This is a genomic window from Staphylococcus sp. GDY8P131P, from assembly GCF_017891975.1.
Lineage (GTDB): Bacteria > Bacillota > Bacilli > Staphylococcales > Staphylococcaceae > Staphylococcus > Staphylococcus nepalensis.
Genome location: NZ_JAESKF010000008.1, coordinates 115,343 through 173,013, shown reverse-complemented (window position 1 = coordinate 173,013; position 57,671 = coordinate 115,343). Strand labels below are relative to the sequence as shown.

Annotated in this window: 49 protein-coding genes and 1 riboswitch (2 of these 50 running past the window's edge); of the genes, 18 read left to right on the top strand and 31 right to left on the bottom strand. The window is 32.8% G+C overall.

What is annotated here, in order from left to right:
- Window positions 1–91, bottom strand: a riboswitch (SAM riboswitch) (it extends 16 nt beyond the left edge of the window).
- A 380-nt stretch (window positions 92–471) separates the two neighbouring features.
- Window positions 472–1,389 carry a 2-dehydropantoate 2-reductase gene (gene panE / locus KA894_RS08695; RefSeq protein WP_096808306.1) on the top strand — a complete coding sequence of 306 codons (918 nt, stop codon included), beginning with the start codon at window positions 472–474 and terminating at the stop codon, window positions 1,387–1,389.
- A 26-nt stretch (window positions 1,390–1,415) separates the two neighbouring features.
- On the top strand, window positions 1,416–2,234 hold the full coding sequence (locus tag KA894_RS08690; protein WP_119487695.1) for an acyl-CoA thioesterase: 819 nt from the start codon (window positions 1,416–1,418) through the stop codon (window positions 2,232–2,234).
- Window positions 2,235–2,313: 79 nt separating this feature from the next.
- On the opposite strand, the gene KA894_RS08685 is transcribed toward KA894_RS08690, so the two are convergent.
- The 5 genes from KA894_RS08685 to KA894_RS08665 all read right to left on the bottom strand — a co-directional run bounded on the left by KA894_RS08685 (window position 2,314) and on the right by KA894_RS08665 (window position 7,653).
- Window positions 2,314–3,678 (bottom strand): PTS ascorbate transporter subunit IIC, encoded by a 1,365-nt coding sequence (locus KA894_RS08685; protein WP_096808304.1) that lies wholly within the window; start codon window positions 3,676–3,678, stop codon window positions 2,314–2,316.
- Window positions 3,679–3,700: 22 nt separating this feature from the next.
- Window positions 3,701–3,985: a PTS sugar transporter subunit IIB gene (locus KA894_RS08680; protein ID WP_096808303.1), complete on the bottom strand. Its 285-nt coding sequence runs from the start codon at window positions 3,983–3,985 to the stop codon at window positions 3,701–3,703.
- A gap of 5 nt (window positions 3,986–3,990) precedes the next feature.
- Window positions 3,991–4,431, bottom strand: coding sequence for a PTS sugar transporter subunit IIA (locus KA894_RS08675; protein ID WP_096808302.1), 441 nt, complete (start codon window positions 4,429–4,431; stop codon window positions 3,991–3,993).
- Between the two features lie 10 nt (window positions 4,432–4,441).
- Window positions 4,442–6,382: a BglG family transcription antiterminator gene (locus KA894_RS08670; protein ID WP_119487694.1), complete on the bottom strand. Its 1,941-nt coding sequence runs from the start codon at window positions 6,380–6,382 to the stop codon at window positions 4,442–4,444.
- Between the two features lie 374 nt (window positions 6,383–6,756).
- Window positions 6,757–7,653: a DUF7916 family protein gene (locus KA894_RS08665; protein ID WP_096808300.1), complete on the bottom strand. Its 897-nt coding sequence runs from the start codon at window positions 7,651–7,653 to the stop codon at window positions 6,757–6,759.
- 287 nt (window positions 7,654–7,940) lie between these two features.
- Between KA894_RS08665 and KA894_RS08660 the strand changes: the two genes are divergently transcribed.
- From KA894_RS08660 to KA894_RS08635, 6 genes are all read left to right on the top strand, one after another.
- Entirely contained in the window at window positions 7,941–8,756 is an 816-nt protein-coding gene (locus KA894_RS08660; protein WP_096808299.1) for a zinc ribbon domain-containing protein, read from the top strand.
- A 14-nt stretch (window positions 8,757–8,770) separates the two neighbouring features.
- Complete coding sequence (locus tag KA894_RS08655) at window positions 8,771–10,069, top strand: TcaA second domain-containing protein (RefSeq protein ID WP_107644367.1); 1,299 nt, start codon at window positions 8,771–8,773, stop codon at window positions 10,067–10,069.
- A 228-nt stretch (window positions 10,070–10,297) separates the two neighbouring features.
- Window positions 10,298–11,119 carry a hypothetical protein gene (locus KA894_RS08650; RefSeq protein WP_119487693.1) on the top strand — a complete coding sequence of 274 codons (822 nt, stop codon included), beginning with the start codon at window positions 10,298–10,300 and terminating at the stop codon, window positions 11,117–11,119.
- Window positions 11,120–11,554: 435 nt separating this feature from the next.
- Window positions 11,555–12,664 carry a carbohydrate kinase gene (locus KA894_RS08645; protein ID WP_107644369.1) on the top strand — a complete coding sequence of 370 codons (1,110 nt, stop codon included), beginning with the start codon at window positions 11,555–11,557 and terminating at the stop codon, window positions 12,662–12,664.
- Complete coding sequence (locus KA894_RS08640) at window positions 12,648–13,559, top strand: pseudouridine-5'-phosphate glycosidase (protein ID WP_103373173.1); 912 nt, start codon at window positions 12,648–12,650, stop codon at window positions 13,557–13,559. The genes KA894_RS08645 and KA894_RS08640 overlap by 17 nt, the downstream gene beginning before the upstream one ends.
- Window positions 13,560–13,568: 9 nt before the next feature.
- Window positions 13,569–14,783 carry a NupC/NupG family nucleoside CNT transporter gene (locus KA894_RS08635; protein ID WP_096808294.1) on the top strand — a complete coding sequence of 405 codons (1,215 nt, stop codon included), beginning with the start codon at window positions 13,569–13,571 and terminating at the stop codon, window positions 14,781–14,783.
- 51 nt (window positions 14,784–14,834) lie between these two features.
- On the opposite strand, the gene KA894_RS08630 is transcribed toward KA894_RS08635, so the two are convergent.
- The 4 genes from KA894_RS08630 to KA894_RS08615 all read right to left on the bottom strand — a co-directional run bounded on the left by KA894_RS08630 (window position 14,835) and on the right by KA894_RS08615 (window position 19,991).
- Window positions 14,835–14,969, bottom strand: coding sequence for a beta-class phenol-soluble modulin (locus tag KA894_RS08630; RefSeq protein ID WP_103373171.1), 135 nt, complete (start codon window positions 14,967–14,969; stop codon window positions 14,835–14,837).
- Window positions 14,970–15,339: 370 nt separating this feature from the next.
- Entirely contained in the window at window positions 15,340–16,878 is a 1,539-nt protein-coding gene (locus tag KA894_RS08625; protein ID WP_119488241.1) for a PTS transporter subunit EIIC, read from the bottom strand.
- A gap of 228 nt (window positions 16,879–17,106) precedes the next feature.
- A complete protein-coding gene (gene argF / locus KA894_RS08620; protein WP_170006894.1) occupies window positions 17,107–18,138 on the bottom strand; it encodes an ornithine carbamoyltransferase in 1,032 nt (343 codons plus the stop codon).
- A gap of 596 nt (window positions 18,139–18,734) precedes the next feature.
- Window positions 18,735–19,991: an MFS transporter gene (locus KA894_RS08615; protein ID WP_096808290.1), complete on the bottom strand. Its 1,257-nt coding sequence runs from the start codon at window positions 19,989–19,991 to the stop codon at window positions 18,735–18,737.
- A gap of 359 nt (window positions 19,992–20,350) precedes the next feature.
- On the opposite strand from KA894_RS08615, the gene KA894_RS08610 reads away from it, so the two are divergent.
- Window positions 20,351–21,940, top strand: coding sequence for an L-lactate permease (locus KA894_RS08610; protein WP_096808289.1), 1,590 nt, complete (start codon window positions 20,351–20,353; stop codon window positions 21,938–21,940).
- Between the two features lie 297 nt (window positions 21,941–22,237).
- Here KA894_RS08610 and KA894_RS08605 read toward each other — a convergent pair whose 3' ends face one another.
- Window positions 22,238–23,257: a zinc-binding dehydrogenase gene (locus KA894_RS08605; protein ID WP_103373164.1), complete on the bottom strand. Its 1,020-nt coding sequence runs from the start codon at window positions 23,255–23,257 to the stop codon at window positions 22,238–22,240.
- Window positions 23,258–23,279: 22 nt separating this feature from the next.
- A complete protein-coding gene (locus tag KA894_RS08600; protein ID WP_096808287.1) occupies window positions 23,280–24,641 on the bottom strand; it encodes a gluconate:H+ symporter in 1,362 nt (453 codons plus the stop codon).
- 177 nt (window positions 24,642–24,818) lie between these two features.
- On the opposite strand from KA894_RS08600, the gene KA894_RS08595 reads away from it, so the two are divergent.
- Window positions 24,819–25,574 carry an IclR family transcriptional regulator gene (locus KA894_RS08595; protein WP_174221764.1) on the top strand — a complete coding sequence of 252 codons (756 nt, stop codon included), beginning with the start codon at window positions 24,819–24,821 and terminating at the stop codon, window positions 25,572–25,574.
- Window positions 25,575–25,692: 118 nt separating this feature from the next.
- Window positions 25,693–26,352 (top strand): hypothetical protein, encoded by a 660-nt coding sequence (locus tag KA894_RS08590; protein WP_096808285.1) that lies wholly within the window; start codon window positions 25,693–25,695, stop codon window positions 26,350–26,352.
- Window positions 26,353–26,536: 184 nt separating this feature from the next.
- On the opposite strand, the gene ssuE is transcribed toward KA894_RS08590, so the two are convergent.
- Window positions 26,537–27,076: an NADPH-dependent FMN reductase gene (ssuE, locus tag KA894_RS08585; protein ID WP_096808284.1), complete on the bottom strand. Its 540-nt coding sequence runs from the start codon at window positions 27,074–27,076 to the stop codon at window positions 26,537–26,539.
- 512 nt (window positions 27,077–27,588) lie between these two features.
- On the opposite strand from ssuE, the gene KA894_RS08580 reads away from it, so the two are divergent.
- Window positions 27,589–28,821: an ArgE/DapE family deacylase gene (locus KA894_RS08580; RefSeq protein WP_119487957.1), complete on the top strand. Its 1,233-nt coding sequence runs from the start codon at window positions 27,589–27,591 to the stop codon at window positions 28,819–28,821.
- Between the two features lie 102 nt (window positions 28,822–28,923).
- Here KA894_RS08580 and argB read toward each other — a convergent pair whose 3' ends face one another.
- The 9 genes from argB to KA894_RS08535 all read right to left on the bottom strand — a co-directional run bounded on the left by argB (window position 28,924) and on the right by KA894_RS08535 (window position 38,741).
- On the bottom strand, window positions 28,924–29,688 hold the full coding sequence (gene argB, locus KA894_RS08575) for an acetylglutamate kinase (RefSeq protein WP_096808282.1): 765 nt from the start codon (window positions 29,686–29,688) through the stop codon (window positions 28,924–28,926).
- A 12-nt stretch (window positions 29,689–29,700) separates the two neighbouring features.
- Window positions 29,701–30,939, bottom strand: coding sequence for a bifunctional glutamate N-acetyltransferase/amino-acid acetyltransferase ArgJ (gene argJ / locus KA894_RS08570; RefSeq protein WP_096808281.1), 1,239 nt, complete (start codon window positions 30,937–30,939; stop codon window positions 29,701–29,703).
- A 21-nt stretch (window positions 30,940–30,960) separates the two neighbouring features.
- Entirely contained in the window at window positions 30,961–31,992 is a 1,032-nt protein-coding gene (gene argC / locus KA894_RS08565) for an N-acetyl-gamma-glutamyl-phosphate reductase (protein ID WP_096808280.1), read from the bottom strand.
- Window positions 31,993–32,023: 31 nt separating this feature from the next.
- Entirely contained in the window at window positions 32,024–33,223 is a 1,200-nt protein-coding gene (rocD, locus tag KA894_RS08560; protein WP_119487959.1) for an ornithine--oxo-acid transaminase, read from the bottom strand.
- 248 nt (window positions 33,224–33,471) lie between these two features.
- Window positions 33,472–34,254, bottom strand: a complete 783-nt coding sequence (gene phnX / locus KA894_RS08555) for a phosphonoacetaldehyde hydrolase (protein ID WP_096808279.1) — start codon at window positions 34,252–34,254, stop codon at window positions 33,472–33,474.
- A 6-nt stretch (window positions 34,255–34,260) separates the two neighbouring features.
- The gene (locus KA894_RS08550) at window positions 34,261–35,349 is read right to left on the bottom strand and encodes a 2-aminoethylphosphonate--pyruvate transaminase (RefSeq protein WP_119487956.1); all 1,089 of its coding nucleotides are present in this window, start codon (window positions 35,347–35,349) and stop codon (window positions 34,261–34,263) included.
- A gap of 20 nt (window positions 35,350–35,369) precedes the next feature.
- Window positions 35,370–36,371, bottom strand: coding sequence for an extracellular solute-binding protein (locus KA894_RS08545; RefSeq protein ID WP_103373084.1), 1,002 nt, complete (start codon window positions 36,369–36,371; stop codon window positions 35,370–35,372).
- Between the two features lie 5 nt (window positions 36,372–36,376).
- A complete protein-coding gene (locus tag KA894_RS08540; RefSeq protein WP_119487955.1) occupies window positions 36,377–37,996 on the bottom strand; it encodes an ABC transporter permease subunit in 1,620 nt (539 codons plus the stop codon).
- The gene (locus tag KA894_RS08535; protein ID WP_108909139.1) at window positions 37,986–38,741 is read right to left on the bottom strand and encodes an ABC transporter ATP-binding protein; all 756 of its coding nucleotides are present in this window, start codon (window positions 38,739–38,741) and stop codon (window positions 37,986–37,988) included. The genes KA894_RS08540 and KA894_RS08535 overlap by 11 nt, the downstream gene beginning before the upstream one ends.
- A 144-nt stretch (window positions 38,742–38,885) precedes the next feature.
- On the opposite strand from KA894_RS08535, the gene KA894_RS08530 reads away from it, so the two are divergent.
- Entirely contained in the window at window positions 38,886–39,635 is a 750-nt protein-coding gene (locus KA894_RS08530; RefSeq protein ID WP_115341856.1) for a DeoR/GlpR family DNA-binding transcription regulator, read from the top strand.
- 406 nt (window positions 39,636–40,041) lie between these two features.
- Here KA894_RS08530 and KA894_RS08525 read toward each other — a convergent pair whose 3' ends face one another.
- From KA894_RS08525 to KA894_RS08500, 6 genes are all read right to left on the bottom strand, one after another.
- Window positions 40,042–41,379, bottom strand: coding sequence for a gluconate:H+ symporter (locus KA894_RS08525; protein ID WP_115341855.1), 1,338 nt, complete (start codon window positions 41,377–41,379; stop codon window positions 40,042–40,044).
- A gap of 214 nt (window positions 41,380–41,593) precedes the next feature.
- Entirely contained in the window at window positions 41,594–42,259 is a 666-nt protein-coding gene (locus KA894_RS08520; protein ID WP_096808273.1) for an ABC transporter ATP-binding protein, read from the bottom strand.
- 10 nt (window positions 42,260–42,269) lie between these two features.
- Window positions 42,270–43,193 carry an ABC transporter permease gene (locus tag KA894_RS08515; RefSeq protein WP_096808272.1) on the bottom strand — a complete coding sequence of 308 codons (924 nt, stop codon included), beginning with the start codon at window positions 43,191–43,193 and terminating at the stop codon, window positions 42,270–42,272.
- On the bottom strand, window positions 43,190–44,356 hold the full coding sequence (locus KA894_RS08510) for an ABC transporter permease (protein ID WP_103373090.1): 1,167 nt from the start codon (window positions 44,354–44,356) through the stop codon (window positions 43,190–43,192). Before KA894_RS08510 ends, KA894_RS08515 begins: the two co-directional genes overlap by 4 nt.
- Before the next feature lie 19 nt (window positions 44,357–44,375).
- On the bottom strand, window positions 44,376–45,872 hold the full coding sequence (locus KA894_RS08505) for a DUF6583 family protein (RefSeq protein WP_119487954.1): 1,497 nt from the start codon (window positions 45,870–45,872) through the stop codon (window positions 44,376–44,378).
- Window positions 45,873–46,103: 231 nt separating this feature from the next.
- Window positions 46,104–47,525, bottom strand: a complete 1,422-nt coding sequence (locus KA894_RS08500; RefSeq protein ID WP_096808269.1) for an MFS transporter — start codon at window positions 47,523–47,525, stop codon at window positions 46,104–46,106.
- 201 nt (window positions 47,526–47,726) lie between these two features.
- Here KA894_RS08500 and KA894_RS08495 point away from each other — a divergent pair, with 201 nt between their 5' ends.
- Window positions 47,727–48,665: a nucleoside hydrolase gene (locus tag KA894_RS08495; RefSeq protein WP_096808268.1), complete on the top strand. Its 939-nt coding sequence runs from the start codon at window positions 47,727–47,729 to the stop codon at window positions 48,663–48,665.
- A gap of 120 nt (window positions 48,666–48,785) precedes the next feature.
- On the opposite strand, the gene KA894_RS08490 is transcribed toward KA894_RS08495, so the two are convergent.
- Window positions 48,786–49,928, bottom strand: coding sequence for a CapA family protein (locus KA894_RS08490; protein ID WP_182478036.1), 1,143 nt, complete (start codon window positions 49,926–49,928; stop codon window positions 48,786–48,788).
- 316 nt (window positions 49,929–50,244) lie between these two features.
- Complete coding sequence (locus tag KA894_RS08485; protein WP_096808267.1) at window positions 50,245–50,871, bottom strand: nitroreductase family protein; 627 nt, start codon at window positions 50,869–50,871, stop codon at window positions 50,245–50,247.
- A gap of 393 nt (window positions 50,872–51,264) precedes the next feature.
- On the opposite strand from KA894_RS08485, the gene KA894_RS08480 reads away from it, so the two are divergent.
- Window positions 51,265–53,421 carry a bifunctional glycosyltransferase/CDP-glycerol:glycerophosphate glycerophosphotransferase gene (locus KA894_RS08480; protein WP_115341853.1) on the top strand — a complete coding sequence of 719 codons (2,157 nt, stop codon included), beginning with the start codon at window positions 51,265–51,267 and terminating at the stop codon, window positions 53,419–53,421.
- An 86-nt stretch (window positions 53,422–53,507) separates the two neighbouring features.
- Here the strand turns inward: KA894_RS08480 and KA894_RS08475 are convergent, their stop codons facing one another.
- A complete protein-coding gene (locus tag KA894_RS08475) occupies window positions 53,508–54,701 on the bottom strand; it encodes an FtsW/RodA/SpoVE family cell cycle protein (RefSeq protein ID WP_115341851.1) in 1,194 nt (397 codons plus the stop codon).
- A gap of 199 nt (window positions 54,702–54,900) precedes the next feature.
- On the opposite strand from KA894_RS08475, the gene KA894_RS08470 reads away from it, so the two are divergent.
- Genes KA894_RS08470 through KA894_RS08460 form a run of 3 tightly spaced genes read left to right on the top strand, consistent with a single transcriptional unit; the run spans window position 54,901 to window position 57,460 of the window.
- A complete protein-coding gene (locus tag KA894_RS08470; RefSeq protein ID WP_115341850.1) occupies window positions 54,901–55,656 on the top strand; it encodes a metal ABC transporter ATP-binding protein in 756 nt (251 codons plus the stop codon).
- The gene (locus KA894_RS08465; protein ID WP_115341849.1) at window positions 55,634–56,491 is read left to right on the top strand and encodes a metal ABC transporter permease; all 858 of its coding nucleotides are present in this window, start codon (window positions 55,634–55,636) and stop codon (window positions 56,489–56,491) included. Before KA894_RS08470 ends, KA894_RS08465 begins: the two co-directional genes overlap by 23 nt.
- 6 nt (window positions 56,492–56,497) lie before the next feature.
- Window positions 56,498–57,460 carry a metal ABC transporter solute-binding protein, Zn/Mn family gene (locus KA894_RS08460; RefSeq protein ID WP_096808262.1) on the top strand — a complete coding sequence of 321 codons (963 nt, stop codon included), beginning with the start codon at window positions 56,498–56,500 and terminating at the stop codon, window positions 57,458–57,460.
- Window positions 57,461–57,544: 84 nt separating this feature from the next.
- On the opposite strand, the gene betA is transcribed toward KA894_RS08460, so the two are convergent.
- A protein-coding gene (gene betA / locus KA894_RS08455; RefSeq protein ID WP_096808261.1) for a choline dehydrogenase crosses the window boundary here: on the bottom strand, window positions 57,545–57,671 show its end. It continues 1,556 nt past the right edge of the window; the window shows 127 of its 1,683 coding nt (coding positions 1,557–1,683); the start codon falls outside the window, past its right edge — the gene reads right to left on this strand; the stop codon is at window positions 57,545–57,547.

Here is a 57,671-nt window from a genome sequence, read left to right as displayed (position 1 = left end):
TAAACATTACTTCCTGTGAATTAGCACCATTTCATTAAACGATGGTTGCTGGGTTTCATCGGGCACGTCCCTCCACCACTCTTGATAAGAGTCAAAACTATGTATTTGAATTGTATTAATCCTAGCATTATACTCATATTTAGTCAATTAAATTTTAGAAAATTCTAATTATTAACCATTTTAAATAAATGGATAGAAATTGTTCCATGTGAAACGGATATATCTACATGATTAGTAATAAATAAATCCATTCAAATTATGTAAAATAATGCTAACTAGTAGGATTTTGGCGGTTTTTCATTAAATATAAACAAACCTGTGGCCACCATAATTTATATGATCATTTTAAATATGAGCTATTGATTGATGTTTAATAATAAATCACTTCGCAATCTTGTATGCGTAACTTTAAAGGAATAGTGGTATATAAATAGCAATATTTATTCATTAGAAAAACAAGGAGTGTTTAAGATGCGTATTTTAATCTTGGGAGCAGGCGGCATAGGAGGATACTTTGGTGGTCGTTTAGTAGAAAGCGGTAAAAATGTCACTTTCTTAGTAAGACCGAAACGAAAATCCTATTTAGAAAGAAATGGTTTGGTGATTCATAGTGACAATGGAGATTATAGCTTTAATCCACAGTTGATGACTAAAGAAGCAGAAACGGAACCTTTTGATGTTATCCTGTTGTCTTCAAAATCGTATCATCTTGACCAAGCGATTGAGGACTTAAAACCATTTGTACACGAACAAACTGTGATTATCCCATTACTTAATGGTGTCGCACATATTCCAAAGTTACAATCTATTTTTGGAAAAAATAAAATTATGGGCGGGTATTGCATCATTGAAACTGCCTTAAATACAACTGGTGAAGTCGTACAAACAAGCGATTTTGACAAACTTTTCTTTGGAGAATTGGATGGTACAGTTAGTGATAGAGCTAAACTAATAGAGCAATCTTTTTCCGGTTCCAAATCCGACTTTATGTTAAGTTCTGATATTAACCGTGGTATATGGCAAAAATATTTAATGATCACTGTTTTATCTAGCGTCACAACAATGATGCATGCACCAATCGGTCCTATACGCGACAGTAAAGGTGGCGTGGATTTCGTCCGATCTTTATATGAAGAAGTTGCATCTATTATACGAACTCATAAAGCACCACTGGATGACAATATCGTTGAAAAATATATGAAGGGGTTAACTCAGTTATCTTACCATTTCAAAACTTCTATGCAACGCGACATGGAAAAAGGATTGAATATCGAAGCTGACCATTTACAAGGTTATTTATTAAATCTAGCGAAACAGTATCAACTAAATGCGCCACTACTATATGCTTCATATCAAAACCACAAGGTATATAAAGAAATGATTCAATAATCAATACAAAATGGAGAGACTTGTAAATGACATTCAATATGCAATCACACCCTTTTGATAACGCAACATACTTAAACCAACAAGAAACAGGTGTTTATTTCGGACACACGTCTGCCAATTATGCGAATATGATCGGCCCATTTGGTGGCGTTATTGCTTCAACATTATTACGCTCTATCTTAGAACACCCCGATTGTATTGGAAGCCCTGTTTCACTCACGGTCAACTATGCTGCACCTGTCAAAGATAAAGATTTTAAAATAATAGCAAAACCAACAAGAACAAATCGCTCAACCCAACACTGGTACGTAGAACTCTTGCAAAATGAACAAACAGTTATATCAAGTACTGCCGTGACTGCACTCAAAAGGAACACTTGGTCTTCTACAGAATTAGCAATGCCAGAAGCGCCTCCATTCAAAGAAGTTCCCAAATTACCAATGATAGATGTACCGCCATGGGTACAAAATTATGATATTAGAATCATTAAAGGTGCGCCTCGTGCCTTTACAAACGACAGCGTTACAGATTCTGTTACATTGCAATGGATAGAAGACATGCCAAAGAGAAAATTAGATTACCTATCACTCACATCCATTTGCGATGCTTTTTTCCCTAGAATATACGTCCGTCGCGAACCTTTCGTTCCGATTGGGACAGTATCATTAACAATCTATTTTCACATAGATGCATCAACTTTAGGCAAAGAGAGAGCGCAACCTGTGCTAGGACACACCCGTTCAATTAATTTTAATGAGGGTTTCTACGATCAAACCGGTGAAATTTGGAGTTCTAATGGGGTATTATTAGCTACAACAACTCAGCTTGTTTATTATAAAGCATGAATGTAAATTGGCATTAAAAAGGACGCGTCTATGAAATCATTTTAGAAAAATATGATTTCTGACTCGTCCCTTGTTTTATTTATGATTGCTGTTCGTTTGCTTCTTTTTGATTTGTACGTTTTTGTAACATGATTGATACAGCTGCAACAATAATAATTAAGATAATGATGCCGATAATCCCTAAGTATTTAGCGATGTTTCCTAATACAACACCTACTACTAAGAAGTCTGTATCAGAGAATGTCGTAGCAGCGCCACCTAATTCACCTAAAAACGGTAGGAATAAAAGTGGCAAGAAAGTAATTAAAAGACCATTTAATGCTGAACCAGCAACTGCGCCTTTTATGCCTCCTCTTGCGTTACCAAATACACCGGCCGTAGCGCCTAAGAAAAAGTGTGCTACTACACCTGGTAAGATAACCACGCCACCGAATAAGAATAATATAAACATGCCAATAACGCCTACAATAAAGCTTACAAAAAAGCCTATTAACACAGCGTTTTGTGCATAAGGAAAGACAATCGGGCAGTCTAATGCTGGTTTGGTGTTAGGAACTAATTTTTCAGAGATGCCTTTAAATGCAGGTACAATTTCTGCAAGAATTAAGCGAACCCCAGTTAAGATAATAAACACACCTGCTGCAAAAGTAACACCTTGGATAAGTGAAAATACAATAAAGTTCTGTCCGTCGCTAATTTCTGCATGTACATAACTTGGTGTAGCAAATAACGCTGCTACAAAATAAAGTAATGTCATTGTTAACGAAATACTAATCGTACTTTCTCTTAAGAAACTCAATCCTTTCGGAAAATTGATATCTTCCGTAGATTTAGACTTTCCTTTAAATAACTTTCCTATTTCGCCCGCAGCCCAGTAACTCATCGTACCGAAATGCCCTAACGCGACTTGGTTATTGCCAGTAATTTTTTTCATTGTCGGTTGTGCTAACGCAGGTAATAATGCCATTATCAAACCTAAAATCACTGCACCAATAATCACAGTCAATGTACCTGTTATATGACCAACTGACAATAATATGGCTAAAAATGCAGCCATATAAAATGTATGATGGCCTGTTAAAAATATATATTTCAAATTTGTAATACGTGCAATAATAATATTTACAATCATACCAAAGACCATAATTAATGCTGCAGTCGTGCCATATTGTTCTAAAGCAATTGAAATGATAGCTTCATTATTCGGTACAACGCCTTGTACACCAAATGCATGTTGGAAAATTTTACCAAATGGTTCTAACGATTGCGTCACCACATTGGCACCTGCACTCAAGACTAAAAATCCTAAAATCGTTTTTATTGTACCTGAAGTAATATCAGTGGCTGATTTTTTTTGGACAATCAATCCAATAAAAGCGATTAAGGCTACTAATATCGCTGGTTGGCTTAACACATCAACGATAAAATCAAGTATTGGCTTCATCGTATTACCTCCTTACTGAATATTAAAGTACGTTTAGATCAGTTAATTTTTCATCTAATTTTTGTTGTAGTTCTTCTTTGTCTAATATGTTATCTAGTACAATCACGTCGCCTAGTTTTTGTGTATTTTCTTCTAAATCTCTACCGCATATAAATAAATCTGCCATATCTGGACTGGCGCTCATAACATCGCTATGTTCTACTTTAATATCTGATGGCGCATTTAAATTTTTCAATGCCTCTTGCGCATTCATCTCTACCATAAAACTACTTCCTAAACCGTGACCACACACTACTAAAATTTTCATTTTCATCATTCTCCTTTAAATATATTTATAATTTCAACCGGCGTTTGTGCTTTTAACAATACCGAAACGGTCTCTTGATCGCCTAAAGTCGTTGCTAAATGCCTTAGTATTTCTAAATGCCCTTCATTATCTACAGCGCTTAAAACAAAAATTAACGAAGCATAATGCCCTTCTTCTGAAAAGTTAATATGCTGATTTAATTTCAACAAACTTAAACCTATCTTTTTTACATTGTCATTAGGTCGTGCATGTGCGATAGCTATTTCAGGTGCAATGACAATATATGGCCCTAGCTTTTCTACGCTATGAACCATTTCGTCAATATAATCTTGTTTAAAATAATCTTGCTCTTGTAAAGGACGAGCTGCAACACGAATCGCTTCACGCCAGTTTTCCACTTTATCAAGCACTTGCACTTTATCAGTTGATAAAATTTCTAATGTCATTTTTTCCTCCTTAATGTTGACTCACCTCATTGATACAATGCATGATTTCATTCATATCTCCTAAAAACAGTTTGTTTCTATACTGTTCGTCCATCACTAATTCACTAAATTGTCTTAATGCGTTCAAATGGATTTGGGGTTGTGCTGTTGCTAATGTCACTATGATAAAAACAGGATCATATTGGTTATGTTCAAAATGAATACCACCTTTGTAATGTACAATGCTAAACCCTACTGAACCTTTAACATGCGTTGGTTTAGCGTGTAATAACGCGATATGCGGGCTAATAACCATATAGGGCCCGAACGCATCAAGTTGTTCAATAATTTCTTCTGCATAAATATCATCTACAATTTGATCATCAACTAACGCTCCAACGCTTTGCTTAATAGCTTCATTTCTAGAAAGTGAAGGCTGGCATGTTAAAATCCTATTTTCTGGTAAAACGTCTTGCAATGTTCGTCCTAATCCCTTGATATCATTAACGTATTTTTCTCTTGAAATATTAATAATATCGTTCATTTGCTTTCGATCGTTTTTATCTAAAAATGGCGAAACATGAAGTACAGGTATCGATTCATGTTCAAATGGCACGGTTGAAATAATGTAATCGACGCCTTCATGTTTCAATAGGGTTTCGTTAATTTCATATATTGAATAAGCGTCTACAATTTCTAGTTCAGGGTAGATATGCCGTATCCTGCTTTTCAATAATTGCGATGTCCCTACACCAGATCCACAGAGGAGCACTACTTTTATAGCATTTGTTGTAATCGCTGAAATACGTTCAATAGCTGATGCAAAATGCAGCGTAATATATGCCAATTCATCTCTGTTAAAACAAATTTGATAATTCTCTTCAATCCCCCAAATATGATGTTGCAATCTCTCAATCATGTGATGGTACTGTTGGTGTATTTCATCTGTTAGTGGGTTTTTATGTGTCATGTCAAATTTCAATCGATGAATAGCTGGTCTCAAATGAACAATCAATCCATTTAATAATTTGCTATCATTCAATAAATCTAGTCCTAAATCAGCACTGATCCGTTCAATCAATTGTTCCGTCAAAATTTCTAAATCATCTACGTCTTCACTTGCATAGTTCATTTCTGACGTTTTAGCACCTAATAAATGCAACGTGATAAAACCTGCTTCACTTTTCGGAAAATGTATTTCAAATTTTTCCTCTAAAGATGCTTTTATCAATAATGCCACACGAAATTGGTCTGTTTTTGCTAATTTTTCATATTCTACTTCGGGAATTTCAAAAACAAACTTTTCTTTAGCACGATGTATCGCAATTAATATGTGATAAATCAAACCATCTATTGCGCTTTGAACTAATTGATAATTTGCTTCAAATAACACTGACGTTACAGCCAATCGAATATCTTCTAGTTCTTTATTAGAAAAGAGTTTATGTCCTATTTGATGTGTATGATTTTGAAAATATTCGTGTACACATGACGCATATGCCTTGCGGTAATGTGTTTCTTCACCTTCTATAATAAATCCTTTGTTTTTGATATATGTTAACTTCAAATTATATGAGGCTAACCAGATTTGTACACTTTTTAAATCATCTACAATTGTTCTACGTGTGACTGAAACCATGTTAGCTAATGATTGGGAAGATGTCGGAATATTAGACTCAAACAATTTCAGTATGATATAACGTATGCGCTCTTCTTTAGAATAATGAATTGAAGTCGCTGTATATCGATTAGTCATATCATTGAGTGGCATTGTAGTTTCAATCTTGATACCTGTATTTTTATTTCTAAAAATAGTTAAATCTAATTTCTGTGCCATACTTTCTATATATTCTAAATCATATTGTATTGTCCTTTCTGAAACATTAAATTGTGTAGCTAACTGATGAATAGGTATAAACGATTCACGTTCAAGTAAGAATGTTAATATATGATGCTGTCTCTTGCTTAACACACGAGCAACCTCCTTACATATATATTGTAACCGCTTACTATTAATGATAGGTGTGTAATCTCTTTCGTCTCGTAATCCGAAAAGTTGCACATCTATCACAAGCAGTTACTTTTTAAAATTATAAATTAATCATTAAATAATTTGTATATAAATTATGTTAGTAATACAAAAAGTGAGAACATGAGCATCTGATATAGAATATTATATTTAAAATAAAGTATTCATATATTAACAATTGTGGTTATTTAACCCTATTTAAAAATTAAAAAAACAGTAATGAAACTCAACGTCATATCTTGGTTTCATTACTGTTCTTAATAAAAAATATTTTCACTGATTTATTTCTTGATGTCACTATAATATTTTTATATCTATTAACGGTTAATTGACCTTGCAATCATTGATAGCGTATGTCTTTCACCCCGTAACGCTTTACTCAATTCAAATATATTCTCCACCGGTGCTAGTCCACAGGAACTACCATCACCAATGTGTTGGATATCTACACCACATATTTTATTTCTAATCGCAAAATCTCTAATTGTACTGGGATCAGCGCTTTCTTGACTTGTACCAATAGCTGACATCACAAGCCCACCATTACGATGTACGACTTTCACAATATCTTTAAGTTGCGTCTCGTCAAAACCTGGGACTGTACCAACTGCAGGTACAAGTATCATATCTGCCCCTGCTTCAATGAATTTTTCTACATATGTTTTTGTAATAACAGGTTCATCTACGCCAGAGCTATGCATTTTTCCAGCAATAATTAAACCTGAAAAATGTGCGCTTGTACTTTCAATTGCTTCTATAATTTTATCATTGGTTACTCCAGTTGCTGGATTGCCTGTCATACAAATAAAATTGACACCTAATTGTTCGAGCGCTCGAACTGTCTCAGAGCTTGCTTGACGCCCTAGTGCAATATCTAAGTGTGCCTCGGTCATATTTGCACGTTTATCAACTGGTTCTAAGTTCACCCCTACAGGTCTACCAACTAAATATCTCAATGTCTCTATCACGTGCGCCCCTTCACCAATGTTTTTTACTTTTGGATTAAATGCATCAAAACCATTTAATAAAATCAAATCTGCACCAAACGCACGGGCTAATTCAGCATTAGAAATATCTGGCACCATAGGCGTTTCAGTAACGATGTTTTCAGATAAAACGACACGTCCAGCGCTAGCTTTAATACTCTGCTTCAATTCTTTGCCTGTCATTTCAATGAGTTCTGATGCGTTGGCGCTCAATAATCTTTTTACCATATGATATCTACTCCTTGTATAAGCTGTTTTAGTTCCAACATGCTTTATAATTGAAATTCCAATTAATAAATATATTTCTTTTTACCTTTAAACTAAACGTGCTATATAGTTAATTATTTTACCATATACGCTATCGTCCGCTTATTTTAATTCTTTTTTAATAAAAAGCATTCTATATTCATTATCTGTTTTTAAAATTTTAAATTATTTAATTTTCAAAAACTGTAGCGTTTCATAAATATTAGTGTGATAATATATTTCAATATACATTACAAGGGGGAAGTTATATGCATTGTCCAAATTGCGGAAGTCCTATCGAAACATCAGATTTGTTTTGTGGGGAATGTGGGACAAAACTAACACAACAATCTAATAATACAAAGGTCAATTCGACTGCCACATCCCAACAAACACAGCATCATTCCATTTCAAAACAAGAAACGACACAACCTTCAGCTCAGTCAAATCATAAAAACGAAACATTTTCAACACACACAAATGTTATTTTAAATGAGTCAAAAAATTTCTTTTCAACTGCTTTCAGTCATCCAGATAAAGAACTTGCCAGCCCACACTATTTTTCTTATAAAACATTATTCAGTGTAATTATAGCTGGTTTTATATTGTCAATGATACTACTAGCCATTATTATCCCAGCTGAAATAGCATATATTATGAGCAGCAAAGCAAGTGTAGTTTTTAACATTACATTCTTCTTGCTCATAGCAATTACAGTGCTCTTTGGTATCACATTTGCTCTAATTAAAATTTTAAATATTAAAATAAGCCTACATAAAGCACTTTCAGATTTTGTATTAATAAACACCCTATCAGTGGTGATACTTTTACTAGGTTTACTATTTTCAGCAATCCATGTACCTAGTTTTGCAGTACTACTTATTATTATTTCTATATTATTTACTTTCATAGCACCAATATACTTAATTACCAAATATAGCCATAATCAGAGCATACGTATGCCAGTCATTTATTCTATGCTTATCTATATCGTTATCTTAGGCGTCATTTTACGCATCCTAGTCGAGGGTACTATTTCAAATACATTAAATGACTTAAGTTCATTTTTTAACACAGGTTACTAAGGAGGGAGTCAACCATGAAATATTGTAATAATTGTGGCGCAGAACTCAAACCAGGCCAACGCGTTTGTACACAATGTGGCACACCTGTCCAACAAAGATCAACACACCCAACACCACCAAAAAAATCAAAATTACCTATATATATCATCATTGTAGCCGTCATTGTTATTATAATTGCTTTATTTACTGCCTATAAAATCATCGATGCACAATTATCTCCAACTAAACAAGCAGAAGCAATTTCTAAAGATTTAAAAGACCAAGATACAGATAGCTTGGCCAATCATTTAACATCAAATGGAGATCCCATTTCTAAAGACGAAGCTAAAGCAATTTATAAATATATTGATGAAACAGATAGCGTTGATCGCGTTGCAGATGAATTACAAAATAGTGCTAAAAATGTAAAAAATCACAAACTAAATGATCATACAGTCACTGTAGGTGATACCTCCCTTATTAATATTACTCAAGATGATAAAAAATGGGGAATATTTAAAAATTACATTTTTAACGTAAGTACTGAACCGGTCTCTATTACATCAAATGAAAACAGTACACTTTCTTATAAACTTAACGGTGAAACAAAACAAGTTAAGTTAAAACAAGATAAAACAAAAACACTTGATGACTTCCCTATCGGTATATACGATTTAAAAGCAACACAAAACGTTGAGGATAAAAAATTCAAAGGCGTGGTTCATATCGATATGTCAGAAAGTAATAGTGCTGATCTACAATTCAAACAAAAACGTTTTACTGTAACTATTGATTCAACATACGCTAATTCAGATACACTCAAACTTTACATTAATGATAAAGAACAACCAAATTTTGATGAATTTGATTCAGAAACATATGGGCCATATGCACCAGATGAAAAAGTCGAAGTTTACGCTACAACAAAAGTTGAAGGTAAGCAATTCAAATCTAGTGTAGAAAACATTTCAAGTCCAAAAGAGGACGAAGATGAAATAGATGTTTCATTATCTTTTGATGACGACGCTATCAGTGATTACGAAGATAAAATTTTGGAAAAAGAGACTAACTCTGAGTCTGAAGATGACGATAGTGATTCTAGTTCTGAAGAGAAAGTAACACGTGAAAATGTTATAGATAAAGTAGAGTCTTATGAAGGGAGCGCATTAGATACAGATAATTATACTTATAAAGAACCTGAAAAAACGGAAGATGGCTGGGGATTCTCATTCACTGATAAAGACGGTGAATTAGCTGGTTCTTATACCATTGATGAAGATGGCTATGTTACCGAATATGATGAAGATGGAGAAGAAGTTGATTCAGGGTATTAAATCCTTTTATACAAGCTAGGGATAGAAATGAGCTACATCCAGTTAAGTAGACAACTCAATAGTTAAAATTGTATCTAGGCTGATTTCATATCATTTATGAGGTCAGCCATTTTTAACGTCATGCTTCCATTATTAAAGAAATATTAAAAAAATTAATGTTTAGACTACATTAGTGGGGTATACACAAAGTACGCAATATTATATTTAAAGAAAATTGAAGGTGAGACAATGAATGACAACCATTCTTTCAGTGATTATCCAAAAATCTTAAAAATTGAAGATGACGGAAAGATAATTGCCCTAGACAAAAATGGAAAAGTGAACACGGATTTAAATATTCACACTGTAAGTGATGAACAACAACAAGCTATTTTTGGAGATATATTATACCAGCCTTACCGTCGTATAACTAAAAGTAACCAGTTATATGATACGAATTCACAAAAAAGCCATAATCAAGAACCACATTATAATCAACAAGACCGTGAACGTGAATTATATTTATTAGATGAAAATAAAAAAGCTAAACGTAAAAACGTTTGGTTAGGTTTGGGGGTCATTGTCTTACTGATCGTTGTCATCATTTTTGCAGTTACCACGTATATAAACAGTGATAATAATGAACAACAGTCTACTAAACAGACAAGCGAGCAGCAGTCTGCTAATCAAAACCAATCAAATGATACTCAAGGTAGTAACGTCAATTTCCAACGCCAAAATAATGAAGTTAAGGAGGATATTCAATCATTAAAAGAGAACATTTCTAATTCTAACAATAACACCGATTCTAAGTTGCAAGCATTACAAGATAAAGTAGATAGTTTAAAACAAGAAGCAGATTCTAATAAAACGAATAATTTAGCAGAGAAATACCAAACTACCGTAGACGATTTAAAACAAGCCAAAGATGAAAAAGACAATGGTAACACTAATCAAATGCAAGCAGAGCTAGACAAAGCAAATCATAAATTAGACGATATAAAATCAAAGTTCTCTTCTTTATTCAATGACAAAGAAGATACAGATCGCACGAACAATAACGAAAGCTAAACGAATAATCTAACTTAAATTGAACACATATACGATTCAAGCTAATCTTTTTATATGCAACACCCATTATGTTTATTGCATACAAACGCGTCTCCATTTTGATTGGAGATGCGTTTTATTTTGATTATGTATATTTATTTACATGACATGTTCAAATCTATAACTTCCTCTTTATACTTCATTAACTACATGAAAAAAATTTTCAATGAGTGCTAATTAATCACCCCAAGCATTTATTTTTAGTATACAGCACACTGATTTTTAAAGGATTTTCCTCCCCTAAATGTTTATATTTAAATATTACAAAATTAGCAACTATCTTTTGTAAGCGTATACAAAACTGAATTTTCATGCTATTATCTTATAAAATTAAACAAAAGTTTATATTTTAAACTTAAGTTTAACTTTTACTTTATAGCAAAGGAGGTTCGTCATATGAATAAAAATGAACAAGCAGTTTTAGATCGCATTCAAGAAAACCCATTCATCTCACAACAAGAATTAGCACAATCTATTGGATTATCAAGGCCTGCCGTTGCAAATATTATTTCTGGCCTTATACGTAAAGAATATGTATTAGGAAAGGCCTACGTTCTAAACGAAGACTATCCTATTGTTTGTATCGGGGCTGCAAACTTAGATAGAAAATTCTACGTCCATACTGATTTGCAGTTAGAAACTTCTAATCCTGTAACCTCAACAAGATCCATAGGTGGTGTTGCAAGAAACATTGCAGAGAATTTAGGACGTATGGGAGAAACTGTTGCATTTTTGTCAGTAAGCGGAAACGATAGTGAGTGGGATATGATTCATAAATTGTCGAGTCCATTTATGAATTTAGATCATGTGCAACAAATCGAAAGCGCTAATACTGGTTCATATACTGCATTAATCAATAATGAAGGTAATATGGAATATGGTTTAGCAGATATGGAAGTCTATGATTATATTTCACCAGAATTTTTAATTAAGCGAACCCATTTATTAATTAAAGCAAAATGTATTATTGCAGATCTTAATATTTCAAAAAACGCAATGGATTTTCTATGTGCTTATTCAGAAAAGCATAATATTAAACTGATTATTATACCTGTGTCGTCTCCAAAAATGAAAAATATGCCTGATTCATTACATGCTATCGATTGGCTCATTATAAATAGAGATGAAACAGAAACTTATTTAAATATGGAAATCACTAATACAGATGATTTAAAAAATGCTGCTAAAAAATGGAATGACTTGGGCGTGACAAATGTCATTATTACTAATGGCATCAAAGAACTTATTTTTAGAAATCATACAGAAGAAGTCATTAAGTCTGTTATACCTTCTAACCATGTTGTTGATGTAACGGGAGCTGGAGACTCTTTCTCTAGTGCTGTGATATTCAGTTGGCTAAATGAACTAGATACTGAAAGCATACTAACAGCAGGAATGATTAATTCACGAAAAACAATTGAAACTGAATATACAGTGAGACAAAACTTAGATAAAAAACAATTATTTAGAGACCTGGAGGAATATAAAAATGAAACAATACATTGATTTTTCTAAAGAAGTGAAACAAGCTAAAGCAGAGAACAAACCCATTGTAGCATTAGAATCAACCATCATTTCACACGGTATGCCTTATCCACAGAATGTTGAAATGGCAACAAAGGTCGAAAATATTATACGCAAGAACGGTGCGATTCCAGCAACGATTGCATTAATCGACGGAAAAATTAAAATTGGTCTTGAAAAAGAGGAATTAGAGTTACTTGCAAACAGTGACAATGTTGCGAAAGTATCACGCCGCGATTTTACAGAAGTGCTTGCCACTAAACGCGTCGGCGCAACTACAGTTGCCTCAACGATGATGTGTGCTGATTTAGCAGCAATTCAATTCTTTGTTACTGGTGGTATCGGAGGTGTACATAGAGGTGTTGAAAGCACTATGGATATTTCAGCTGATTTAGAAGAATTAGGTAAAACGAATGTCACAGTGATTTGTGCGGGCGCTAAATCTATTTTAGATTTGCCAAAAACAATGGAATATCTTGAAACTCAAGGCGTACCAGTAATTGGCTATAAAACTGATGAGTTGCCAGCATTCTTTACGAGAGAGAGCGGTATTAAATTGAACAGCTCATCTGAAAATCCAGAAGATATTGCACGTATTTGTAAAGTTAAAAATGATTTAGATATTGAAGGTGGCGTAGTTATCGCTAACCCAGTACCTAAAGAAGATGAATTATCTAAATCATATATCGATAGTATCATTGAAGAAGCAGTTAAAGAAGCTGAAGCACTAGGTATTAGCGGCAAAGACTCTACGCCATTCTTACTCGGTAAAATCGTTGAAAAATCTGATGGTAAGAGTTTACACACAAATATTAAACTAGTTGAGAACAATGCGATACTAGGAGCTAAAATTGCAGTTGCTTTCAATCAAATGTAGGTGATCCTTATGTCAATCTTATTTGCCTTTACAGGTATAATTTTTGCATTATTTATCGCTTTTCTATTTAGTTACAATAGAAAAGCAATTGATTTTAAAAAACCACTCGTGATGTTAATCGTTCAAATCGTTATCGTGTTATTTATGATGAACACGAATATTGGTTTAACCATATTAACGGGGTTAGGTTCATTTTTTGAAGAATTAATTAATATTAGTAAAGCGGGCATCGACTTTGTATTCGGTGGTTTACAAAATAAAGGCGCTTCAACATTCTTTATTACAGTGTTATTACCTTTAGTATTTATTTCCGTGTTAATCGGAGTATTAAATTATTTTAAAATTCTTCCATTTATTATTAAATATGTAGGTATTATCATTAATAAAATCACACGCATGGGTCGTCTCGAAAGTTACTTTGCTATTTCAACTTCTATGCTAGGACAACCAGAAGTTTACCTAACAATCAAAGAAATGATTCCTAAATTATCTAAAGCTAAATTATATACGATTACAACTTCCGGTATGAGTGCTGTGAGCATGGCTATGTTAGGTTCGTATATGCAAATGATCGAGCCTAAATATGTTGTGACTGCTGTTATGTTAAATATTTTCAGTGCCTTAATTATCGCAAGCGTAATCAATCCTTATAAATCAGACGACAGCGATGTAGAAATCTCTAACTTAACCGCTGATGAAAATATTTCCAATAATGCTAAAGCAAAGCCTAAAAAAATACCCTTCTTCCAGATGATTGGTGATAGTGCAACGGATGGTTTTAAAATTGCCGTAAGTGTTGCTATTATGCTGCTTGCATTCATTTCTCTGATGGAAGCAATCACAGTATTATTTAACTTTGTAGGCTTAGATTTTAAACAATTAATCGGTTTTATCTTTGCGCCTATTGCATTTATTATTGGTATACCATGGAGCGAAGCAGTTCAAGCCGGTTCATTGATGGCGACAAAGTTAATCACGAACGAGTTTGTTGCTATGTTAGATTTCCAAAAATTAGCTGGTGATTTAACACAACGTACACAAGGTATCATTTCTGTATACCTTGTTAGTTTCGCTAACTTTGGTACAGTAGGTATTATTGTTGGTGCAATTAAAGGCTTTAGTAATGAACAAGGCAATAAAGTAGCATCGTTTGCCTTACGTCTGCTTCTAGGCTCTACACTAGCTTCAATTATCTCTGCATCAATGATTGGTTTAGTTTTATAAAATAAAAGACGATGGGTAGATTGGTTTATCACCAACCGCCCTCGTCTTTTTTTACGAGTTAAAAAAACCTAAGATGAAGTCAGCGCCTTTAGCTAATGCGTCAGCAATGCTAGTTCCCATTGTTATCCAATCAGCGTTTAAACCTGCTTTTACCGCTTCACTGATTGCGTTTACGAAATTAGACATTTAATACACCTCTTTCTCTATCACCTTTTATTCAAAGGTTGTTTACTTTCAACTAAATTGTAATACAAAAAAATAATATTGTTGTAGGCATTTCTTAACTTACGCTTTTTTATTCCTAATCGCCAATGCAACTCTTTTTAAATGAATAATATTTCCTATTTGTAACATTGAATCTTTAAAAATAATTATTTCTTTTATCCAAATGCATTATGTAATTTTTTATAGCGAATAAGCATTTAAAAACAATCTTTAATAAATTAACACAAAATAAGAGCGAGACAGAAACCCTAAAAAATTTCACGCCCCGCCCTACTTAAATATTCTTAAAAAAGTTATTATGTCTTAATATAAATATTTATCATTTTATTATTTATGATTGATTGCTCTCTAACAACGCTTCCACTTCATTTTTAATTGTTGTGACATGGGGACCATAAACGATTTGTACGCCGTTTCCTTTTTGTATGACACCTCTAGCCTCTGTAGAATTGGGTATTTGTTTATCTACTGGGTCATCCGTTTTTAATGTCACTCTTAATCTTGTAGCACAACAATCAACAATATCTATATTTTCTTTTCCTCCTAAGCCTTTAATGATTGTTTTAGCACGATCTGTAGCTTGAACTGTTTCTATGGCTGCTTCGTCTTCACGACCAGGGGTTTTAAAATTAAATTTACTAATTAAGAATCTAAAAATAGCATAATAAATCATAAACCAAACGATACCTATAGGGATAACCCATAAGAAGTTTGTCTTAGCATTGCCTTGTAATACACCAAATAATAAAAAGTCTATAAAGCCACCACTAAACGTTTGACCAATCGTAATGTTAAATATGTCAGCCATCATAAATGCTAAGCCATCTAAAAAAGCATGAATGACATATAATACAGGTGCAACAAATAAAAAGCTAAATTCTAAAGGTTCTGTAATGCCTGTTAAAAATGACGTTAATGCAGCTGATAACATTAAACCTCCTACGACTTTTTTATGTTTCGGTTTAGCAGTATGATAAATTGCTAATGCTGCGCCACAGAGACCGAACATCATCGTAATAAAACGCCCTGACATATAACGCGAAACGCCTGAATAATATTTAGTCACGTCTGGGTCGCCTAACTGAGCAAAGAATATATTTTGTGTTCCTTGTACGAGATGGCCTTTGACCTCTAATGAGCCACCTAATGCAGTTTGCCAAAATGGTAAATAGAATATATGGTGTAAGCCAAATGGGCCCAACAACCTCAATATAAAACCAAAGAAGAAAGTGCCAATTACACCTGTTTTATCTACAATACCACCAACACCAAAAATCCATCCTTGTATCGTTGGCCAAATAAAAAACATAATGACTCCAAGTATAATAGAAGCGATAGCTGTAATAATTGGAACAAAGCGAGATCCTCCAAAGAATCCTAAATACGAAGGTAATGCTATTTTATGATATTTGTTATGTAAAAGCGCTGTCATAACACCCGTTATAATACCGCCAAATACACCCGTTTCTACCGTTTGAATACCCAGCACCATACTTTGGCCTTCTTCAGCTAAATTTCCTTTAGCTAAAGTCTCTGTAATGGTTAACAAGCCATTCATAGAAGCATTCATAATTAAGAAACCTAACATCGCAGCTAATCCTGCAGTGCCTTTATCACTTTTAGCCAAGCCTATTGCAACACCAATGGCAAAAATAACAGGTAGGTTTTGAAATACAATATTACCTGCAGAAGACATCAGTACGAATATATTTTGTAATAAAGCAATATCCAACATAGGGTAAGCTTTAATGGTATTAGGATTACTTAATGCACCACCAATGCCTAATAATAATCCAGCTGCTGGTAAGATAGCGATAGGTAACATAAATGATTTACCAAACTGTTGTGCCCTCTCGAACAATTTACTCATATGATTAACCTCCTAATTACCATCAATATACAGTTAAAGAAAATATTAATCAATGGGTTTTTATATTATGAAAAACTTTTTCAAAAAATATTGAAAACACTTCTTTGAAACATAAAAAATAAGAGAGATAGAAATTATATTTTTAAAATATAATTTCTATCTCTCTGTTTCTACAGTAATGCATCTGCTTATACGTCGCTTTTAAAACTTACTTTGCGCTCATATTATTTAAAATATATCGCCCAAAGTTCCTGCCATTATAGCTTTAATCGAATGTAATCTATTTTCTGCTTGTTCGAATACAACAGAATGTTTACCTTTAAAAACTGCATCTGTTATTTCCATTTCTGTTAATCCATGCGTTTTATAAATTTGTTGTCCTACTTCTGTGTGTACATCATGAAATGCTGGCAAACAATGCATCACAATAACATTTGGATTCATAGTATTGACGAGCATGGCTTCATTAATCTGGTATGGAAGTAAATCATTAATACGTTGCGTTTGAACAGATTCGTCTTCTCCCATTGAAAACCATACATCAGTATATATCGCATCCGTTTTATAAACAGCTTGTTGGATATTATCTGTAATTAAGATTTGACTACCTGATTGTAATGCGTAAGTTTCAGCAAGTTTTTGTATATCTTGATGTGGAAATAATGATTCAGGTGCTGCAATATGAATATTTACACCTAATATTGCTCCAGTAACTAACAAATCATGCGCGACGTTGTTTCTTGCATCACCTACATAAGTCAAAGTCTTGCCTTGTAATGTACCTAAACTTTCTTTTAAAGTATAAAAATCTGCAACCATTTGCGTTGGATGCCACTCATTCGTTAAACCATTCCACACTGGCACATTTGCATGTTGTGCTATGTTTTCTACATCACTTTGATGATGTCCTCTAAATTCAATACCATCATACATACTTCCTAATACTTTTGCAGTATCTTCGGTAGATTCTTTAACGCCTAAATGAATATCACCTTGGCCAAAATGTTCTGGGAAAGCACCTAAATCATTTGCTGCCACACTAAACGCTGCGCGTGTTCTTGTAGATGGCTTTTCAAATAATAAAGCAATATTTTTCCCTTTAAGATATGGATGTGGGATACCTCGTTTTTTCTTCTCTTTAAGTTCTCCAGTAAAATCGATTAAAGTTACGAGCTCATCTAAAGAAAAGTCACATGTTTTCAAAAAACTTTTTCCTTTAAATGATTGTAGTTTTTTTAAATTTGTTGTGTACGCCCCAATGTCATCACTCCAATGTTTTTATAAAGTTAATATACATATTAAACCTAAATAAACTATAAATCAAGAATAAATATACTTTTTATTGCATATTATTAAAAAAATGAAGTTAGCTTTTTCTTTTAAAAATATAAATAACCTCCCAAATGGTACATACCATTCTACACTGAAGTCCTATTTTATAACGTTTGAGGGATAAAAATTTTTAAGCATAAACACTGAGGCAGTTATTTTTTAGGTTATGATTTAATGCGCTTATTTTTAAAATTTTATAGTATATTGCATACATAATAGTTAATCCATGGAGGTGAACATCTATGTTAGATTTACTATTGTCTACTTTTAAACAAATTGCTGCTCAATTCGTTTCAGGCGGTTTTCAAGAAAAATAATTACATTTTTAACCACTCTGTCTCAAAAATTTGCATAATCATATCTTAAAGTAAATACAAAAAACAGGAACACGATATCCAATTTCATCAAATTGATATTGTGTTCCCGCTTTATATACCTTATTTAAAAATAAATAATCCAGTACCGTCTCACTTCAATTACATATTTTTTGAATGCTAAAGCCTATCGCTTTAATTGGTTTATTTTTAATTATGCAAAACATCGGCCTTAGTGCGTGCACGTTCTTCTGGTGTTTTTAAGAAACGTGTCATAATGGCGCTGGCAACATATAATCCAAATATCAAGTACATCATGCCTTGAACACCAATACTACTATAAAATAATGCTACTAAACCTGGACCAGCAAAAACGCAAAGACCTGCGCCTAAATTTAAAATTGCCATAGCTGGCCCTTTATCACCATCATGTACAAGTGACGGAACAAGTGCAGAAATAGGAACAAACCCTGCTAAACACACACCCCATAAAAAGCCTACTGTACCAACAATAAAGACGTTGCCTGTAAATAATTCAGGTACAAAGTAAAGACCTAATGTAAATACTGCACACCCAATACCACCGATATAAGAAATTGTATTTTTCCAACCTATTTTATCGCTTAAAGCGCCAAATATGAGGTTAAATATGATATTAGCTATAAAAATTGTTCCCCAAATATTTAACCAAGTTGTTGTTGCAATGCCTTTAGACGCTAAATAAATTGGTAAGAATAATGGGAAAGCATATTGTGCTGCTTGGTTAATTACTCTGACAACGCATGCCACTGCAACACGTGGTTCTCTTTTTAATATTGTGATACCTGCCAAAATCTCACTGATATGTTCTTTAAACCCGTGCCCTTTTTCTTCAACTATGAACTGATCTCTATTGACAAACACAGCTAAAAACGTACCTAATAACACCCAAACAATCGCAGTCCACAATGTAAAGAAATGACCGAATAATTGAATCGCTAACGAAGAATAGAATGATCCTAAGACGCTTAATCCCCCTGTAAATACAAACCAGAACCAACCTACAGCTGCACCTAATCTTTTTTGTGGAGAGCGGTAAGCCACCCACACTAAAAAGGAATAAGCAAATAGTGGGTAGCCAAAACCTCTTATAGCGTAAGATGGGATCATGATGTTGTAATCCATTGTCGGAATGGCAAATCCAACAAATATCACATGTCCAATAATATATAATCCCGTACCTAACAACATTACTTTTCTCGGGCCGATAATTTCAACCAACACACCTGATAACCAAGAACCAATCGCTATCGTCACACCATAACATGTAGTCAAAATCGCTGTCTGTTGTACAGATAATCCATTTTCATGTAAATATGGACTAATCCAAGCTAATTCTAACCCATCGCCCATCATAAAAATCAATACACCAATATACCCCCATAACAAAGTTGGTGGCATACCTATTTTAGTCAGTTTATCACTCATTTCACACACCCCTTATATAAAACATCCAATCATTTATATATATTGGATTATCTAAAATTAAAATACTTGGAAACGCTTTCAAATATTATCATTATATTATTACATTTTTTCTATTAATGCAAATTTATTTTCGTTTGTTTTCGTTTATGAATAAATGGTTTTCGAATTACGAAAATATCGTTTTATGTCATAGATTAAATACAAAGATACCAATATCTATGCTATCTAAATTGAAATATAAATAATATATTTTTTATAAACAATTGAAAATCCTATTGAAAACGGTTACAATATATATTATTTAGTCATCATATGACTAGATGATTATTGATTATATGAATAAGGGAGTTTTATATAAAATGATGTTATTAGTCGCTTTCAGTGCAGTAATTGTACCTTTTATATTTCTAGTACTTTTACGCATGTCTGCTTTAAAAGGAATGATTATTAGTGCTGTCGTAGTTACTGTTTTAGGGATATTTGTATGGGGGATGCAAGGTAATGTTGTAATAGCTTCTATACTTCAAGGTACACACAAAACCTTAACTATTCTTTATATTTTATTTGGCGCGCTTGTTTTGCTCAATACATTGCGTCAAACAGGTGCAGTCAATCGCATAAATGCAGGTTTTAAAAAAATCTCTCCAGATATGCGTGTACAAGTTATCATCGTTGCCTTCTTATTTGGTTCACTTATTGAAGGTGCATCAGGATTTGGAACACCTGCTATGGTAACAGCACCATTACTGGTCGCTTTAGGTTTTAGACCTATAGTTGCTGTCGCTACTGCTTTAATCGCTGATAGTATTGCTGTTTCTTTCGGAGCTGTAGGGACGCCAGTTATTGTAGGATTAAGTACTTTAAAAGAAGCAAATCAAGCTTTTTTCCATTCTACTGCTGAACAAATCACGATACTAGACTTACTAAGTGGTATCTTTATACCTATTATCGTTATTGCTACAATGGTTATTTTCTTTGGTAAAAATAAAAAATTAAAATCTATCATTGAAATGCTACCATGGTTAGCATTAATTGGTATTGTATACGCTGTTTCTGCATTTATATATGCACATATCTTTGGTGCAGAGTTTGTAGCTATATTAGGCTCGTTAACAGGACTTGTTGTAGCGGTATTAACAGCAAGTAAAGGTTGGCTATTGCCTAAAACAATTTGGAGAGACGCTGCGGATGAAACTTACGAAGCTGATGTGAATGAACACTCTATGAGTTTGTTAACAGCTTGGGCGCCATATGTAATGGTTGTTATTTTACTCCTATTAACAAGAACCATACCAAGTATTGAATATGTCACAACGCATTTTCTTGATTTTTCTTGGAATAATATTTTAAATTTCTCAGAAATATCATCTGAATGGCAGTTCCTTTATTCACCAGGTACGATTCTAATTTTATCTGCACTTTTTGCAATTTTAGTTCAAAGAAAATCCTTTAAAAATATGGCCAATGCAAGTAAAGAATCATTATCTACCATTAAAATCACAGGTATCACGCTCGTCGCTACGCTTGCGATGGTACATGTTTTTATCAATTCTGGTATTAATATCAATGATTTGAATAGTATGCCAGAATATATTGCCCAAAATATGGCTGCCACTTTAGGGCCAATTTGGTTATTTGTAGCTCCATTCTTAGGTGCACTAGGTTCATTCATTACTGGTAGTGCAACTGTTTCAACGTTGACTTTTTCACCTATCCAGATGAATATAGCAAATTCCATTGGCGCTGACCCATTTATTGTCTTAGCAGCACAGATTATTGGCGCTGCTGCTGGAAATATGATTTGTGTGCATAACGTAGTCGCTGTTTGTGCCGTTGTAAATATGCCAGGCAAGGAAGGCAGCGTTATTAGAAAAACATTAGGTCCTGCGTTAATTTACTGTATATTAGCCGGTATAAGCGCTTATTTGATTGCTCTACTCTTCACGTAATATAAAGACAGCGCAACGTCTAGAATATAAATTCCAAAATTCAGCCCCCAAAAGATTTCTTTTTGGGGGCTGTTTCATATAAATGCTTCGTGTTGTTTTGCTTCATTGATACGAACATATTTTGAGTTTGTAGTCTCAAGACGTTAGCTATTCATGCAAGCTTGTCGCAAGCAATATTATGTTTACATATAATTGCCATAGATTTCTACTATAAATCCAACATTTTTATAGGCAATTTCACAAATATAGATTTAAATTTAGTCTATTTTTGTTTTTAATGTGGTGTTGCTTTTTACATTAAAAAGCAATCATCACTTTAGAAGATAATCGTGAATTGGCTGCTACTTCAAACGCTTCTTTATATGCTTCAATATGATAGGTTTGAGTCACCACATTTCCAATTTTTTCATTTTTTTCTAATACTTTTAATGCGTCTTCTATTTCACTATTAAATCTATAACAGCCACGATATGTAGCTTGTTTAATATTAATAGGACTTAAGTTAATCGGTGCTGCTTTATCTTGTAAATTACCAACTTGTATAATAACGCCACCAATATTTACGGCTTTAAATGCTGTTGATATAGCTGGCGTTGCACCCGAACATTCTAATATGACATCATATTGGTCTTCAGGTACATCATTTTCCTTAATATTTAGTGTTTTGATATCTCCCATATCTTTTGCACGTGATAATGGTTCTTCTAACATATCTGTAATCGTAACACTTTTAGCACCTAATGTATAAGCAGCACCTGCAGCAAGTAAACCAATCGGCCCTGCGCCAGAAACCAGTACAGATTTATCTTTTACTCCGCCTGCTAAATTAATAGCGTGCATACCTACACTAAGTGGTTCAGCCAATGCTCCTAGCTTTAACGATACCTTATCAGGCAAAGCTAATATTTGAGATTTATCGACCAACATTTTTTCAACCATTGCACCTTGTTGGTGAGGTAAATATCTGGCAGATCCTAAATAAGCACCATTTGGCCAAACTTCAGGGTTATTTGGTAATCTTTCAATTTTTTCACCATAAGTAGCTGGGTGCACTGTAACCTTAGTGCCTTTTGGTAAAGTTTCACCTTGATATTCCATATCTTCAAGTAATATGCCACTGAGCTCATGACCAGGTGTTAATGGTTCACGTATCACTGCTGGCCCACTAGCACCTTCTGCTAAATAATGTAAATCAGATCCACAAATACCCACGTACTTCACTTCAATCAATACTTTAGTATCATCTTCATGACTATTTAAAGTCTCAACATCTCTCAATTCGATATCTTCTTTTCCATTAATAAATACCGCTTTCATACTCACCTTACTCCTTTCAACTTTATAACATTATATTTAAAAGTAATACAAATACTAATCCGCAAACTGAAATGGCCGTTTCTAATACAGACCAAGTTAAAAATGTCTCTTTCACAGTTAAACCGAAATATTCTTTGAAAATCCAAAATCCTGTGTCATTAACATGTGAAAAAATGATACTACCTGCCCCGATTGCAAGTGTGACCAATGCTAAATTCGCATCTGTTGCTTGTAGTAATGGTAATACAATACCCGTCGTAGATATTGCTGCAACTGTAGCTGATCCTTGTGCAATACGTAACAATGAAGAAACAATCCACGCTAATAATATGGGAGACATACTAGAACCGACAAACATATGTTCAATTGTCTTACCTACACCGCCATCTATTAAAACTTCTTTAAATGAGCCGCCTGCGCCTAAAATCAGTATCATCATACCTATCGGGATAATTGCAGAAGACGCACTATCCATCACTTGATTCATCGTTCTTCTTCTACGTACTCCCATTGAATAAATAGCAAATAATAATGAAATTAACATTGCTACAGGAGCGTTACCTATAAAATAAACAACACTTTCAAATTGATTTGTAGCACCATCTTGATGTCCTGTTATCATTTGAACAATAGTTGCAAACAACATCAAAATGACCGGTAATAATGCTGTAAACACACTAATACCAAAGCCTGGTTTATCTTTTTCATTTATTGGAATTTCAGAAATAATATTGGACATATCTACTTCTTTTTTAAAAGCACTTGGCGATAATTTAGGTAACATATGTATCAATAAACCTCCTACAATGACAACTGTAGGGATAGCAATGATAATACCATATAATAATACTTCACCTAAATTAGCATTCAATTCTTTAGCAATAACAACTGGACCTGGATGTGGCGGTAAAAAACCGTGCGTGACAGATAAAGCAATCGCCATTGGAATACCAATTTTCATATGAGAAACACCCAATCGCTTAGCTATCGTAAACGCCAATGGAATTAATAATACAAGTCCTACTTCAAAGAACAGCGCAATACCTATAATAAATGAAGCTAAAATCATAGCCCATTTGATGTATTTTTCACCAAACTTATCAATAAGCGTGTCAGCAATACGATTCGCGCCCCCGCCATCTGCAATAAGTTTTCCCAAAATAGCACCTAGACCAAATATAATAGCAACACTACCTAAAGTGTTTCCCATCCCTTTTTCAACGGTTTCTATAATTTTGTCTAATGGCATACCTAAAATAACACCGGTGAAAATAGATGTAACAATTAATGCAATAAATGCATTTATCTTAAATTTAATAATTAAAATCAAAAGTACAATAACACCTAAAACAACGCCTATAAGTGGCCAAAATTCCCCAAACACCGAAACACTCCCCTCGTTTATTTATGATTAATATATTATGATGGCATAAATTATTTGATGTTTATTCCACATTATGAAATGGTATATCATATAAAGGAATCAACTAACATTATAAAGGGATTATGAAAACGTTGTCAATTCAATATTGAAAACGTTGTTATTTTAAGGAGGTAAATTATGTCAAATGTGCAATCACTTGATCGTGCTTTAAATCTATTAGAATTGATTTCAAAATATAGCCCAGTATCATTAAACCAACTCGTATCATTAAGCGGCCTATCTAAAACAACGATACACCGTTTAGTGCAAGCTTTAATTGAGAACAATTATGTAAAAAAAGATAACTTAACACATCAATATGAACTGACCTTTAAATTATTCCAATTAGGATATGCTAGCATACAAAATATTGATCACTTAAATATTGCTAAAAGTTTAATAAGTAAGCTTGCTATAGACGTTAAAGAAACGTGCCATTTAGTATTAGAAGATAAAAATGAAGTTTTATATATTGAGAAATTTATACCTGATGGGGCACAACAAACAATGTCTTCTAAGATAGGGTTGCGTTCGCCTATGTATTGTACAGCTGTTGGAAAAGCCATTTTATCTACTTATAGTGACGAAGCGATTCACAAGGTGTGGGATGCAACACAAATTAAAGCACATACCGAAAATACGATTACTAATGTAGAGGATTTAATGAGCGAAATAAAAATGATTCGCCAACAAGGTTACGCGGAAGATAAAGAAGAAAATGAAACAGGGATTTTTTGTATTGGTACATATTTTGTAAACTTTAGAAATGAAGTTCAAGGTGCTATCAGTTTATCTTTTCCTACTGCTCAAATTTATAAAAAAGATTTTCTTATATCACAATTAAAAGCCACTGCTCAATCCATTTCAAAGCATTTAGGATTTATTGTAACTTAAAGGGCATTATTTCAAATAAACTTCTTATTATTATCATATTGATTATTATTTTGATAAAGTACAAGTAAATTATTTCTTATATTGATATGTAAACATGAGGATTGGGTGGGATTCGTTTATGAAAATTGAAAGCATTAAATTATTCACTTCAGAATTAGCAGAGACATTCCAATTTTATGAAGAAACTTTAGAATGTCCCGTTCGTATGATTAATGAGGAGACTTTTGTGGTTGAAATTGGGGAGACACATTTGTATTTCCAACAATCTGACGAAGACGTCCAACCCTTCTACCACTTTGCAATTGATATTCCTTACAACCATTTTTATGATATGAAACAACATTACCAAAATATTTTATTCTTGTTGATGGAAGATGGTGCACATGCCACTTATTTTGAGTCTTTCATTGCACATTCGTTTTATTTTCACGATCCATCGGGCAATGTTGTTGAACTGATAGCAAGAATCTCTAATATTACAGATGAGCCTGAATTCTCAAGGATTAGTGAGATTGGATTCGTTTGTAATGAAGCAAATGAAGTGTTCGAAGCATTATCAAAGTATTATTTAAATACATATGAAAATCAGCCATTTATAGCAGAAGATTTGAATTTCATTGGAGACACCCGTGATGATAGCTTTATTTTACTTACTCCAGAAAATAATAAATGGTTATTTTCCGAAAAAATGTCTGAATCCTATCCAATTACGATACAAACGTCAGAGTTTGAATTATCAATGGATCAACAAGATCAATGGCATTTAATTACTTTATAAAACAGCCAAAACAAGTGGGAGAAAGATATCAAAAATCTTAAATTGATATTTTTCTCCCACTTTTTAATGATTATATGTTTAAAAAAGCTGATATAACAGTACACATTAACTGGGTCTGTCTACGTAAGACAAGCCCAATGTCAATCATATAGCTACTGTTTCATTTCTCAACTTCTTAAGCAATCTATTCTTTAACTTGCGACTTGTCACTGACAAATTTCTTTAAAGTTTTATTTAAACCATCTCTTGCTTCTTGGTCATAATTATAACTACCATCATCATTTTGCGTGATATGCTTATCTAATATAAATCTGCCTTTATGAATCGTATCCGCACCTAGTTCTTTAATAACCGGATCAAGACTGTATTGAATTGCTAATACATGCGCAAACGTACCGCCTAAAGCTAATGGCAACACTGTTTTACCAGTAAACGCGCCACGTGGTAATAAATCTAAATATGTTTTGACTATGCCAGAATAAGCTGCTTTAAATACTGGTGATACAATAATGATGCCATCAGCATCTTCAATTATTTTATGTGTCTGATTAATTGATTCATCGGAAAAATCTGCAGTAATTAACGCTTCTGCGTCTAACTGATGGACATGAATAATATCTGTATCAATACCTTCATCATCCAAATACTTTTCTGCGTAATCTATGACACCTGTAAGTCGTGATTTTACTTTATTGCCTCCAGCAATAATTGCTACTTTTGCCAATATGATATTCCCCTTTCTAAATACATTTTTCATATAAATAGCTGACAGCTCAATTTATAATCATTATAAAATAACATTTAAATTCAAAAGCTTTATCCATATCACTATTCCAAGCATGTTTCATGCTTCAGTCAATATATGAAAAACCAAATCGTCGAAACATAATTCCGCTTCTTATAGCGTATCATCAAAAATGGTTTTAATCATAGTAAATGACTCTAATTTTCAATTTATAATCTATTTTGCCTATTGTAGTTAAACTATTCACATTATAAATCACCATGATAACTATTACGATGTTATTCCCATGGAAATAATCGCACCGCTATTCTAATCTACACAATCCATTCATTACTATTGCAAAAACGCTGTATACAAGCAATGCGACTATATTTTATTCTCTTTTCAATACAAATAAATTTATTATATTCTTTTTTAAAAAACCGTTTTACTTTAAAAAACATTTTTTATAGATGTATACTTTATTTAGTAATGCAAAGGAGTGATATGTAATGTGTACATTTTCAGAAAAAGAAAAAGTACAAATTTTATCAGATATTGTAGCAATGAATACGGTAAATGATAATGAAATCGAGGTTTGTAACTATCTTCAAAAATTATTTTCAGAGTATGGTATTGAATCGACTATAGATAAAGTAGATGAGCGACGTGCTAACCTTATTGCTGAAATAGGCGAAGGTAACCCAGTAATTGGTATATCCGGTCACATGGACGTGGTTTCTGAAGGTAACCGTTCTCAATGGACATACGATCCATTCACACTTACTGAAGATAATGGCTTTTTATATGGCAGAGGCGCAGCTGATATGAAATCTGGACTCGCTGCGTTAGCCATTGCACTAATTGATATGAAACAATCTGGGTCACTTAAGCAGGGTCGCATTAAGTTTTTAGCGACAACTGGTGAAGAAATGGAACAACTTGGCTCTCAAAGTTTATATGAAAAAGGTTATATGGATGATGTTGAGGCGTTAATCATTGCTGAACCTTGCCAAGATATGATGGTATACGCCCACAAAGGTTCTATGGATTATCACATCACTTCATATGGTAAATCAGCCCACAGCTCTATGCCTATTTTAGGGACAAACGCGATTAAACCATTAATTGAATTTATTCAAGATATTGATGATGCTTACGCTAGAATCTCAAAGGAAGTCCAAGGTAAAGCGTTAAATTTCACACAATTCATAGAAAGAATAAAACCTTCATTACCTGCCACAATGGCGCTTGAAGAAGTTGAATCGGCGCTCCAAGGTTTAGTCATTAGTAACACATTAATCAATGGCGGTGTTCAAGTCAACTCTGTACCAGAAGAAGCAGATGCAGATTTTAATATTCGTACAATCCCTGAATATGATAATGAACAAGTCAAAGCATTGTTTTCAAATACAATAGAGAAATATAATAATAAGGGTGCACATTTAGCAAGCAACTTATACTTAGATTTAGACCCAGTCCTCACCACAGGCGACAATAGTTTAATTAATACGGCACAAACTATAGCTAAAACTGCCTTTGATAAAGATTTCATTGCTTCCCCTATTGGTGGCGTGACTGATGCATCAAACTTGCTCAAAGGTAAAGGTGAATCTTTCCCATTCTTAGTATTTGGTCCTGGTGTTAAACCACACCAAATTGATGAATGTGTAGAAAAAGAAAAATATTTAAAATTTATTGATTTTTATATTGAGCTTTTAACAAATTATGCTCATAATCATTAATCTTTAATAAAATATACACATTATAAAAAGGAAGCGAGATAGAAATCTATTTTTAATAGGTTTTGTTGTCCCGCTTCCTTTTTATATTGTCTTACATATAAATTATTTATTTTGTATTGTTGTGCCAACATTATGGCCATTTTGTAACTTTTGAATGATATGTGACTCACTCCCAGCAGCGATGACAACTTTTTGACATCCCATTTCAATTGCTTGAATCGCATCTTGTACTTTGGGAATCATGCCTCCGTATATTAATTTTTGTTCAATATATGCTTCAATGCTTTCCGCGTTTAGAGAAGCTTGGACTTTTTCATTAATTAAAACGCCTGGAATATCGCTCAATAAATAAATAGGTGCATTTAACGCTTGCGCAAGTTTATATGCAAGTGTATCAGCATTAATATTATATATTTGGCCTGTTTGTTTAAGCACGCCTATAGAAGCAATGACTGGAACAAAAGAATCAGTTAATGACTCTATAACAGAAACATCTATATTAGCAGGTTCACCAACAAAACCATATTGGGGATCTAATGGCACAATATCGAATAATTGAGCATCCATACCATTTATGCCAATGCTTTTAATATCAAATCGATTAATTTTATTAACTAAACTCGGGTTGACTTGGCCTATTAAAGTTTGACTTGTTACTGAAAGTACGTCATCAGTAGTCACTCTTAAACCATCTTTAAATTCCGATGTTACGCCTTGTAATTTTAATGACTGGTTGATGAAAGGCCCACCACCATGAACAATTAATGGCTTATAACCTTGTTTTTTTAATTGAACAATATCCTCAATTGTAGATTCATGTAAATTTGTTAGAGTGCTGCCACCTATTTTTATAATAATATAACTCATTTGATACACCCCTTACGTTCTGTACGATGCATTGATACGTACATATTCATATGATAAATCGCAACCATAAGCTGCTGCTTCACCATCGCCATCTCCAACAGAAACTTCTATGACAATATTATCTTCTGTTAAACGCGCTTTTAACAACTGCTCATCGAATGGTAAATGCATACCATGCTCTAACACTGGTAATTGACATAAAGAAACATTTGTCTCGCTTGGTTCTACATGTTTGGAAGCATATCCTATAGCCGTGACAATTCTACCAAAGTTTGCATCTTCTCCATGAATTGCTGTTTTCACTAAATTAGAAGATACAATACTTTTAGCAATCTTTTTCGCCTCTTTATCATGATATGCGCCTATGACTTTAGCTGTTACCAATTTCGTAGCCCCTTCGCCGTCTTTGGCAATCGATTTGGCAAGATATTGACTTACAAAATTGAAGGCATATATAAATTTATGCCATTCAGGATGATTTTCATCTAATGACTGATGATCAACTTGGCCGTTCGCCATGCAAAGTACCATATCATTAGTGCTTGTATCTCCATCAACTGTAATCATATTAAACGATTGATCTGTTGCTTGTTTTAAACAGTTATCTAAAGTACGTGCGTCGACGTTCGCATCTGTGGTGATAAAACCAAGCATTGTTGCCATATTAGGATGCACCATACCTGAACCTTTTGCAGTTCCGCCTATCGTGACCGTCTTACCATCAATTTCAACTTGTACTGATAAGTGTTTGGTTGTTGTATCAGTCGTTAAAATAGATTGGTTGAAAAATTGGCTCTGATTATATTTTTCGTTTAAAATATGCTGAGTTCCGTATTGAATTTTTTCCATAGGTAAAAACGAGCCAATAACGCCTGTAGAGGCAACACCAATTTTATATGGTTCTATATTTAATTGTTCAGCTGCCCATGCTTGAGTATCTTTCGCATCTTGCAAACCTCTTGCTCCAGTACATGAATTTGCATTAGCTGAGTTAACCACAATCGCTTGTAATGATTGATTCATATATATGGTTTCTTCAGTCACTATAAGTGGTGCCGCTTTAAAACGGTTAAGTGTATAAACACCTGCAGCCGAAGCTTCTGTCGTAGAATAAATCCATCCAAAATCTCTTTTCTTTCTTCTTAACCCTACGTGAAGCCCACCAGCAATAAATCCTAATGGCGAGCCTACATCCCCTTGTAAATCTATATTAAGTTGATTAAGCATATCTATCGTTTCAATCTCTTTCATCTCATCTCTCCTTTCATTTTATTAAGGATAAACTGGGAGTTGGTTCAAACCAGTTGTTTCATCCAATCCATAAAGTAGATTTAAATTCTGAATTGCTTGACCGCTTGCGCCTTTAACTAAATTATCAATAACGGAAACAATAATAGCCATTTGATTTATTTCATCTACATATATGCCAATATCGCAGAAATTACTACCATAAACTTCTTTTGTCTTAGGATATATGCCTATATCCCTAACCCTCACAAATGGTTTGTCATCATAATATTGTTTATAAATAGCTTGTAGTTCCTCTGTCGTTGTGTACTCATTTAACTTTACATAAATCGTTGAGAGAATACCACGCGTCATCGGCACAAGATGTGGTGTGAATGTAACATTGATATCTTTCCCTGATAACGTTGAGATATATTGTTCAATTTCAGGTTTATGTTTATGTTTTCCTATAGCATATGCGCTGAAATTTTCATTCATCTCAGCATAATGTACATGTTGTGCTAATGAACGCCCTGCACCTGAAACGCCTGTTTTCGAATCAATAATAATCGACTCAGTATCAATAACTTCTTGAACAACGAGCGGATGCAAAGCTAATAAAATTGAAGTAGGGAAACAACCCGGATTAGCTATTAGCTTTGTATGTTGCCAATCCACTTCGCTCCATTCTGCAATACTATAACTGGCTGCATCTAGTTGCTGTTGCGGAGCGGCTTCCTCTCCGTAAAATGTTTTATACATATGTCGATTTGATAGCCTAAAATCTCCCGATAAATCAATCACTTTAACACCTTTATCCACTAAATCTGGTGCTAAATGTTTACTTACATTGGATGGTGTAGCAAAAAACACAACATCACAAGACACACCCTTTTCATCTAATGCAGTATAATTTAATATTAAATGACTTAAATGAGGGAACGTCTCACTTATCGGTTCATCGTTTTTAGAATGTGAAAATACATATTTAATCGTTACATTTGGATGATGCTGTAATAATCGAATCAGTTCAACCGCACCATAACCGCTTCCTCCAACTATCCCAATTTCTATCATTTCACTCTTCCTTTCTGAAAATTCGGAATTTTTAAGATGTTATTTTATTCTTTTCAAGTACTTCACTAATTACTTCAATCACTTTATTGATTTCCGCTTCATTAATTACTAAAGGCGGTGCAATTCTAATAATATTGCCTTGTGTTTCTTTGCATAGCACACCTTTTTCAATCATTTCTAAACAATAGGGTTGTGCTTGTTCTGTCAATTCAATACCAATAAACAATCCTCTCCCCCTGACATCATAAATAATTGGGCTATCGATAAGCTGTAATTGATTAAGCAATAATTGCCCTAATTTAGCTGAACGTTCAATTAAATTTTCATCAATCAACACATCTAATGCAGCCGTCGAAACAGCGCATGCAAGTGGGTTTCCCCCAAATGTAGAACCGTGTGTGCCTGGCGTTAATACGTTCATAACAGCTTCATTTGCTAGTATTGCTGAAATAGGATAAAGTCCGCCACCCAATGATTTACCTAATAAATAAATATCTGGTTCTACGCCTTCCCATTCCATAGCAAACATTTTGCCAGTTCTGCCCAGGCCAACCTGAATTTCATCTGCAACTAATAAAATATTATGTTGATCACATAAATTACGGACTTCCTGTATAAAATAGTCTGGTGGTATATTGACGCCACCCTCACCTTGTATGGGTTCTAAAATAATAGCGGAGGTATGATCATTAATCAATGTTTTTAAATATTCAATATCTCCAAAATCTATATAATTCACATTACCTAATAATGGGCCAAATCCATCTTTATAACTATCTTGTGCAGACAGAGATAAAGCACCTAATGTACGACCATGAAAGTTACCATTCATAGCAATGATTTCACTTTCATTTTCTTTAATACCTTTAACATCCGAACCCCATTTACGCGCGATCTTAATTGCTGTTTCAACTGCTTCAGTACCAGTGTTCATAGGTAACACTTTGTCTTTATTAGCTAACTTACAAATTTTTTCTTCCCATTGACCTAAGTTGTCACTATATAATGCACGAGACACCATTGTAATCTGTTCACTTTGCGCTTGGAAAGCTTCAATAATTTTAGGATGACAATGTCCTTGATTAACCACTGAAAATCCAGCTATGCAATCAATATAACGCTTGCCTTCCACATCCCAAACTTGAGCGCCTTTACCTTTAGCTAATGCTAATTTCAAAGGGCTATAGTTATTCGAACTGTAATGGTCTGTTAAATCAAATAGATTATTCACTAAATCCACCAACCTCTTATTATTATTCTTATTTTTGAATTAATATTCATAAATAATACACTTTTATATGTAATAAGTCAAAGGTTTATTTCAAAAAAATCTTATGTAATATGCTTTAAAAACTGTTAATACAATAAAAAATGTATCTATTGAAATTTTCTGATTTTTCAATAGATACAAGTAACTAATTGTATACAATTTGCATATATAGAAGGTATGAAATTGTGTTTTTATTTTAATTAACATGATCAAGCATTAAGTTGTTTTAATAATTGTGGTAATTGTGTGATATCTTTTATTATATAGTCTGCATTATTTTGCTTAAATATATGCGTTGCTTCTTCAATATAGGTGTTTCGTTCATGTTCTGTTAAATCATTCCATTGTTGTTCATTCAATCCAACAACGGAACTCCCTTTAATAACACCTACAGCTGTCACCCCTGCGTTGATAGCTTCTTTAATATCAGAAGCCGTATCACCTAATTTAATCACTTCTTTAACAGAGGATAATTTAAGTTGTTGAATATTTTTGAAAATCATGTATGGATATGGTCTACCATAACCATCTACTTGTTCTGCTGTAACTATATTATGAGGTGCATATCCTTTACGTTTAGCTTCAGGAGCAACGACTTCCATCATTTCTTTAGTATACCCTGTAGTAGAACCAATAAGGTAACCTTCTGCTTGCAGTGCACTTATAGTATCATTCACGTCTGGTATAAGATGCGTAAATGATTTAAGTTGCTTCATCAACGCATTTTCAAAATGAGCATATAATTGGTCGATATCTTTTTCTGTCGGCACATTATCAAATTCATCTCTCCAAGCTTGATGAATACGTGGCATTTCAGTCATCGCTTTGATATGGTCACGCTTTAACATTCCCATGGGCTCTCTAGCTTCTTCAATCGTAACCTCAATTCCCGCTTTTTTAAAAATATCAACAAATACATTTACTGGCGCAAAACACCCAAAATCTATCGTCGTCCCCGCCCAATCCATAATAATACCTTTTATTTTAGTCATAAATATTTACTCCTTTAATTTATAATTTTCTATATGCTGAATCATATTTTCAAAATCTTGACGATGTAAATCTCCAATGTTTCCAATCCTAAAGGAAGGCGTTTCCATTAATTTCCCAGGATATAATACAAAATGATGTTTTTTCATATATTCATAAAAGCAATCAAAATCAAAATTTTGATTTGGGTATAAAAAAGTAGTAATGATTGGTGATTGATATTGATTGTCTATATACGGTTCAAACCCCAAACGTTTCATAGATTGAATAACGAATTGATTATTAGAAGCATATCTTTCATTACGAACATGAACGCCGCCTTCATTTTCTAATTCTAAAATTGCTTGATAAAATGCTGCCACTACATGTGTTGGAGATGTATAACGCCATTTACCACTGTCTTTCATTACAGACCACTGTTCATATAAATCAAGAGATACACTTCTTGCATTTCCTTTCGTTTGTTCTAAACTTTGTCTTTTAGCAATAACAAATCCAAAGCCAGGCACACCTTGTATGCATTTATTTGCACTACTAACTAAAAAATCTATGTCTAACTCCTCAACCTCAATTGGGATACCGCCAAAACTACTCATAGCATCTATAATTATTTTCTTATCAAACTTTCGTGCCAGCTCACAAATTGCTTCTATAGGGTTCAAAATACCTGTCGTAGTTTCGCAATGCACCACAGCAATATGCGTTAGTGTTGCATCTTTTTCTAAAAGCTGTTTGACTTTTCCAACGGAAGGCGCCTCATTGTATGGTAGGTTTAACTCAGTTACGTTCTTTCCTGTAGCATATGCCATTTCTATCATTCTCTTCCCATACGCACCATTACTTATAATCAGTATATGATCTGTTGGGGACAACGCCGTTTGAATAATACTTTCTACGACAAAACTTCCACTCCCTTGTTGTAAAATAGATGTATAATTTTGAGCGTCTACTTTTGCAATATCTAATAAGCGTTGTTGAATACTTTGTGTTAAATTTTTATAGTCATCATCCCATGTGCAACGGTCTATTAGCATTTCACGTTTCACTGTATCACTCGTTGTCAAAGGTCCTGGCGTTAATAATTTTAATTGTTCCATTTAATCACTCCTATACATTGTTAGTTTTGCGCTTCCTTTTTAGCTTCTTGGAATATTTCTTGATGTTCCCCTAATAAATCTATCGTTAATCTACCATTCCACTTTTTGGGGTAAGTAGGTTGTTGCTGTTTTTCGACTTTCTCCCCTTTATAAAGAGGCACTGGGTATTGTTCTAATAAATCTTTACGCCCGTATTTTTGTATAACACGAATCATTTTCTCAGCTTTCTGTTGCTTTTCACCTCCTTTATTAACAACTGCTGCACCTTCTACTAACGAAAAGTTACCTTCTGTCGGATCAATATAACGAATGGGTTTGCCTTTTTTCTCGGCATCAATAGCTTGTGAACGTAACCCTACACCGATAGCTGCCTCTCCAGATTCAACTTTTTTAAGCGGCCCAGACCCTGAACTTTCTAAATGAGGACCGACATTGTTCAAGAGTTGTGTTAGTATCTTCTGCCCCTCTTTATTGCCATATTCATTTAAGATACTTTGTATCACCAACCATCCTGTGGAAGAGTCAATGACGTTCGGCATTGCTACTTGATTTTTATATTGCGTATTTGTTAATGAATGGATAGATTCCGGTGTTTCTAATCCTTTTTCCTTGATAACCTCTGTATTAACAAATAAAGAACCCATATTACCTAACAGTGGTGTAATATAATCTGGGTAAGTATCTGTTGTCTTTTTATTTGTACCTTCAACATCAGTAAACATGTTATTTTCTCTCTGTGCACTTTCCAAATAATAGGTTGCTTGCGTAATAATATCTGCTTCTATATTTTTTCCTTCCGCCATCATTTTCCCACCTAATTCAGCAGTCGATTGCGGTTGGACGATATATTCTCCTTTAAAACCATTACGGTCTAAAGCTTTTTCCATGACAGTAATAGCCTCTTCGTCTGCATTCGTTGAAATGACTACTTTATCTGTAGATGAACCAAGTCCAAAAAAGGAAAAATATAGGATAATGACAGTGATTAGACCAAGCACAATGATTTTCCACTTACTTTTCATTAGGCTCATCCTTTCTTTTCTAGATAATGTAGCCAACCGCTACTTATACTTCGTATACATACATTGGTAAGGAAAATTAAAATCGACAAAATAAATATATCCGTAAAGCGATTAAAATGTTGTAACTGATTTATTTCAGTCGATACGAGTTGGGTTGAAGTGGAAACTAAAAATATAACACCACTAATCGTAACCATTGCATTGATAAAGTAATAATTCATTATTTCAACGATTGTTATTTTCATATTCGGTAAAATGATTTTAAATATCGTCTCATGCCATTGATCTTGTAAAAGTGTACTCGTTATGTCCCACGAATGATTTAACTTTTCTAACGCACTTTTCGCCATCACATAGGGGGTTGTATAGTAATGAACAATAATACTAAAAACTACAATCAATAACGTGCCTTTAATTGAGCTATTTTGAAAAAACAATAAATAAGAAAGTCCTAATATCATACCTGGCACAGTGTTAGTGATTAGAGAAATCATATTTAACATCTGCCTGCCTTTTACTTTTGTTCTCACAGTGATTAATGCACCCGTGAAACTAATGATGCTGCCCAAAAATGCAGTTGCTACCGCTACAAATAGAGATTGTATATAAACATCTAATAAAATTTCATCCTTGATCACATTTATAATATGTTTCAACGTAAACGCTAATTGATATGGATAGTCTTCAGTAAAAGGAACGACAAACATAACTAAGAAAATCAATAAAATAATGGTTGCAATTAAAACGGCAAATAAATTAATCCCCCTATCATGCCATTTTCTTTGAGGTAAACTGGTATGATTTATAGCTTGTTGTTGGACATTCCATCTTTCAATTGCTGTTAGAAATATAAATCCTAGCATTGCAGGTATAAGCATAAGCATTGCAATCACAGCACCTTCAGCAAATTTGGGAATAGATCCTAATATCATTTGATAAAGTGTCGTTGATATCACACTATAATTTGCTCCAATTGAAGCGGGTATGCCAAAATCAGTGAAACTTAAAATAAATGATAAAACAAAAGCATTACCAATTGGTACTAGTAATGGTCTTAATAGCGTATGGTAAAACCTTCTTATCTTGCCATCTTTCATCAGTGATGAAATGTAATAAAAGCGATGATCAACATAATTAAAAGCATTAGAAATGATAAGATAGGCAGCAGGCAACGTATAAATGATATAGCCAATGAACAAACCATTTTTGCCATAAATTGTAAACGGAAGTTCACCCAATATATTGGCTAAAATGCCTTCATTTCCAAATAAATACATTAAAATAAAACCATATGTAATTGTAGGGACAAGCATTGGCATTAACGTCATACGCTTAATATATGACTGTATCCATTTTGGTGAATGTGTCATATGGATGGCGTAAGACATAAAGAATGCAATCATCGTAGTAACGATAGCTGCACTTGAAGATATCTTCAGACTATTAAAAAGTGCATCGACTATTTCGAGATTAGTGAAAATGTTTTTGTAATGATACAGTGTCAATTGGCCTTCTAAATAAAATGAACGTCCTAATAAATAAATGATGGGTAAAAATAAAAATACAATGAAAAAAAGTAAAATTAAACTAAAGGTAATGCGTTGTGACCATAACTTATGCGCCATGGCGATCACCAAATAAACGATATATATGATCTCTTTTAATTTTCAATTGTTTTAATATAAATCTTTCAACAAATTCGCTCTTAGGATGATTAAGAATATCATTTGGTGTACCAAATTGCGCAACTTCCCCGTTCTCAATCACGACTACTTTATCTGCCATTGTTAATGCCTCTTCTGGGTCATGTGTAACAATAATAGTAGTAAGAGAGAGTGTCTTAGAAATCCTTTGGATCATATCTTTAATGGATTCTTTTATCACGCTATCTAGTGCACTTAAAGGCTCATCCATCAATAAGATTTCAGGCTCCATTACAATCGTACGTGCAATGGATACACGTTGCTTTTGACCACCAGACAATTCATGAACTTTCTTATTTAAATGAGGCCTTAGCGCTAATAGTTCAATTAAATCGGTTACCCTTTTATCATGAATACGCTTTTTTATATTTTTTAAACCATAGACTATATTTTCATAGGCACTCAAATGAGGAAATAAACAAAAATCTTGAAAGACAATATTGAAGTTTCGTTTTTGCATTGGTTTACATTGTATCTCTCTATTATTGTATAGAATTTGGCCTTGTGTCACCTCTGTTAACCCTAGAATCATATTTAACAACGTCGTCTTTCCACACCCACTGGGTCCCAATAAACTAACTATTTCTCCTTTTTCAATAGATAGGTTAATATCTTTAAGTACGTTATTATCGTTATAGCTTTTGCTAATATTTCGCAATTGCAGCACAGCTAACACCTCCTATTTGTTATACTAAAAGTATAGAATATGTTTATTGATTCAGTATTAATTAATTGTAAAAAATGATTAACTTTTGACCATATTATTACAAACTATTTACTAATTTTCAATTATATAGGGAGGGGAATCTTGTTGTTACCTACAGAAAGAAGAAAAAAAATCCTTGAAAAGCTTGAAAAAGATGAATTTTTAAAATTAAAATCACTTAAAGATGCATTACAAATTTCTATGGAAACATTAAGAAGAGATATTCAACAATTAGTCAAAGATGACTTAATCACGAAAGAGTATGGCGGCATCCGTCTTAAACAGTCGTCCAATGGTGAATCTATTATTGAACAACGTTTAGACTTAAATATAAATAAAAAAAATACAATTGCTTTAAAAGCAATTGCAGAAATATCGGAGGGAGATTGTATATTCTTAGATAGCGGGTCTACCACTTTACAAATCGCTAAACACCTTTATAAACTGAAAAACTTAACAATTATTACAAACTCAATACCTGTTATGTTACAAGCATTAAATCAAGGTCATACAATTATAAGTATCGGAGGGAAAGTGCGACAGTCTGAACATTCTATCACCAGTTTTGATTTTTTATTTAATTTTGACCAATTAAATATCGATAAATCGTTCATTTGTTGCAGCGGGGTATCCCTAGACAAAGGGGTTACCGATTATAATTTAGAAGAAGTTGAAACGCGTAGAAAAATTTTAGATATTTCCAAACATACTTATTTAACTGCAGATAGTTCAAAAATAGATAAAATCGTTACAGTAAAAATTTGTGACATAGCTACTTTAGATTATTTTATTAGCGATGGTCTTATTGAAACAGCTAAATTAAATCATTTTAAAGATAAAGTTACGGTACTTTAAACTTACTCTAATGTGGTGCACTTAGTTCCAAATAGTTAATTCTATCTTCATAAGACACAGTATGGCCTATCTTTATAAAATAAAAGAAAGGAGCGGGACAAAAATCATATTTTTATAAAATGATTTCTGCCCGCCCCGGCAATGATGGCTAGAAAAAAGCATGGAAAAGATAAAACGTTTGCGTGAGCGCCATCAACTTAATCAATTAAAAAATACCACTTTAAAAGCTTGATATAAGCGTATTATCATTTCAGTCATCTACTGCCAATATTTAAGGATGAAACATTATCTATGTCTCATCCTCTTACACATGTATGCCTACGAAAAGCATGCAAACCTATTTGCATTAGCATCGTTTATCATAGGAGGAACTAGTACATTGTCCCTCTACTTTTCAACATCATTTTTATATAAATAAATCCATAATCAACACAACGATTAAACCTACAACAGACGTTGTTAACAATAAAAGCCCCCATGTTTTAAAGGTATCTTTGATCGATATATTAAAGTATTCTTTAAACAACCAGAATGAAGCATCATTTACATGCGTGATAGTATTACTACCGGCAGCAGTTGCTAAAACCATTAGTACTGGGTTTACATTAAAGGTAGGAATCAGAGGGCCAACAATGCCTGCTGCAGTTATTGCTGAAACAACACCTTGCCCTGTCGCAATACGTATTAATGCTGTAATTAACCAAGCCATAATAAGTGGTGATATAGCCGTATTTTGCATAATACCTGCAATATAGTCACCGACATTTGCTTTTAAAATGATTTCTTTGAAAGCACCACCCGCACCTACAATAAATATGATTGTTGCTACACCTTTTAATCCATTTTCAAATGACTTCATCATTTCATCCATCTTTTTGCCTTTTCTTAACCCAAAGACAATGACAGATGCAATAATGGCTATAATAAGGCTAATTTCTGCGCTCCCAATAAATGATACAATTTCGTGTAACAAAGTATCTTCAGTTACAAACATGTTCAATATTGTTGAAATTGAAATTAAAATAGCAGGAATTAATGGTATTAACAAACTCAAACCGAAGTTAGGCATTTCTTCTTCACTAAATTCCTTACTTTTTTTCAACAAAGGCGGTACAGGATAGTCCAATTTTTTCATGATTTTTGGTAAGAGTATACCTGCAATCATTACACCTGGTATAAAAACAATCATCCCTAAAATATAGACCATACCCATATCAGCTTGGTACGCATCTACAAGTGCAGTCGGCCCTGCTTGTGGTGGAAACAGGCTATGGGATAAAGTAGTAGCGGCTACCATAGTAATCGCTAATTTCATAAATGGCATTTTAGCTTCTACGGCAATACTTATAACTAAAGGTGCCAAAATCATAAATGCTACTTCATAAAACACAGAAATACCAAAAACAGCACCTATAATAATAAGTGCCCAATGTACATGCTTAGAACCAAATTTATCTATCAATGTAGAAGCTATGCGTTGGGCCGCGCCTGAATCGACCATTAGTTTTCCTAAAATCGCGCCAAAACCAATAATAAGCGCAAGGCTGCCGAGTGTTGACCCTAGCCCTTCTTTTATTGTGTCTAATATAGCCATGGGTTTCATACCATTGATTAAACCCACAGCAATTGCTGCAAAAATCAAAGAGAAAATACTATTGATTTTTAATTTTATATTTAAAAATAATAATAAAGCTACACCTAACACAAGCGATATTAACGGTAAATTTTCACTCAAAAATGACAACTTAAATCCTCCAAACATACTTTTTCAAAAATGAAAACGAATTCATAGGTGTATATTATATCTTTTTTCCTTCAAAATAACAACGTTGTTATTTTATGGTAAGTAAAAAGTATATCGTTATTGACGTATTGACCTCTTTCAAAGTTAAAATCTCACTTTTAGAAAGGATATCCATCTGCGATAACCAATATACTTTTCACTTAAATATGGATATTTATTGTTCATAGCTTTCATATCGCCATTGTTTATCTTGTAATACGTCTTTGTAGAAAGGATCAGAACCTATAACTTTAATACAATCTGCCAATGCTTCTACCTCGTCTAAATGATGCGTGGTCAATATAATCAAGCATTCATGCTTCATTTGGTTTAACAAGCGATGAATATCATACCTAGATTTTAAATCTATACCTACAGTAGGTTCATCTAAGATGAGTATTTGAGGTTGGCTTAACAAACCAATCAGTACATTTACTTTACGTTGAGTGCCCCCAGATAAATTTGAAACTGTAACATGTAAATCTTTTAAATTTAATTGTTTTATATATTTCATAATTAAATCGTCAGATATCGATCGTTTACATAATGCTTTGAAACAGTTAATATTTTCATTGACTGTCATATGTTCAAATAATGCAATAGCTTGAGGTACATATCCTATATTCTCTTGCAATTGTTTTTTAGATAACTTTTGACCAAAGTAGGTAATTTCACCTTGGTCGGATTGTTCTAGCCCTGAAATAATGTTCAATAGCGTTGATTTACCAGCGCCATTTTCACCTAATAAGACAGTTAACTGTTTATCTTCAAATGTCATATTAAGAGACTGGAAAATGGTTTTATTCCGATATTTCTTCTGCACACCTTTTAATGTTATCATCCCATCCCTCCTAAATCTGTATGACGATATAAATGAAACTTATGACAAGTCCATATATCAACGTCAAAAATAATCTATGACTCAATGTGTTTACTTTGAATAATAAGTAAGTAACCCCCGCTTCAAATAGCAAAATAATTAAAAATGATTTCGAATAAAATCCCCATGATAACGATTGGTTAAACAATATAGCGCTTATGACTAGTACCGCTAATAATAAAACTGTATGTGTAATAATATATGTAGCATACAATTTCAATTGACTGTATTGGTATATAAACAATCGGATGAGCGGACCATTTTGTTTTAACCTCTGATGTAACACAATTTGTATACTACTAACACACAACACGATCGCAAAAATAATACTTAATGAAATAGAAGTTTCTGAATGGTCTTTTACAAAATAATGTGCGATTTGAGATTGAGGTGTCTTTTTATTCAATGTATTATTTACTTTATTTAAAGTAACGTCATCACCTTTATACTCTAGATGACTTTTGATGATATTCGGAATTTGTTGTTCGTATAGTGACCTACTTATGATTTCTAATGTAATGTTACCAATAAAATCATCTCTTCCATATAATACAATAGTTTCTTTTAGATTATTTTCTTGTAGCCGCTGGCTAAAATTTTCAGGAATTTTCAAACTGACGGTTGCTTCTTTTCTATCTATATATTCATCTAAGTATGTTTCATCAGTTGGCACTTTAATTGTTGTAATAAATTCATTGCGTGTAATATTTTGGACTAATGCTTTAGAAACCGATGATTGATCCATATCTTGTATTGCCACTGGAATTTGAAGCGATTTATTCAATACTTTGTATACACTCCAAATCGATAATAAAGTGAACAATAAGACGCATAAAAACATTAAATGCTGTTTCCATTGTTTTTTTACAACTATGAAAAAATAGGGTTGAATCATAAACGATACCTCCCAACAACTATCCATATTAAGATGAGGATAGATAAAAGTATACTGCCATAAAAGGTGATTGACATATCCAAAATATAATTATTTAACACAATTTCTAGCATTTGGTTCGTCACAAAACTCAATGGCGAGGAATCAAATATTCCCAATATTGAATGTTTAAAATAAATCGTTGGTATCGTAAGACCAGATAGTACAAGGATTAATATGCTCAATATACTTTTTAATACATAGTTCATCCATTTAAAAGCAATCAAATCAATAATAGTTAACCAAATGATAATCATTAATACATAATAGATCAGCTGAATTATAATGGTTAACCAATTATAACTCTCAAATTGATTAGGTAATACTTTAAGCACCCATAAAACGCCGACAACTGCCCATAAGCTTGTATAAAATAGCGTAAATAAGCTTCGTATTAACGTTAATTTTTCAAAAGAAAAATGATACATGCACAATCTTGATCTCAATGCAGTCGTTTGATTCATTTTTAAAATTGTGAACAGCGACAAAGCTAAAATATAAATGGAAGCTAAGTAAGTAGTTACTACGTAATAACTTGCACTATCATATACATGGATTGGCTCATAATCAAAGGCACCAGTACGATTTAATCCTGTAAATAACAAGTCTGTCAACATCATTAATGTAGCTTCTTTATCTTTATGTGTTGCCAATGTTGTATATGTTAACCCTCCGCCCATCGATAACATTAACCTGTGATATACTGAGTCCGTTAACTGATTGATAACCAGGCTTTGGGTTGACTGTTTATCATATGTATATACTGAAATAGGTAAACTTCCATTTTTATAAAAAGCATGCGTCATGCCCTTTTCAAAAATATAATAACCTTCTAAATTTTTAGCTTCTAATTTTTTTTGGGCTTCCTTTTTATTATATTTTTTAATACTAATATCTTTTCCAAAGTTAGCGCCATCACCCAGTGACTGAAGGATAAGTTGTGTTTCAGGAGATTGATCTCTATCGACAACGCCAATTCTAAATTTTTCGTCACCTTGATTAAATTGCTGAACCACTAACAAAGTGGCAAGCAACCCTATAAGAATAAGCAATATATATAGTAGTAAATGCCATTTTTTCAATAAAAAAGAGTGGTAAATGCGAAACAATTGTAATGTTTTCATTTAACCACTCCCTTCTCAATTATTTTTCAAAGTCTTTAGCTAAATCTTTAACGATATCCTCTGCGTTTTTCGAAATTTCTTTCTGTAACTTTTCAAAATCACTATCAGACATACTATTTAAATCTTCAGCATCTGATTGGTCAAATTTAATATCATCTTTAAGCTTTGTTTCACCTTTAATATTAAATGTTACTGGTTCATATTCGATATCTGTAGTAAGTTTAAAATCTTGTTTTTGTGTATTATTCTTCACATCAGTTTCTAACTGATTGTTATATTCAAATTCAGTCGTTTGGTAATTCGCATCAACAACAACCTTGCCTTTATCTGTGCGTTTATCTCCATCTTGAGTTTCGTTATTTGTTAATTTAATTTCTGATTTCTTATAACTTTCGTCAGTGCCCACAGTATAACTATCTTTATATTTATCCTCGTCTTTTGTAGATTTACCTTTTAATGACAATTCAGTATCATCTGCAATAACCTTATAATCTACAACTAACTTATCATCATCAATTTGACTCTCACCTTCTAATTTCACTTCTTGGTTATTATTATCTTTAGCTGTGAGTTCACGTTTAAGAATTTGATTGTCTTCTTCCCAAATTACTGATTTAATACTCGGGAAATCATCTTTATCCGTATCTTTTACTTCTTGTAACGCATCATCCACACTATCTTCATAATCTTCAACTTTGAATTGATCTTCTGCAATTTTTTTAATGTCTTTATCTTTCTTAGCTTTTTCTAAAACTGATTTCAGAATGGATTTTGTCTCACTACGATTGATGTTTAATGTCACTTTATTAACATCTGTATCGTCACCATTTACATCAATTGTCTTTTTTTCTTTTTCAAAATGATCATCATCTAATTTATCTATAATAATATCTGTATATTTACTACTCAGTTCATCAATATCTTCTTGCGAAATTTGTGTGCCTGATAATAATGAATTCAAATTTAATGTATCATTTGTGATGACGCTATCACGATTTGTAGCACTTGATGTATCACCTGTTATTTTTTCATAAACACCAATGAGCTCATCATTTTTTGCTTTATACACATTATCAAATAACGGCGATGCATAATATTGGTTATCTTTATCTGCGGCCCATTGAAACTTCCCAATTTCATTGTCTGCAATCGTTGGATTTAACGCTAAAACTGATTTTTCTTTTTTAGGATCATGTCCCACTGTTAATCCTAATTCAGAAGCATCTGCAACGGATCGAGGAATACCTGATGACTCCAATAAACGTTTTGGCACATCTGCATTTGCTTTTAAATCAATTAAATATGACTCATCTTTCATTTTATCTTGAAATTCGAACTCATTTTCAAAACGATCCTTTGCGTATGTTTGAAATTGATTCGCTGTTTCTTTTTCACTTAATAAATATGTGTTCTTAGGTGTGTTTTTGGCAAAATAGTAAAAAGCAGCGCCCCCTATACCTGCAATTAATAATACCCCAATAACGACTACAATAATTATCTTTACTGACTTAGACATACCCTTCAGCCTCCCCTTAAGTTTTATTGTTTTTATAATACCACAAATGACTTAATAATAAATTATTTATTTGATTTTTCTTTTATTTTTTAAACTAACTTAAATTTTAATTTATAGTCATATTCACTTACTTCAATATACTATTACATTAAATAAATTGTGCGCCTTACATAAAAATATGAGGCTGGACATAACAATGTCTCAGCCTCATTCATTTATATGATATATTTTCTAATCGTTGTATGTTGGTCCTTGATATTCATGCTTAACTTCTTGCTCCCACCATAATGCGTCCTTTGGATTTTGAATGACGTCTTCAAAATCTTCTTGTGTTTCAACGTTTGGATATGATCCTCTTAGAGATTTATTTGATGTGGATTTAAACATAGTTAAGAAAATAATAAGTCCAACTACATTAATGAACATTAAATAATACGATGGTGCAATTTGTTGTCCGGTCGTTTCTACCAATGTAGAAAGTATAAATGGCGTTAAACCGCCAAAAATAGCAGCGCCGATATTATAAACAAGAGACAACGTACGTAATCTCACTTTAGTATGGAACATACTCGGTAATACTGAAGGCATAACGCCTTCAAATGTTGACATAAATAGTGCAATGATAAATAACCCAATCACCACGAACGGCAACATCGGTATACTCATTAACCAAAACGCGAGTACGGAGAATAAACTAAATCCAACTAAACCAAATATAATGGTACGCTTATTACCAATTTTATCACTGTACCAACCGAAGAAAAAAACAGCTGGTATCATAAGTAACATCGTAATCGTACTGAGTATAGAGCCCATCGTTCCACCTAAATTAATCGTTGCATTTAAGAAAGATGGCATATAAGATAACACCATATAATTAGCTACATTTAAGAAAGCCACACCTGTAAAGCAAACCACTACATCTTTCCAATAATATTTAAATATATCTAAATATGAATATTCTAATTCTTCTTGTTCTTCTAACGTAGACTCATATGCAGGACTTTCATCAAGTGATGAACGAAGGATAATACCCACAATACCTAATGGCGCTGCAATGATAAATGGAATTCTCCAACCCCATTCAGCCATTTGTTGATCGTTCAACAAGCTATACATCGTACCTGCTAATATGGCGGCTAAAATATTTCCAGCAAGTGTACCTACCTCAAGTCCACTGCCTAATTTGCCACGTGTTTTATCTGGCGAAGTCTCAGCAATATACGTCATTGCGCCTGCGTATTCCCCACCTGTTGAAAATGATTGAATCATTCGTACAACTAACAATAATATAGGCGCCCAAATACCAATTTGTTCTTGGGTCGGTAATAAACCAAGCATCAATGTTGAAGCTGCCATTAATAAAATAGTTGTCGATAAAACAATTTTCCGACCATATTTATCTCCTAAGTGACTAAAAAATATGCCACCGATAGGTCTTACAATAAATGCAAACGCAAATACAGCAAATGTTGAAACAATCTGCATTTCTTGTGGTAGATTACCAAAGAAATTTGCACTTATAATCACTGCTAATTGCGCGTATAGACCAAAATCAAACCATTCGATTGCATTACCAATCCCCGTAGCTACAACCCCTTTTTTAGCTTGACCTGAATCTATATGATTCACTTTTTCTTTTTTAAACTTCACAAAAATAACACCCCTTATTTACTTTCATAAATATAAAATAACCTATACATTAATTTATAAACACTTGAATGATGTATATTTAAAATTTCATTTTATATATTTAATCAATTTAATAATCTATGCGTTGATAAACAAAGATATGTATTTGATACTTATTTGGTATAATCATTTTAAATAATCAAAATTGGAGGACTAAATATTATGAAGAAGGTTTATTTCAATCATGATGGTGGCGTAGATGATTTAATTTCGCTTTTCTTATTAATACATATGGAGGATATCGATTTAATTGGTGTCAGCGCAATTGGTGCCGATAGTTATATCGAACCAGCTACAAGCGCTTCTCAAAAAATAGTGAATCGTTTTTCAAAAACGCCTATTCACATAGCAGCTTCGAAAGAACGTGGTAAGAACCCATTCCCTAAAGACTGGCGTATGCATGCCTTTTTTATGGATGCCCTACCTATTTTAAATGAACAAGTACCTCAACAATCTCAACTATTAGCGGATTCAGCTTACGAAGATATTATAGAAAAAGTGAACATGAGCAAAGAAAAAGTAACATTATTATTTACTGGCCCACTTACTGATTTAGCTAAAGCCATTACTGTGGATCCAAAAATTGTCCATAACATTGAACGTCTTGTTTGGATGGGTGGCACATTCTTAGAAAAAGGAAATGTTGAAGAACCAGAACATGATGGTACAGCTGAATGGAACGCGTTCTGGGATCCTGAAGCAGTTAAAACTGTTTTTGATACAGAAATGAAAATTGATATGGTCGCTTTAGAAAGCACGAATCAGGTCCCAATGACGTGGGATATCAGACAAATGTGGGCAAACGAACGTCATTATACAGGCGTAGATTTTTTAGGTGTAAGTTATGCAGCTGTTCCACCTCTCACACATTTCCAAACAAATTCTACTTATTTTTTATGGGATGTTTTGACTACCGCTTATGTAGGTAAACCAAACCTTGTAAAGCAATATGATGTTAAAGCCTCTGTTTATACGGAAGGTCCTAGTCAAGGTCGTACCTATATCGATGAACAAAACGGGCGGTTACTTTCTGTCGTGAACCATGTTGAACATAACGATTTCTTTAATTACATCACAAAGTTAGCTAAAAAAGTAAAATAAACAAGAAGAAACACAGTCAAAGATTGTAAACTGACTGTGTTTCTTCTTGTTTATTTTAAAATTATTTCTAATGTAACCATTTATACATTTGGCTTTAACATGACTTACTTTAGTAATTGTTTAGTAGCTCTGCTCAGTTAGAAATGCATCGTTAATGTTGTCTTGTGTAATTGTTTTTAAACGCTTTGTTGTTACCTCTCCCTTATCATTTTGATTTAAACCGTGTTTGCGTGCTAATGCATCATTATATTGATTTAATGAGTACATTTTAAAATTATGCCTGTCATCTTTATAGAATGACTGCTGCATTTCATAATGAGTCACAAGCGACTTCCATTTTACATTATTGATTTCTATGCCTTTAGGTGTTTTTTTAATATTAAACGCTATATTACCACCGAGTATATTATTTTCATCACCTGTTGATTGTCCATTCAAAAAATTTCCCAGAGAATAAGCAACTAAGGTTTTATGATTATTTTTACCCTTTATCCATTTTACAGGTTGAATTACATGCGGATGTGTTCCAATCACTACATCCACACCAGCATCAGCAAATATTTTGGCATATTTTTGTTGCATTTGGTTAGGTTGGTGTTTACCTTCGTTACCCCAATGTGCCGAAACAATCACTACATCACTTTGTTTTTTAGCTTTAGCCACATCTTGCTTAATTTGTTTTTCATCAAAATAATTAATATAATACGGTTGTTTAGGTTGGATATCATTCGTGCCATATGTATAACTTAATAAAGCAACATCTACCTTATTTTTATGTATCGTTTGAATTGTATTACGATTATTTTGTGAATCATACGTACCAAAATACGCTATGTCCTCAAATTTTTCCCAAAGGTTAATCTCATTTATAAGACCACTTGAACCTTGGTCTAATGTATGGTTATTAGACCCATTTACTAAATCAAAACCAGTGTTTGATATATCTCTTGCTATCGCCTCCGGTGTATTGAAACGCTTAAAACCAGATAATCCTTTACTGTCTCCGCCAATCGGAGATTCTTGATTAATAAAAGCAATATCCGCAGATTCAACATCGCTTTTAATGGGGCAGTACATCGGTTTAAAATCAAAGCTTCCATCAGCTTTTAATGCATCATTGTAAACTTCTGGATGAATTAAATTATCCCCTACTGCATAAAAAGAAATATTGTGATTTAAATGCTTTATATTAAGCACACAAAATATACTACCAACTATAAAAAGTAAAAATAATAAAGTAAGTAAAAACTTGTATTTCAGCACTTATAAAACAATCCTTTCTATTTAACATAATCTTAATTTTATATTTTTCACTATCAATTTAACCTATAAATACATATATAAACTTTTTATAACTTAATCAACTATAAAAACACCTCCGTATAAACTCATTTTAATATGAATACACGAAGGTGTTTTTGTATTTTTAGCCAAAAGGGAGCCCAATTTCGAAAATAGGAGATTTTTTATTTTACTCATAAATGTTTATATATCGCATGAAATCTAACTACCATTAACAAACAATGACCACTATTTATCTTAATTTACATTCATATTTATCAATTTAAATACATCCATTTTAAACGTATTTTGTAACCGTATCTGCCGATAATCTATAAGAATCATGCCCAGGATTTTTTGCTTTCCCAATCGCAACAATCATTACTGGTTCAAAACGCGTAGCGTCTAAACCAAAAGTCTCAGCAATTTGATCTTTTTCAAATCCGCCTATTGGATTCGTATCATAACCATGTGATCTTGCAACAAGCATCAATTGCATAGCTGCCAAACTACTATCTATTTTAATAATATCGTTCATTTCTGTACGGTTTAAACTTTGATATAACGGTAATATTTTCCCTAGCATTTCAATTTTTACATTTTCTGGCATATAGCCATTTAAAACTGCATTACTGTATATTTCTTCACCATACTCATAGTTTTTCATATCTCCTAATATAATAACCATAGCAGATGATGTGTCATTTTGACGTGTGTTAAATCGAACAAGTGGTCTTAATTTATCTTTGCCTTCTTCACTTTCGACAACTAAAAATCTCCAAGGTTGCATATTTACAGATGAAGGGGCTTTGGTTGCCTTTTGTATCATCTCTTCCATTTCTGTTTGAGGAATTTTTACATTTTCGTCAAATACTTTTACTGACTTTCTATTTAATACAATATCTTCAAAATCATTACTTTTCATTTTTATATCTCTCCTTAACTTTTTTCACAAAATCAAATTATACTCAATTTAATTAAATATACAAATCATTTGTTTAAGGTTTTATTTTTTATTTACTCAAAAATTTTTCTGATTAACGAACTCTATAAAGTCATCATTTTACATAAATGTTATAATTGAATTTGTTATAAAAACTAATTATCTATATATAATATATACATCACAAAATACGATCATAAAAAATCAATGGTTGATATTTTGAATATATCTTTATATTGTAGTAAAATAGGTAAATCCGCTTTGATTCTCAAATAGAATAATAATTAAATTATAAAATATCCTATTATTTAAGAATATGAACATTATATTTTACTTTAAATAATAAATAGAGATAATTGAAAAAGAGGTAAAGTAATGAAATCTATATCGGTCATTGTAACTTATTATAACTCAGAAGATTATATTGAAAATTGCTTGAATAGTCTAAAAAATCAAAGATTCCAAGATTTTGAATTAATATTAGTTAATGATGGCTCAACTGATAATTCAAAAAAAATTGCAAACGATACTATTAAAAATTGGGATCTTCCCATTAAAGTAATTGATTTAAAACAAAACTATGGTCACGCACATGCGAGAAATATTGCGCTACAAGAAGTAACGTCACCGTATTTTATATTTGTAGATTCGGATGATTATCTTGCGTCTTATGCGCTTGCATTTTATATGAAAAAATTAAACCAATATGATGCTTTAATCGCGCCTATCCATTCTTTCACTTTAGATGTTCCACAATACGTAGATCAAAACTTAGTGAAAGTAGAATATTTAAATACAAAATCAAAATCAAATCAATTTTTACGTAAGCATTCAGCATGTAATATTGTTTTCAAGACAGCAATCATGCGCGGCCACGACATTAAATTCAACGAAGATTTAAATATATTTATTGACTGGTCATTCATCTTAGAATTTATTAAATATGCTAATGGATTTGTAAGAGTCAGTAGGTTTCCTTTCTATATCAAAGGCGAAATTTACGACCCATTTGAAAAACCAACGTTATCTACACAAAGCTTTAACATTATTTTCAACGACTATGTATATAGTTTTTCTGATTCGGTGAAACGTGCACCATTAAAAGAAAATAAAAAATTCATCAAAAATAAAATGAAAAATTTATATAAGGATTCATTTGAACCTTCACTAAAGAAAACACCAGAAAGATATGAAGCTAATAGTGAGTTATTACCAAAAGTAACTAAACAATTAATGACTACTATTTTCAAAAGTGAAAAACCATTATTTATTTTAGAATCCTTAATGTTGATGTTTAACAAGAAAAAACCAGCATTTAAAATTAATAAGTTAAGAAAGAATGCACGCTTAGCTAAAAATGTTATTTTACGTCGTAAAAATAAAAATCGTTCATTGTATCTACTTACTGACAATGAAAATAAAGTCAAACCCAATACAATCGTGTTCGAAGCTTTCGGTGGTAAGAACTATAGTGATAGTCCAAAATATATCTATGAATATATGATGAAATACCACCCAAACTATGAATTTATTTGGGTGTTTAGCAAACCTAACCAAGTTTATTTACCTGGTCCTGCTACAAAAGTCAAAAAAGGCTCCAAAGCATATTACGAAGCTTATGCTAACGCTAAATACTGGGTGACGAACGCAAGATTACCATTATACTTAAATAAAAAAGCTAATCAAGTTTACATCCAAACTTGGCACGGAACACCGCTAAAACGTTTAGCTAACGATATGAAAGTTATCCGTATGCCTGGAACCACTACAGAGAATTACAAACGAAACTTCAAAGAAGAAACAAGTCGCTGGGATTACCTTATTTCGCCAAACGCGTACTCATCTAAAATATTTGAAACAGCTTTCTGGATGCCTCCAGAAAAAATACTTGAAATTGGATACCCTAGAAATGATGTATTAGTCAATCGCGCTAATGATCAAGATTATATTCAAGAAATCAAAGAAAATTTAAATCTACCTAAAGATAAAAAAGTCATTATGTATGCACCTACCTGGCGTGATGATGAATTTGTTAAAAAAGGTAAATATCTATTTGATTTAAAAATTGATTTAAGTAATTTGCAACAAAAAATTGGTGATGACTATGTCATTTTATTAAGAATGCACTATTTAATTGCTAATGCTTTAGACTTAAGAGGATTTGAAGATTTTGCAATTGATGTATCAGATTATAGCGATATCTCAGAATTATATTTAATCTCTGATTGTCTAATAACAGATTATTCTTCTGTTATGTTTGATTATGGCGTTCTCAAAAGACCTCAAATTTTCTTTGCTTATGACTTAGATAAATATGCTAAAGATTTAAGAGGATTCTACCTAGACTATCATAAAGATTTACCTGGCCCTATTTACCAAGACGCCTATCAATTAGCAGAAGATTTACAACGCTTAGATCAAATTGAAACAGATTATAAAGCAAAAATAAATCAATTCCATGATAATTTCTGTTCAATTGAAAACGGTAAAGCATCGAAAGCCATAGCTGATTTAATAACACATGACAAGTAAATCACAAAACATATAATAACGCCGGTCGCATTAATTCTTTGCGATCGGCGTTATTATATATTACAACATTCATAAATTTTGATTATTTAATAACCTTTATCAGAATTCATTTTATTTTCTTCATTTATCTTTTTCGTCACAGCAAGCAATGTACCAAATGCAATACTGACACTCAGCATCGAGGATCCACCATAACTTAACAATGGGAGCGTTACCCCTGTTAACGGAATTAAGCCTGATATACCTGCTAAATTAACAAACACTTGGATAAATAAGTAGCTCACAATCCCTACACATATTAATTTATAAAAATGATTACGTGTTTTATTCGCATATATAAGACCTTTAAATAAAATAAAACCGTAAATAATTAAAATAAATAATACGCCTATTAAACCAAGTTCTTCAGCAATTACTGTGAAAATAAAGTCTGTATGCGGTTCAGGCAAATACCCTAACTTAGCCACACCATTACCTAGCCCATTACCACTAAATCCCCCATTACCAATAGACATAAGGGCACTTGTCAACTGGTAACCATCGTCACTCTCATACTTAAAAGGGTTTATCATAACGTTAATCCGTTTTAATCTGTATGTATTTTCTGAATCTATCATTAAAGTATAAATCAAATAAAAAACCATAGGGATTAAAGTAAACCCCATAACTTGCAACTTAACTTTATTTGTTATACCTGAATAGATAAGTATACAAGCAATAATACCTACCGTTAATACAGTACCTCCCAAGTCGCCTTGAAGTAAAACTAATACTAAGCCAATACCCAGTAAAAATAAAGGCGCAAAGAGGTAACTTAATTTATGATGCTGTCGACTCGTTAAACGTTGATTAATGATATAAGAAAGATAAAAAATAGAAGTTAACTTTAAAAATTCTGAAGATTGAACACTAAAAAAGCCTAAGTTTATCCAATTTTTTGATCCATTAACTTCTTTACCAATTAACACAGTTAAACATAACAGCACCAACGTGCCAAATACAATCAACATTTGTACTTTAGTGTGCTTTAATATATTGATATTAATAAATAATGAAATAACAATGATTAAAATACCTAAAACTAAAAAAGTAAATTGTTTTTTCATAAAGTAATCGCTTGAAATCGCTTGGCCACCAGTTAACGCCCCTTTAGCTGCTGGCACCATGCTGGCACTGTATACCATAATAACACCTATAACCCCCAAAATAATAAAGCATATGATCAAACTTATATCTACGCCTTTTTTACTTTCATTTAGTTGTTTAAGCAAGTGCTTCAATTCAATCTCCCCTTAAAAATCTTTATAGTCCAGTTAATCAAATAATAACTCTTTTGACAATGGTTTATATATAATTATTTTATAATTCAAAAAAACAACAAAGCATGCTTTAAACATTTAAAAAAGGTAATGTAAATAATATTTTTAGGTTTACCTAATAATATTATTTTGTTACATTAGAATAGTTGGAGGGAACAAAATGTTAGAAACAAAAAATATTACAGTAACTTATAATAATACAATTGAAGCTTTAAAAGAGATTAGTTTAGAAGTCCCACCAGGTAATATTTATGGCATTATAGGACCCAATGGTGCAGGTAAATCAACGTTAATCAAAGCTATGTTAGATTTATTACCTCATTCTGGTTATACATTATATAATGATAAACCAATCAAAACACAACGTAAAAATTTATCTTACGTTGAGCAAAAAAGTAATATTGATACGACTTTCCCTATGAAAGTCATTGATTGTGTTATTTTAGGTATTTTCCCCACACTTAACCCTTTACAAAGACCGGGTAAACACGCAAAACAAAAAGCTGAAGAAGCTTTAAAAAAGGTTAATATGTATGATTACCGCAATAGACAAATCAGTGATTTATCAGGTGGACAATTTCAACGTATTTTAATTGCAAGAACAATTATCCAAGACGCTGACTTGGTCTTTTTGGATGAACCTTTCGTAGGTATCGATATTACAAGCGAAAATATTATCATTAAATTGTTAAAAGAAATGGCCAGACAAGGCAGAACAATATTAATCGTTCATCATGATTTATCTAAAGTGAATAAATATTTTGATGGGTTAATTCTGCTTAATAAATCGTTAATTGCTTATGGTGCTACTTCCGATGTATTTACTGGAGAGCATATTAAACGTGCATTTGGTTCGGAAATATTAGTGTCATCAGAACAAGGAGGTGCAGACAATGATTCAGCAATTCGTGAGTGATGTTATGGAATTTAGTTTCCTACAACGTGCACTCATTACTTCTATTATTATCGGTATCGTCTGTGGCGTCATCGGTTGCTTTATCGTACTCAGAGGGTTAGCACTTATGGGAGATGCTATTTCTCACGCAGTATTACCAGGTGTAGCCATTTCTTATATGTTAGGCGTCAATTTCTTTTATGGCGCTGCATTATTCGGTATTTTAGCTGCACTTGGTATCGGATTTGTAAATCAAAATAGTAATATTAAAAATGACTCTGCAATCGGCATTGTATTTTCATTCTTTTTAGCGTTAGGTGTATTACTCGTTACCAAGGCGCAATCTTCTATTGACTTAACGGAAATTCTTTTTGGTAACGTCTTAACCGTTAAAGGCGAAGATAGAACTTTAACAATGATTGTTGCAGCTATTGTACTCATTATTGTCATTGTCTTCTATAAAGAGCTTTTATTATCTACTTTTGACTCTACTATGGCTGCCGCTTCAGGTTTGCCTGTAAAATTTATACATTATACAATTATGATTTTATTAACATTAGTAACAGTAGCTTCATTACAAACAGTCGGTGTTATCTTGGTAGTTTCTCTACTAATCACGCCTGCAGCAACAGCTTATCTATTATCCAATAGATTATCCACGATGATATTTGTTTCTGCATTTATTGGGGCAATTTCTGCAGTTATCGGCTTATTCTTAAGCTTTTCTTACAATTTACCTTCTGGCGTGGTCATTGTATTAGTTATTACAACGATTTTTATAGTGACATTCTTTTTAGCACCTAAATCAGGTCTCTTATGGAAATCCATTAAAAGTAAACGATCGATTGCGAGGTGAAAACGAATGAAAAAATTAGTTCTACTCATACTCACTTTAATATTATCTGTTATTTTCGTAGGTTGTAGTAGAGAAGATGATATTACATTAAAGTCTAATCATCCCCCTACACAAACCGACAAAGATCAAATTGAAGTCATTACTAGTTTTTCTATGATTGAGGATATGACTAAGTCAATTGGTGGCAAACATGTAAAAGTCACAAATCTTGTGCCTATAGGTACTGATCCGCACGATTATGAGCCAAAACCAGACGACATGAAAGATATTGCACGCTCAGATTTAATTTTGTATAACGGGCTAAATTTAGAAGGCGGGGACAAAGGTTGGTTAGCTAAGGTTTTAGATACAACAGACTATCAAAAACGTAACGCTGTGGCCGTATCCAAAGATGTAAAACCTATGTATATTGGAGATGAGGATAATAAAGAAGTTAACCCACACGCTTTCATCGATCCTTATGTTGGAGAAAAAATGGTAAAGGCTATTACTTCCTCTTTAATACAAAAAAATCCTGAGCATGAAGCATATTTCAAAAAAAATGAGGCACGTTATTTAAAATCGCTACATGAGATTGAACGTGATTACGATAAAAAATTAAACAGCATCCCCAAGGATAATAAGGTATTCGTGACGAGTGAGCAGGCGTTCCAATATTTAACCTCACGCTATAATTTAAAAGAAGGTTATATTTGGGCCATAGATACAGAAGAAAATGGTTCTCCAGAACAAATTAAGAATTTAGTTCAATTTATTCACAGAAACAAACCTCCTGTACTATTTATCGAATCTAATGTAGATAAACGGCCTATGGAAACTGTTTCTACAGAGAGTAATGTTAAAATCTATCCTAAGCCAATCTACTCTGATGAAATTGGCAAAAAAGGCGAAGATGCAGATACTTATTTAAGTTATTTACGCTATAATTTAGAAGTGATATCCGATGGCCTAAATTCAAAAAATAAATAATTAGTATATATCTTAAGCCCTCATTAATTTATAATAAATTAATGAGGGCTTACGTTGTTTTACACCTTTATCTTAACGTGTTAATTATTTTATTGTGCCTGCATCTTTATCGTGTACACCATGACGATAGAAATCAAGATATTCTGGTTCTAATGGTTGTTTACCTCTAATGATATCTGCTGCTTTTTCAGCCATCATTAAGACAGGTGAA

Excerpts from the sequence above, each read along its gene's own strand:
- panE (WP_096808306.1), top strand. The coding sequence starts at position 472 with ATGCGTATTTTAATCTTGGGAGCAGGCGGCATAGGAGGATACTTTGGT.
- KA894_RS08690 (WP_119487695.1), top strand. The coding sequence starts at position 1,416 with ATGACATTCAATATGCAATCACACCCTTTTGATAACGCAACATACTTA.
- KA894_RS08685 (WP_096808304.1), bottom strand. The coding sequence starts at position 3,678 with ATGAAGCCAATACTTGATTTTATCGTTGATGTGTTAAGCCAACCAGCG.
- KA894_RS08680 (WP_096808303.1), bottom strand. The coding sequence starts at position 3,985 with ATGAAAATTTTAGTAGTGTGTGGTCACGGTTTAGGAAGTAGTTTTATG.
- KA894_RS08675 (WP_096808302.1), bottom strand. The coding sequence starts at position 4,431 with ATGACATTAGAAATTTTATCAACTGATAAAGTGCAAGTGCTTGATAAA.
- KA894_RS08665 (WP_096808300.1), bottom strand. The coding sequence starts at position 7,653 with ATGGTAAAAAGATTATTGAGCGCCAACGCATCAGAACTCATTGAAATG.
- KA894_RS08660 (WP_096808299.1), top strand. The coding sequence starts at position 7,941 with ATGCATTGTCCAAATTGCGGAAGTCCTATCGAAACATCAGATTTGTTT.
- KA894_RS08655 (WP_107644367.1), top strand. The coding sequence starts at position 8,771 with ATGAAATATTGTAATAATTGTGGCGCAGAACTCAAACCAGGCCAACGC.
- KA894_RS08650 (WP_119487693.1), top strand. The coding sequence starts at position 10,298 with ATGAATGACAACCATTCTTTCAGTGATTATCCAAAAATCTTAAAAATT.
- KA894_RS08645 (WP_107644369.1), top strand. The coding sequence starts at position 11,555 with ATGAATAAAAATGAACAAGCAGTTTTAGATCGCATTCAAGAAAACCCA.
- KA894_RS08640 (WP_103373173.1), top strand. The coding sequence starts at position 12,648 with ATGAAACAATACATTGATTTTTCTAAAGAAGTGAAACAAGCTAAAGCA.
- KA894_RS08635 (WP_096808294.1), top strand. The coding sequence starts at position 13,569 with ATGTCAATCTTATTTGCCTTTACAGGTATAATTTTTGCATTATTTATC.
- KA894_RS08630 (WP_103373171.1), bottom strand. The coding sequence starts at position 14,969 with ATGTCTAATTTCGTAAACGCAATCAGTGAAGCGGTAAAAGCAGGTTTA.
- KA894_RS08625 (WP_119488241.1), bottom strand. The coding sequence starts at position 16,878 with ATGAGTAAATTGTTCGAGAGGGCACAACAGTTTGGTAAATCATTTATG.
- KA894_RS08615 (WP_096808290.1), bottom strand. The coding sequence starts at position 19,991 with ATGAGTGATAAACTGACTAAAATAGGTATGCCACCAACTTTGTTATGG.
- KA894_RS08610 (WP_096808289.1), top strand. The coding sequence starts at position 20,351 with ATGATGTTATTAGTCGCTTTCAGTGCAGTAATTGTACCTTTTATATTT.
- KA894_RS08605 (WP_103373164.1), bottom strand. The coding sequence starts at position 23,257 with ATGAAAGCGGTATTTATTAATGGAAAAGAAGATATCGAATTGAGAGAT.
- KA894_RS08595 (WP_174221764.1), top strand. The coding sequence starts at position 24,819 with ATGTCAAATGTGCAATCACTTGATCGTGCTTTAAATCTATTAGAATTG.
- KA894_RS08590 (WP_096808285.1), top strand. The coding sequence starts at position 25,693 with ATGAAAATTGAAAGCATTAAATTATTCACTTCAGAATTAGCAGAGACA.
- KA894_RS08580 (WP_119487957.1), top strand. The coding sequence starts at position 27,589 with ATGTGTACATTTTCAGAAAAAGAAAAAGTACAAATTTTATCAGATATT.
- argB (WP_096808282.1), bottom strand. The coding sequence starts at position 29,688 with ATGAGTTATATTATTATAAAAATAGGTGGCAGCACTCTAACAAATTTA.
- argJ (WP_096808281.1), bottom strand. The coding sequence starts at position 30,939 with ATGAAAGAGATTGAAACGATAGATATGCTTAATCAACTTAATATAGAT.
- argC (WP_096808280.1), bottom strand. The coding sequence starts at position 31,992 with ATGATAGAAATTGGGATAGTTGGAGGAAGCGGTTATGGTGCGGTTGAA.
- phnX (WP_096808279.1), bottom strand. The coding sequence starts at position 34,254 with ATGACTAAAATAAAAGGTATTATTATGGATTGGGCGGGGACGACGATA.
- KA894_RS08550 (WP_119487956.1), bottom strand. The coding sequence starts at position 35,349 with ATGGAACAATTAAAATTATTAACGCCAGGACCTTTGACAACGAGTGAT.
- KA894_RS08545 (WP_103373084.1), bottom strand. The coding sequence starts at position 36,371 with ATGAAAAGTAAGTGGAAAATCATTGTGCTTGGTCTAATCACTGTCATT.
- KA894_RS08540 (WP_119487955.1), bottom strand. The coding sequence starts at position 37,996 with ATGGCGCATAAGTTATGGTCACAACGCATTACCTTTAGTTTAATTTTA.
- KA894_RS08520 (WP_096808273.1), bottom strand. The coding sequence starts at position 42,259 with ATGATAACATTAAAAGGTGTGCAGAAGAAATATCGGAATAAAACCATT.
- KA894_RS08515 (WP_096808272.1), bottom strand. The coding sequence starts at position 43,193 with ATGATTCAACCCTATTTTTTCATAGTTGTAAAAAAACAATGGAAACAG.
- KA894_RS08510 (WP_103373090.1), bottom strand. The coding sequence starts at position 44,356 with ATGAAAACATTACAATTGTTTCGCATTTACCACTCTTTTTTATTGAAA.
- KA894_RS08505 (WP_119487954.1), bottom strand. The coding sequence starts at position 45,872 with ATGTCTAAGTCAGTAAAGATAATTATTGTAGTCGTTATTGGGGTATTA.
- KA894_RS08495 (WP_096808268.1), top strand. The coding sequence starts at position 47,727 with ATGAAGAAGGTTTATTTCAATCATGATGGTGGCGTAGATGATTTAATT.
- KA894_RS08485 (WP_096808267.1), bottom strand. The coding sequence starts at position 50,871 with ATGAAAAGTAATGATTTTGAAGATATTGTATTAAATAGAAAGTCAGTA.
- KA894_RS08480 (WP_115341853.1), top strand. The coding sequence starts at position 51,265 with ATGAAATCTATATCGGTCATTGTAACTTATTATAACTCAGAAGATTAT.
- KA894_RS08470 (WP_115341850.1), top strand. The coding sequence starts at position 54,901 with ATGTTAGAAACAAAAAATATTACAGTAACTTATAATAATACAATTGAA.
- KA894_RS08465 (WP_115341849.1), top strand. The coding sequence starts at position 55,634 with ATGATTCAGCAATTCGTGAGTGATGTTATGGAATTTAGTTTCCTACAA.
- KA894_RS08460 (WP_096808262.1), top strand. The coding sequence starts at position 56,498 with ATGAAAAAATTAGTTCTACTCATACTCACTTTAATATTATCTGTTATT.